60 protein-coding genes and 1 pseudogene (1 of these 61 only partly in view) are annotated in these 53082 nt (G+C 69.2%); 40 read left to right on the top strand and 21 right to left on the bottom strand.

Annotation, left to right across the window (positions count from 1 at the left end; all coding sequences use genetic code 11):
* The 5 genes from E8D38_RS11480 to E8D38_RS11500 all read left to right on the top strand — a co-directional run.
* A partial coding sequence (locus E8D38_RS11480) for a flagellin N-terminal helical domain-containing protein (RefSeq protein ID WP_140629745.1) occupies positions 1 to 1342 on the top strand: 1342 nt, incomplete at its 5' end.
* 143 nt (positions 1343 to 1485) lie between these two features.
* A complete protein-coding gene (gene fliD, locus E8D38_RS11485) occupies positions 1486 to 2943 on the top strand; it encodes a flagellar filament capping protein FliD (protein ID WP_140629748.1) in 1458 nt (485 codons plus the stop codon).
* 95 nt (positions 2944 to 3038) lie between these two features.
* Complete coding sequence (fliS, locus tag E8D38_RS11490; protein ID WP_140629752.1) at positions 3039 to 3476, top strand: flagellar export chaperone FliS; 438 nt, start codon at positions 3039 to 3041, stop codon at positions 3474 to 3476.
* A 53-nt stretch (positions 3477 to 3529) separates the two neighbouring features.
* A complete protein-coding gene (locus E8D38_RS11495; protein ID WP_140630137.1) occupies positions 3530 to 3832 on the top strand; it encodes a flagellar protein FliT in 303 nt (100 codons plus the stop codon).
* Between the two features lie 49 nt (positions 3833 to 3881).
* Positions 3882 to 4649 (top strand): flagellar brake protein, encoded by a 768-nt coding sequence (locus E8D38_RS11500; RefSeq protein ID WP_246099443.1) that lies wholly within the window; start codon positions 3882 to 3884, stop codon positions 4647 to 4649.
* A 259-nt stretch (positions 4650 to 4908) separates the two neighbouring features.
* On the opposite strand, the gene E8D38_RS11505 is transcribed toward E8D38_RS11500, so the two are convergent.
* Positions 4909 to 5895 carry a YopJ family acetyltransferase gene (locus E8D38_RS11505; protein ID WP_140629755.1) on the bottom strand — a complete coding sequence of 329 codons (987 nt, stop codon included), beginning with the start codon at positions 5893 to 5895 and terminating at the stop codon, positions 4909 to 4911.
* Between the two features lie 382 nt (positions 5896 to 6277).
* On the opposite strand from E8D38_RS11505, the gene E8D38_RS11510 reads away from it, so the two are divergent.
* Positions 6278 to 6643, top strand: coding sequence for a VOC family protein (locus E8D38_RS11510; RefSeq protein WP_140629760.1), 366 nt, complete (start codon positions 6278 to 6280; stop codon positions 6641 to 6643).
* A 108-nt stretch (positions 6644 to 6751) separates the two neighbouring features.
* A complete protein-coding gene (locus E8D38_RS11515) occupies positions 6752 to 7192 on the top strand; it encodes a GNAT family N-acetyltransferase (RefSeq protein ID WP_140629763.1) in 441 nt (146 codons plus the stop codon).
* Positions 7193 to 7223: 31 nt separating this feature from the next.
* Here the strand turns inward: E8D38_RS11515 and E8D38_RS11520 are convergent, their stop codons facing one another.
* The 3 genes from E8D38_RS11520 to fliE are packed head-to-tail and all read right to left on the bottom strand — an operon-like array spanning position 7224 to position 8219.
* Positions 7224 to 7622, bottom strand: coding sequence for a type II toxin-antitoxin system VapC family toxin (locus E8D38_RS11520; RefSeq protein WP_140629769.1), 399 nt, complete (start codon positions 7620 to 7622; stop codon positions 7224 to 7226).
* A gap of 2 nt (positions 7623 to 7624) precedes the next feature.
* Positions 7625 to 7846 carry an AbrB/MazE/SpoVT family DNA-binding domain-containing protein gene (locus E8D38_RS11525; protein WP_140629772.1) on the bottom strand — a complete coding sequence of 74 codons (222 nt, stop codon included), beginning with the start codon at positions 7844 to 7846 and terminating at the stop codon, positions 7625 to 7627.
* Between the two features lie 46 nt (positions 7847 to 7892).
* Positions 7893 to 8219 carry a flagellar hook-basal body complex protein FliE gene (gene fliE / locus E8D38_RS11530; protein WP_140629775.1) on the bottom strand — a complete coding sequence of 109 codons (327 nt, stop codon included), beginning with the start codon at positions 8217 to 8219 and terminating at the stop codon, positions 7893 to 7895.
* 189 nt (positions 8220 to 8408) lie between these two features.
* Between fliE and fliF the strand changes: the two genes are divergently transcribed.
* From fliF to fliR, 13 genes are all read left to right on the top strand, one after another.
* Entirely contained in the window at positions 8409 to 10109 is a 1701-nt protein-coding gene (gene fliF / locus E8D38_RS11535; protein ID WP_140629778.1) for a flagellar basal-body MS-ring/collar protein FliF, read from the top strand.
* A 31-nt stretch (positions 10110 to 10140) separates the two neighbouring features.
* Positions 10141 to 11136, top strand: a complete 996-nt coding sequence (gene fliG / locus E8D38_RS11540) for a flagellar motor switch protein FliG (protein WP_140629781.1) — start codon at positions 10141 to 10143, stop codon at positions 11134 to 11136.
* The gene (locus E8D38_RS11545; protein WP_140629785.1) at positions 11120 to 11872 is read left to right on the top strand and encodes a FliH/SctL family protein; all 753 of its coding nucleotides are present in this window, start codon (positions 11120 to 11122) and stop codon (positions 11870 to 11872) included. The genes fliG and E8D38_RS11545 overlap by 17 nt, the downstream gene beginning before the upstream one ends.
* Entirely contained in the window at positions 11869 to 13287 is a 1419-nt protein-coding gene (gene fliI, locus E8D38_RS11550) for a flagellar protein export ATPase FliI (protein ID WP_246099444.1), read from the top strand. Before E8D38_RS11545 ends, fliI begins: the two co-directional genes overlap by 4 nt.
* Positions 13288 to 13310: 23 nt before the next feature.
* Positions 13311 to 13808 (top strand): flagellar export protein FliJ, encoded by a 498-nt coding sequence (fliJ, locus tag E8D38_RS11555; protein WP_140629788.1) that lies wholly within the window; start codon positions 13311 to 13313, stop codon positions 13806 to 13808.
* An 8-nt stretch (positions 13809 to 13816) separates the two neighbouring features.
* A complete protein-coding gene (locus E8D38_RS11560) occupies positions 13817 to 15103 on the top strand; it encodes a flagellar hook-length control protein FliK (protein ID WP_140629791.1) in 1287 nt (428 codons plus the stop codon).
* A gap of 176 nt (positions 15104 to 15279) precedes the next feature.
* Complete coding sequence (locus E8D38_RS11565; protein WP_140629793.1) at positions 15280 to 15924, top strand: flagellar basal body-associated FliL family protein; 645 nt, start codon at positions 15280 to 15282, stop codon at positions 15922 to 15924.
* Between the two features lie 136 nt (positions 15925 to 16060).
* Entirely contained in the window at positions 16061 to 17062 is a 1002-nt protein-coding gene (gene fliM, locus E8D38_RS11570) for a flagellar motor switch protein FliM (protein WP_140629796.1), read from the top strand.
* Complete coding sequence (gene fliN, locus E8D38_RS11575; RefSeq protein WP_140629800.1) at positions 17055 to 17498, top strand: flagellar motor switch protein FliN; 444 nt, start codon at positions 17055 to 17057, stop codon at positions 17496 to 17498. The genes fliM and fliN overlap by 8 nt, the downstream gene beginning before the upstream one ends.
* A 5-nt stretch (positions 17499 to 17503) precedes the next feature.
* On the top strand, positions 17504 to 17863 hold the full coding sequence (locus tag E8D38_RS11580) for a FliO/MopB family protein (protein WP_246099445.1): 360 nt from the start codon (positions 17504 to 17506) through the stop codon (positions 17861 to 17863).
* A gap of 4 nt (positions 17864 to 17867) precedes the next feature.
* Positions 17868 to 18644, top strand: a complete 777-nt coding sequence (gene fliP / locus E8D38_RS11585; protein ID WP_181179066.1) for a flagellar type III secretion system pore protein FliP — start codon at positions 17868 to 17870, stop codon at positions 18642 to 18644.
* 8 nt (positions 18645 to 18652) lie between these two features.
* The gene (gene fliQ, locus E8D38_RS11590) at positions 18653 to 18922 is read left to right on the top strand and encodes a flagellar biosynthesis protein FliQ (protein ID WP_140629806.1); all 270 of its coding nucleotides are present in this window, start codon (positions 18653 to 18655) and stop codon (positions 18920 to 18922) included.
* Positions 18923 to 18934: 12 nt separating this feature from the next.
* Positions 18935 to 19696: a flagellar biosynthetic protein FliR gene (gene fliR, locus E8D38_RS11595; RefSeq protein WP_140629809.1), complete on the top strand. Its 762-nt coding sequence runs from the start codon at positions 18935 to 18937 to the stop codon at positions 19694 to 19696.
* Positions 19697 to 19720: 24 nt separating this feature from the next.
* Here fliR and E8D38_RS11600 read toward each other — a convergent pair whose 3' ends face one another.
* From E8D38_RS11600 to E8D38_RS11625, 6 genes are all read right to left on the bottom strand, one after another.
* Complete coding sequence (locus E8D38_RS11600; RefSeq protein WP_140629812.1) at positions 19721 to 20083, bottom strand: DUF1801 domain-containing protein; 363 nt, start codon at positions 20081 to 20083, stop codon at positions 19721 to 19723.
* Between the two features lie 25 nt (positions 20084 to 20108).
* Positions 20109 to 20981 (bottom strand): KPN_02809 family neutral zinc metallopeptidase, encoded by an 873-nt coding sequence (ypfJ, locus tag E8D38_RS11605; RefSeq protein WP_140629817.1) that lies wholly within the window; start codon positions 20979 to 20981, stop codon positions 20109 to 20111.
* A 109-nt stretch (positions 20982 to 21090) separates the two neighbouring features.
* Positions 21091 to 21294 (bottom strand): hypothetical protein, encoded by a 204-nt coding sequence (locus E8D38_RS11610; protein WP_140629820.1) that lies wholly within the window; start codon positions 21292 to 21294, stop codon positions 21091 to 21093.
* A 75-nt stretch (positions 21295 to 21369) separates the two neighbouring features.
* Positions 21370 to 21549, bottom strand: coding sequence for a hypothetical protein (locus tag E8D38_RS11615; RefSeq protein WP_140629824.1), 180 nt, complete (start codon positions 21547 to 21549; stop codon positions 21370 to 21372).
* A 226-nt stretch (positions 21550 to 21775) separates the two neighbouring features.
* A complete protein-coding gene (gene dcd, locus E8D38_RS11620; protein WP_140629827.1) occupies positions 21776 to 22345 on the bottom strand; it encodes a dCTP deaminase in 570 nt (189 codons plus the stop codon).
* 73 nt (positions 22346 to 22418) lie between these two features.
* Entirely contained in the window at positions 22419 to 23873 is a 1455-nt protein-coding gene (locus tag E8D38_RS11625) for a C13 family peptidase (protein ID WP_140629832.1), read from the bottom strand.
* Between the two features lie 190 nt (positions 23874 to 24063).
* Between E8D38_RS11625 and E8D38_RS11630 the strand changes: the two genes are divergently transcribed.
* The 3 genes from E8D38_RS11630 to E8D38_RS11640 all read left to right on the top strand — a co-directional run bounded on the left by E8D38_RS11630 (position 24064) and on the right by E8D38_RS11640 (position 26004).
* Entirely contained in the window at positions 24064 to 24606 is a 543-nt protein-coding gene (locus tag E8D38_RS11630) for an Mpo1 family 2-hydroxy fatty acid dioxygenase (protein ID WP_140629835.1), read from the top strand.
* Between the two features lie 16 nt (positions 24607 to 24622).
* A complete protein-coding gene (locus E8D38_RS11635) occupies positions 24623 to 25642 on the top strand; it encodes an MBL fold metallo-hydrolase (RefSeq protein ID WP_140629838.1) in 1020 nt (339 codons plus the stop codon).
* Positions 25643 to 25725: 83 nt separating this feature from the next.
* On the top strand, positions 25726 to 26004 hold the full coding sequence (locus E8D38_RS11640) for a hypothetical protein (protein ID WP_140629842.1): 279 nt from the start codon (positions 25726 to 25728) through the stop codon (positions 26002 to 26004).
* Between the two features lies 1 nt (position 26005).
* Here the strand turns inward: E8D38_RS11640 and apbC are convergent, their stop codons facing one another.
* Positions 26006 to 27097: an iron-sulfur cluster carrier protein ApbC gene (apbC, locus tag E8D38_RS11645; protein ID WP_140629847.1), complete on the bottom strand. Its 1092-nt coding sequence runs from the start codon at positions 27095 to 27097 to the stop codon at positions 26006 to 26008.
* A gap of 129 nt (positions 27098 to 27226) precedes the next feature.
* On the opposite strand from apbC, the gene metG reads away from it, so the two are divergent.
* Complete coding sequence (gene metG / locus E8D38_RS11650) at positions 27227 to 29293, top strand: methionine--tRNA ligase (RefSeq protein ID WP_140629853.1); 2067 nt, start codon at positions 27227 to 27229, stop codon at positions 29291 to 29293.
* A gap of 42 nt (positions 29294 to 29335) precedes the next feature.
* On the opposite strand, the pseudogene E8D38_RS11655 reads toward metG, so the two are convergent.
* A pseudogene (locus E8D38_RS11655) lies at positions 29336 to 30079 on the bottom strand (YoaK family protein); the annotation flags it as partial.
* Positions 30080 to 30198: 119 nt separating this feature from the next.
* Here E8D38_RS11655 and E8D38_RS11660 point away from each other — a divergent pair.
* Together E8D38_RS11660 and E8D38_RS11665 are read left to right on the top strand one after the other, a co-directional pair.
* On the top strand, positions 30199 to 30429 hold the full coding sequence (locus E8D38_RS11660) for a ribbon-helix-helix protein, CopG family (protein WP_140629861.1): 231 nt from the start codon (positions 30199 to 30201) through the stop codon (positions 30427 to 30429).
* A gap of 24 nt (positions 30430 to 30453) precedes the next feature.
* Complete coding sequence (locus E8D38_RS11665; RefSeq protein ID WP_140629867.1) at positions 30454 to 32121, top strand: SulP family inorganic anion transporter; 1668 nt, start codon at positions 30454 to 30456, stop codon at positions 32119 to 32121.
* 2 nt (positions 32122 to 32123) lie between these two features.
* On the opposite strand, the gene E8D38_RS11670 is transcribed toward E8D38_RS11665, so the two are convergent.
* Positions 32124 to 33815 (bottom strand): CYTH and CHAD domain-containing protein, encoded by a 1692-nt coding sequence (locus tag E8D38_RS11670; protein WP_342779536.1) that lies wholly within the window; start codon positions 33813 to 33815, stop codon positions 32124 to 32126.
* On the opposite strand from E8D38_RS11670, the gene E8D38_RS11675 reads away from it, so the two are divergent.
* From E8D38_RS11675 to panC, 5 genes are all read left to right on the top strand, one after another.
* Positions 33727 to 34401, top strand: a complete 675-nt coding sequence (locus tag E8D38_RS11675; RefSeq protein ID WP_181179070.1) for a hypothetical protein — start codon at positions 33727 to 33729, stop codon at positions 34399 to 34401. The two genes, E8D38_RS11670 and E8D38_RS11675, sit on opposite strands and share 89 nt — an antisense overlap.
* A 153-nt stretch (positions 34402 to 34554) precedes the next feature.
* On the top strand, positions 34555 to 34758 hold the full coding sequence (locus E8D38_RS11680; protein ID WP_140629890.1) for a DUF3460 family protein: 204 nt from the start codon (positions 34555 to 34557) through the stop codon (positions 34756 to 34758).
* 2 nt (positions 34759 to 34760) lie between these two features.
* Positions 34761 to 35621: a segregation and condensation protein A gene (locus E8D38_RS11685; protein ID WP_140629893.1), complete on the top strand. Its 861-nt coding sequence runs from the start codon at positions 34761 to 34763 to the stop codon at positions 35619 to 35621.
* A gap of 124 nt (positions 35622 to 35745) precedes the next feature.
* Positions 35746 to 36588 (top strand): 3-methyl-2-oxobutanoate hydroxymethyltransferase, encoded by an 843-nt coding sequence (panB, locus tag E8D38_RS11690; protein WP_140629898.1) that lies wholly within the window; start codon positions 35746 to 35748, stop codon positions 36586 to 36588.
* Between the two features lie 26 nt (positions 36589 to 36614).
* A complete protein-coding gene (gene panC, locus E8D38_RS11695; RefSeq protein WP_140629901.1) occupies positions 36615 to 37469 on the top strand; it encodes a pantoate--beta-alanine ligase in 855 nt (284 codons plus the stop codon).
* An 18-nt stretch (positions 37470 to 37487) separates the two neighbouring features.
* On the opposite strand, the gene E8D38_RS11700 is transcribed toward panC, so the two are convergent.
* Positions 37488 to 38393, bottom strand: coding sequence for an AEC family transporter (locus E8D38_RS11700; protein WP_140629904.1), 906 nt, complete (start codon positions 38391 to 38393; stop codon positions 37488 to 37490).
* Between the two features lie 195 nt (positions 38394 to 38588).
* On the opposite strand from E8D38_RS11700, the gene E8D38_RS11705 reads away from it, so the two are divergent.
* Complete coding sequence (locus E8D38_RS11705) at positions 38589 to 39563, top strand: tripartite tricarboxylate transporter substrate binding protein BugE (RefSeq protein ID WP_140629906.1); 975 nt, start codon at positions 38589 to 38591, stop codon at positions 39561 to 39563.
* Positions 39564 to 39624: 61 nt separating this feature from the next.
* Positions 39625 to 40530 carry a site-specific tyrosine recombinase XerD gene (xerD, locus tag E8D38_RS11710; protein ID WP_140629910.1) on the top strand — a complete coding sequence of 302 codons (906 nt, stop codon included), beginning with the start codon at positions 39625 to 39627 and terminating at the stop codon, positions 40528 to 40530.
* 11 nt (positions 40531 to 40541) lie between these two features.
* On the opposite strand, the gene miaA is transcribed toward xerD, so the two are convergent.
* Positions 40542 to 41483: a tRNA (adenosine(37)-N6)-dimethylallyltransferase MiaA gene (gene miaA, locus E8D38_RS11715; RefSeq protein WP_140629913.1), complete on the bottom strand. Its 942-nt coding sequence runs from the start codon at positions 41481 to 41483 to the stop codon at positions 40542 to 40544.
* Complete coding sequence (locus E8D38_RS11720) at positions 41480 to 42682, bottom strand: Bcr/CflA family efflux MFS transporter (RefSeq protein WP_246099446.1); 1203 nt, start codon at positions 42680 to 42682, stop codon at positions 41480 to 41482. The genes miaA and E8D38_RS11720 overlap by 4 nt, the downstream gene beginning before the upstream one ends.
* 232 nt (positions 42683 to 42914) lie before the next feature.
* Between E8D38_RS11720 and E8D38_RS11725 the strand changes: the two genes are divergently transcribed.
* From E8D38_RS11725 to E8D38_RS11735, 3 genes are all read left to right on the top strand, one after another.
* Positions 42915 to 43136, top strand: a complete 222-nt coding sequence (locus E8D38_RS11725) for a hypothetical protein (RefSeq protein ID WP_140629921.1) — start codon at positions 42915 to 42917, stop codon at positions 43134 to 43136.
* A gap of 136 nt (positions 43137 to 43272) precedes the next feature.
* Entirely contained in the window at positions 43273 to 43686 is a 414-nt protein-coding gene (locus tag E8D38_RS11730; RefSeq protein ID WP_140629923.1) for a PA2779 family protein, read from the top strand.
* 11 nt (positions 43687 to 43697) lie between these two features.
* Positions 43698 to 44660, top strand: coding sequence for a PA2778 family cysteine peptidase (locus tag E8D38_RS11735; RefSeq protein WP_219851725.1), 963 nt, complete (start codon positions 43698 to 43700; stop codon positions 44658 to 44660).
* A 39-nt stretch (positions 44661 to 44699) separates the two neighbouring features.
* Here E8D38_RS11735 and E8D38_RS11740 read toward each other — a convergent pair whose 3' ends face one another.
* Genes E8D38_RS11740 through E8D38_RS11750 form a run of 3 tightly spaced genes read right to left on the bottom strand, consistent with a single transcriptional unit; the run spans position 44700 to position 48105 of the window.
* Entirely contained in the window at positions 44700 to 45806 is a 1107-nt protein-coding gene (locus E8D38_RS11740) for a pseudouridine synthase (protein WP_140629926.1), read from the bottom strand.
* 15 nt (positions 45807 to 45821) lie between these two features.
* On the bottom strand, positions 45822 to 47675 hold the full coding sequence (gene mutL, locus E8D38_RS11745; protein ID WP_140629928.1) for a DNA mismatch repair endonuclease MutL: 1854 nt from the start codon (positions 47673 to 47675) through the stop codon (positions 45822 to 45824).
* Positions 47676 to 47712: 37 nt separating this feature from the next.
* The gene (locus E8D38_RS11750; RefSeq protein ID WP_140629931.1) at positions 47713 to 48105 is read right to left on the bottom strand and encodes a RidA family protein; all 393 of its coding nucleotides are present in this window, start codon (positions 48103 to 48105) and stop codon (positions 47713 to 47715) included.
* A 132-nt stretch (positions 48106 to 48237) separates the two neighbouring features.
* On the opposite strand from E8D38_RS11750, the gene E8D38_RS11755 reads away from it, so the two are divergent.
* The 4 genes from E8D38_RS11755 (at position 48238) to E8D38_RS11770 (ending at position 51217) form a co-directional block, all read left to right on the top strand.
* Positions 48238 to 49182: a LysR family transcriptional regulator gene (locus E8D38_RS11755; protein WP_140629933.1), complete on the top strand. Its 945-nt coding sequence runs from the start codon at positions 48238 to 48240 to the stop codon at positions 49180 to 49182.
* A 9-nt stretch (positions 49183 to 49191) separates the two neighbouring features.
* Positions 49192 to 49839 carry a DedA family protein gene (locus E8D38_RS11760; protein WP_140629935.1) on the top strand — a complete coding sequence of 216 codons (648 nt, stop codon included), beginning with the start codon at positions 49192 to 49194 and terminating at the stop codon, positions 49837 to 49839.
* Entirely contained in the window at positions 49836 to 50720 is an 885-nt protein-coding gene (locus tag E8D38_RS11765; RefSeq protein WP_140629938.1) for a tetratricopeptide repeat protein, read from the top strand. Before E8D38_RS11760 ends, E8D38_RS11765 begins: the two co-directional genes overlap by 4 nt.
* Before the next feature lie 146 nt (positions 50721 to 50866).
* On the top strand, positions 50867 to 51217 hold the full coding sequence (locus E8D38_RS11770; RefSeq protein ID WP_140629940.1) for a hypothetical protein: 351 nt from the start codon (positions 50867 to 50869) through the stop codon (positions 51215 to 51217).
* 103 nt (positions 51218 to 51320) lie between these two features.
* Here the strand turns inward: E8D38_RS11770 and E8D38_RS11775 are convergent, their stop codons facing one another.
* Positions 51321 to 52025 (bottom strand): hypothetical protein, encoded by a 705-nt coding sequence (locus E8D38_RS11775; protein ID WP_140629942.1) that lies wholly within the window; start codon positions 52023 to 52025, stop codon positions 51321 to 51323.
* Positions 52026 to 52356: 331 nt separating this feature from the next.
* Positions 52357 to 53082 carry the 3' portion of an N-acetylmuramoyl-L-alanine amidase gene (locus E8D38_RS11780; RefSeq protein ID WP_140629944.1) on the bottom strand. It continues 630 nt past the right edge of the window, so 726 of the gene's 1356 nt are visible here — the last part of the coding sequence; its start codon lies off the right edge, out of view — the gene reads right to left on this strand; it ends in the stop codon at positions 52357 to 52359.

A 53082-nucleotide genomic window follows, 5' to 3' on the forward strand; every position in this document is an offset into this window, starting at 1 on the left:
CGATGCCGCCGGCCTGGCCATTTCCGAGCGCTTCACCTCGCAGATCCGCGGCCTGAACCAGGCAGCGCGCAACGCCAACGACGGCATCTCGCTGGCCCAGACCACCGAAGGCGCCATGCAGGCCGCCAGCAACATCCTGCAGCGGGTGCGCGAACTGGCCGTGCAGTCGGCCAACGCCTCCAACAGCGCCAGCGACCGCCAGGCCCTGCAGCAGGAAGTCTCGCAGCTGGTCTCCGAGCTCGACCGCATCGCCACCACCACCGAATTCAACGGCCAGAAGCTGCTCGACGGCACCTTCGGCACCCAGCAGTTCCAGGTCGGCGCCAATGCCAACCAGACCATCGTGGCGGCCACCGCCAACCTGCGCACCACGGTGTACGGCAACAACCAGGTGCAGTCCGCCGGTGCCGCCGGCGCGGCAGCGGCCTGGGGCGCCAACGGCGTGACCGCCGGCAGCGTGGCCGTCAACGGCGCGCTGGGCAGCAAGACGGTGACCATCGGCGCCAACCAGACCGCCAAGGCCATCGCCGACAACATCAATGCGGTGCGCGGAGACACCGGCGTCACCGCCACCGCCCGCACCGAGATGAGCCTCGCCTTCGGCGCGGCCGGTTCGTACTCGCTGGCGCTGCGCTCCGAAAACGGCACGGCCCAGACGGTGTCGTTCTCGCTGTCGGCCGCCAACACGGCCGAAGGCCTGGCCCCTGCCGTGGCCGCCATCAACGAGCAGAGCGCCAAGACGGGCGTGATCGCCTCGATGAACCAGGCCGGCACCGCCATCATCCTGACCGGCACCACCGGCAACGACGTGCTGGTATCCGACACGACCGTCGTCAACGCCGGCGCCGTGACGGTGCAGAAGCTCGACGCCACCGGCGCCGCCTCGGGCGGTGCGCTCACGCTGACCGCCGACGCCACCGCCGACAACGCGCTGGTGAGCGGCTACATCACGCTGGACTCCGACAAGTCCTTCGCGGTGGACGTGACCACCTCGAACGCCTTCGCCGACACCGGCTCCACGCTGAAGAAGGTGTCCGACCTCGACGTGTCGACCTTCGCCAAGGCCAGCGAGGCCCTGAAGACGGTGGACTCGGCGCTGACCTTCATCAACAGCGAACGTGCCAAGCTGGGCGCCCTGCAGGCCCGCTTCGAAACCACGATCGCGAACCTGAACACGACGGCCGAGAACCTGACCGCCTCGCGCAGCCGCATCCAGGATGCCGACTTCGCCAAGGAAACCGCCGCCCTGTCGCGCGCCCAGGTGCTGCAGCAGGCCGGCACGGCGATGATCGCCCAGGCCAACCAGCTGCCCCAGCAGGTGCTGTCCCTCCTGAAGGGTTGAGCACTCCCGAAGCAGTACGAAGGCCGCCACGTCGCGGCCTTTCTTTCTTGGCGCGCCGGGGCTCAAGTTCCCGGCACGACTGGCCGATAACCCGAACGAGCGCCCTCCCGGCGCCGCAGGAAGCATCCCCCAGGGGTTGAACGATGGCAGGAACGATCTCATCCGCCGGTATCGGCAGCGGCCTCGACGTGTCGGGCATCATCGACAAGCTGATGGCCACCGAGCAGGCGCCGCTCACCAAGCTCAAGACCGAGGCCACCGTGATGCAGACCAAGCTGTCTGCGTTCGGCCAGATGCAGTCGCTGCTGTCGGGCTTCCGCGATTCGCTGTCGCCGCTGTTCTCGGCCGACAACTACTCCCTCACCTCGGCCGCCAGCAACGACTCGGCCTCGGTGGCCGTGACCAGCACCGCCAAGGCGGCCGCCGGCAACTACGCCGTGTCGGTGACCACGCTGGCCGCCTCGCAGACCACCGTGAGCACCGCGGGCCAGTTCACCGACTCCGCCAGCGTGGCCGGCACCGGCTCGCTCACCATCCGCCTGGGCAGCTGGGACGCGGGGATGACCACCTTCACCCCCAAGACCGGCAGCTCCGACATCGTGGTGCCCATCGGCGCCAGCGAAAGCACGCTGGCCGGCATCCGCGACAAGATCAACGCCGCCAACGCCGGCGTGCGGGCCAGCATCATCACCGACGCCAGCGGCGCGCGGCTGTCGCTGCAGTCCACCACGACCGGCGCCGAGAACGGCTTTCGCATCACCGCGACCGACGACGACGGCAACCACACCGACGCGGCCGGCCTGTCGCGCCTGGCCTTCGACCCGCCCGGCGGCGCCACGCAGATGTCGCGCACCCAGGCCGCGGCCAACACCGCGGCCACCATCAACGGCATCGCCGTCACCTCCTCCAGCACCACCCTGACCGACGTGGTCGAAGGCATGACCTTCACGCTGAACAAGGTGACGACCTCGCCGGTGACCGTGACCGTGTCGCGCAACACCGATGCGCTCAAGGGCATGGTCAACAACATGATCAAGGCCTTCAACCAGCTCAACGCCTTCCTGGACGAGGCCACCAAGTACGACGCCTCGAGCAAGTCGGCCGGGCTGCTGCAGGGCGACCGCACCGCGGTGGGCCTGCAGAACCAGCTGCGCGCGCAGATCGGCGCCAACGGCGCCGCGTCCAGCGTGTTCGGCACCCTGTCGTCCATCGGCGTCGAGTTCCAGAAGGACGGCTCGTTGAAGCTCAACGACGCCAAGTTCGCCAAGGCCCTGGAGAACCCGGCCGAACTGCAGAAGGCGCTGGGCGCCTGGACGCCGTCGAACCAGGCCACCAACGGCTTCGCCAAGAAGCTGGCCATCTGGGCCGACGGCATGCTGGGCACGCAAGGCACGCTCACCAGCAAGCAGAACTCGATCAAGACCCAGATCACCCACAACCAGAAGGACCAGGTCAAGGTGAACGAGCGGCTGGTCGCCATCGAGAAGCGCCTGCGCGCCCAGTACAGCGCGCTGGACAGCACGATGTCGCAGGCCAATGCGCTGCAGTCCTACGTGCAGCAGCAGATCACCTCCTGGAACAACATCAAGATCAACGCCTGAATCCCCGGATCTGACGGCTCCTGACGGCGCAAACCGGGTTCAAGAAACTCCGGCAGGCGCCGAAAACCAAAACAACACACGCAGGAGCGATTCGGATGTTCACCAGCCCCCAGACCTTCGGCATGCGCAAGCCCATCGCCACCGCCTACCGCGAAGTCGGTGCCAGCACCGCCATCGACGGCGCCAGCCCGCACAAGCTGGTCAGCCTGCTGTACGCCGGCCTGGCCTCCGAGATCGCACGCGCGCGCGGCGCCATCGCCCGCCAGGACGTGGGCACCAAGTGCGCCGCCATCAGCAAGGCGGTGCGCATCGTCGACGAAGGCCTGCGCGCCCCGCTCAACATGCAAGCCGGCGGCGAACTGGCCGCCAACCTTGCCAACCTCTACGACTACATGGTTCGACGCCTGACCGTGGCCAACCTGCACAGCGACGACGCCGTGCTGGCCGAGTGCGCCCATCTCACCGACACCCTCCGCCAGGCCTGGGACGGCATCGCCGACCAGGTGCACGCTGCTGCGAAGGTGGCCGCATGAGCATGACGGACCCCCAGGCCACCACCACGCCTGCGCCGAGCGAAGGACGCACCATGAACACCACCCTGCTGAGCTACTACGAAGCGATCGAGCGCGCCAGCGCCGACATGCTCGCGGCCGCCCGCGCAGGCGACTGGGACCGCGTGGTCAAGCTCGAAGGCGCCTGCGCCGTGCTGATCTCGCGGCTGAAGCATGCCGCCGCCGGCGAACAGCTCGCCCCCGAGGAAGCCCAGCTCAAGACCCGCATCATGCAGCGCATCCTGGTCAACGATGCCGAGATCCGCACGCTGGCCGAACCCTGGCTCGAAGACCTCGATCGCTTGATGGCCGGCCAGCCGAAGAACATACTGCACTGAACCAGGGGTGCAGCGCCGGGCCGCCGCCCCGCAAGCGGGAGCAGACAACATGAGCTATGACACGCTGCCGATGCCTCTCGGCGCCTTCCAGGGCAACGCCGGGGCGCTCGACGACTTTCGCATCCACTCGCCCAGCGAACTGCAGTCGCTGCTCAAGCAGCTGCAGGACAGCAACACGCTGCTGCACCTGAGCACGCCCGACGGCGTCACCTACACCACCACCCTGTGGGCGGTGGACGCGGCGCGCGGCGTCGTGTGCTTCAGCGTCGACAGCAACGATCCGCACGTCGAACGCCTGCTCGAAGGCGACGAGGCCGTCGCGGTGGGCTACGTCGACAACATCAAGGTGCAGTTCGACGTGGGCGGACTGGTGCTCGTGCACAACAACCGGTCCGCCGCGCTGAACGCCGCCTTCCCGCGCGAGATCTACCGCTTCCAGCGCCGCGGCAGCTTCCGTGTGCGGCCGCTGGCCGGCTCCCTGCCGGTGGCGGTGGTGCCAACGCCCGAAGCCTCCGGCGGCAGGATGGAGCTGCGTGTGATGGACGTGAGCCTCACCGGCGTGGCCCTGTTCCTGCCCGACGACGCTCCGAGCCTCGAGCCGGGCGCGAGCCTGGAGCACGTGTCGCTGCAGCTCGATGCCGACACCCGTTTCAGCGTGACGCTCAAGCTGCACCACGTGAGCGCGCTGCACCCGGAAAGCAAGGGCGCGCGGCTCGGCTGCGAACTCGACAGCCTGGGCGGCGAAAGCGCACGCGCCCTGCAGCGCTACATCGACCAGACGCAGAAGCGCCGGCGCATGATGGCGCTGGACGGCTGACGGCCTGCTCCCTTCGCTCGCCCGTGCGGTGATTCGCCTGGACAGGCAGGCGCAGCCCGCGATCGGGCACAAGGACCGGGTCACGTCGAACCCGACCACCGTGACCAGCTTCACCCCTCTGGCGGGCGACCCCGTTTGGCGTGGCGCAGAAGAGTTCTGCGTCGCTGCCTGACGGCCTGACACCGCGGAGCCCGCCGACGACTGCAGGCGCGCCATGCTGACCGTCGCGGTTGACGCGCTCTCCGAGCAACCATGAGGTCTAGCTCGGCCCGTCCTTGACCAGATGCGCCAGCGCCGTACGAACGAGGTCGATGCGCTTGGCCTCGTACGAATTGCTGTACGTGCGCGGCTTCTCGGCCTTGGCGTCCCATCGGTGGGTCAGGTGCGAGGTCCAGCGTTCCAGGAGCGTCTGGCCGTCGCGGTTGACCACGGGGTTGAAGACGCCGTCCTGCTTTTGAGCGTGTGGCGAGGCATCGCGCTGGAACAAGCTGTCGAGGAGGGCCGTCCCGGAGGTCGAATGCTTGAGCAGCGAAGCCGGCAGGAGGGTGGCGGGCAGGGGGGTGATGTGCGAGCCTGACGCGTCGGCGGGGGGCTTGGCCAGGATGGCGTCGTGGAGGCGGGCGATCTGGGGCTCCGAAGCCATCTTGCGGGCGGCCGCCAGCGCAAAGATGTCGCAGCCTTCGGGGGTGCGTTGGGCCGTGGTGTTGGCGACGGCCAGGTGGAGGCGTACGGGCGGATCGCCGGGCAGGCGTCGGCGCAGGGCGTCCGTGACGCGGGGCAGGAGGTCCTGCCACAAGTCCATCACCTGCTCCTTGTCGCCCAGGCTCTCGACGAGGATCAGCGACGCGTCGCGCGATGAGGGGTTGCACTTGACGCTGAGGGCCGAGCGATGGTCGGTGTCGTCGTCGTTGTTGATGATCATCCGCCAGGCCGCCGACGTGCCGAGCCCTTCCGCGAGGCGACGCACGAGAGGGTAGTCGTCGATGGCGTCCTGGAGCTCGAACTTCATCACGTCGTTCCTCTCGAGATGCAGGCCGGGCTCCGCGCGGTTCAGGCCCGCGATGAGCGCATCGAGGTGCTCCGCATCCTTGACGACGGGCGTTCGGTTCTCCAGGTACGCGGCTTCGAGTTCGAGCAAGTAGTTCATCAGGCCGGGCTGCCGCTGCGCGGCGAGCTCACGGTCGAAGACCGGCCCGAGCGAGGGATCGCGTGCCTTCGCGATGGCCTTGGGGTACCGCGGTGCCATGGAACTCGAGGCCGCCGCCCCGGTGCCTGAAGGGTCCGGCGCGCGGCGCGAGCACTCCGCCGAACGAGGTGTCGCCTTCCAGGCGCGGCCGCTTGCGCGGGGCGTCGGACTCGGCCCCACGGCCGAGGTCGTGCCTAATGGGCAGCGGCGAGGCAAGGGGACTCGTTGTGGGCGGGTATTTCATGATGGGCGAGAGACTCCAAACTACTGTGCGGACGGACGCCCGGCGCGCCTCGGCCTGATGCGAACACGGCGCCGGCGGAGCGAAGCCACCTGCTGCACAGGCCGCGCATTGACGCCACGGCATGTTCCCGTGCGGGCAACGCTGCCTATCATCCGCTCCTGCGAACCGTCGCCCGCCCGCCTGCCTGCCGAGACACCGATGAACCTCAACACCGCCCGCGTCTTCGTTCGCGACATCACCCGTGCTCGCGAGTTCTATGCACAGCAGCTGGGCCTGAAGCTCAACGCCGCCGATCTCGCGCGCGGCTATTGCGTGTTCAACGCCGGCAACTGCGAGCTGGTGGTCGAGGCAGTGCCGCCCGACGCACCGGCCGACGAGCAGGCGCTGGTGGGCCGCTTTACCGGCCTGTCGTTCCTGGTGCCCAACGTGCATGTCGCCCACCAGGACCTGGTCGGCCGCGGCGTGGTGTTCACCGGAGCGCCGCAGCGCCAGTTCTGGGGCGGCACGCTGGCCACGCTGCGGGACCCGGACGGCAACGAACTGCAGATCGTGCAGCGCGGCTGAGGCGGCGACAGTCGGACCGCACGCCTTCGGTCCGGCACTCAACGCTTCGCTTCAAGCGGACATCACTTCGAAGCGCCACCTATCCTCGGCGCGATTTGCGGAGGATGCATGCAACCGTTGACGAGCGATGTGAGGCCCGCGCTGGCGCCGGCACCCAGGAACCTCCCGACCTTCAACACCGAGCGATTCGTGGTCGCGCCGCTCGACCCGCAAAAGGCCCGCGAGCTGCTGGCCGTGCTCCTTCAGGACGAAAAGCTCGCCGAGCAACTGCCCTGGCTGGAAGAGAAGACGAAGGATGGCGCCCTCAGGGAAGCCTTCCTGCTCGAACTCCAATGCGCGACAGGCGCCACCCAGGCCTGGGGCATCGTGGAGCGGTCCCACGCGATGTTCGTCGGCATGGTGCTCTGCCGCCACGACTTGAGCGGCATCGACGTCGAGGTGCTCTGTGCCTCTCAGTTCTGGAACCAGGGCATTGCTGACGAAGTGGGTGAGCCGGTGGCCGACTGGCTGGAAGACAACGCAGAGGTGGAGCTCGTCACGGCGCACTGACGCTGGCGGCACAGCGCGTCAGGCGTGGCACCTAGGCCAGCAGGCGGACCCCATCCACCTTCGACGCGGCCTTGTCGAACGTCCACAACGGCTGTTCACCCGCCTGGGCGGCCAAGGCGGCGTGCACGCAATCGGAGTAGTCGGCCGCCCCCTTGCCGTAGAGCGCGAGTGCGTACTCCAGCGCCCCTTCCGATTCGAACGACAGCTCCACGGCCGCCAGCAACGTGGAGAGCGTCCGGATCACGGCGTCCTTGCCGAACCTGAAGGTCGATCGAAGCACCCATTCCAGTTCCAGCGAGACGGAAACGGGAATGTAGAGCGTCTCGCCGCCATTTACGCACTGGCGGATCAGACGACGGGCTGACGCAAGCTGCGCCGCGTCGTCCTGGACGAGGTAGCGGACAAGGATGTTGGTGTCGAGCGCCGCCATGGTCAGCGCCAGGCGTTCATGTCTTCCACGGCCACATGCTTCCCCTTCGGGGCCTTCAGCATGCCGGCGAGGTCGAGGATGGACTTGGTCTTCGCCCGCACGACGATGGCGCCATCGGGCATGACGTGCCACACGAGGCGCGTGCCAGGACCGGCGCCCAGCTGCTCTCGCACCTGTGCCGGCACGGTGGTCTGCCCCTTGGCGGTGATGGTGGATTCGGACATGGCGGCTCCTTACTTTTCGAATGATTGTAAGGCCGCCTCCCGCCCATCACACCTGCATGTTCATGATTTCACTGTAGGCCTGCACCATCCGGTTCCTCACCTGCAGGGCCGACTGGAAGCCGATCTGTGCCTTCTGCATCGCGACCATGGTCTCTTCCAGGCTCACGGTCGGGTTGTCGAGCTGAACCTCGCGCTGCATGCGGGTGGCTTCGTTCTGGGCCTCGCTCACCGAGCGCAGCGCCTGCGCGAAGCTCTGCTGGAAGCCGGTCGCCTGGGCCGCCTGTGTGCTTTCCTTCACGGCTTTCGCCACCTGCGGCATGCCCGCACGGGCGGCCGCTTGCGCGAAGTCGAAGGGTTTGAGTCTCACATCCATGGCGGTGTACCTGTGGTCCCGGCAGATTGGGATGGCACGGATGCTACCGGCGCGCCGTCAAACCGATGGGGCGAACTGGGCGTCGTTTTCCGGGCTGTTCGCGGCATTTGTTTCGGAGCGTGTCCGAATAATCCGCTCAAGTTGTGCAGGCTCGTGCCGAGCCGCGCGCATTGAGGGAACAAGTCGAACATGGACACCGTCGTCGCCCAACCGATCCCCGCCGCCATGGCCCCGGCCGCCGCGGCACGCCCCGTCGTGAATGCGAACCCCGGCTTCGGCGAACGCCTGATGGCCCTGCCGGCCAAGCGCAAGTTCCTGCTGGGCGCGGGCCTCGCGGCACTGCTCGCCATCGTGGCGGCCATGGCCATGATGTCCAGCCAGGGTGACTACAAGGTGCTGTACGCCAACCTGTCCGACAAGGACGGCGGCGCCATCCTTGCGCAGCTGTCGCAGATGAACGTGCCGTACAAGCATGCCGACGGCGGCGCGGCCATCCTGGTGCCGGCCGACAAGGTGCACGACGTGCGCCTGAAGCTCGCCTCGGCCGGCCTGCCCAAGGGCTCGGTCACCGGCTTCGAGCTGATGGACAACGCCCGCTTCGGCATCACCCAGTTCCAGGAGCGCCTCACCTTCCAGCGCGGCCTGGAAGGCGAACTCACCCGCTCGATCATGGCGCTGGCCGCGGTGCAGTCGGCACGCGTGCACCTGGCCCTGCCCAACCAGAACGGCTTCTTCCGCGAGCAGCAGAAGCCCAGCGCCTCGGTGATGCTCACGCTGCACCCGGGCCGCACGCTCGACCGCGCCCAGGTGGCCGGCATCGTGCACCTGGTGTCGTCGAGCGTGCCCGAGCTCAACCCCAAGGCGGTGAGCGTGCTCGACCAGACCGGCGCGCTGATCTCCGGCCCGACCGATGCGGCCGCCAACGGCGGGCTCGACGCGCAGCAGCTGCAGTACGTGAACCAGATCGAGGCGATGCACACCAAGCGCATCCTCGACATCCTGGAGCCGGTGGTGGGCCGCGACAACCTGCGCGCCCAGGTCACCGCCGAGGTGGACTTCTCGCAGACTGAATCGACCTCCGAGCAGTTCAAGCCCAACCAGGGCTCCGCTGCCGACCAGGCCACGGTGCGCAGCCAGCAGACCTCCAGCTCCACCGGCGGCGCCAATGCACAGCCCAGCGGCGTGCCGGGCGCGGCCTCGAACCAGCCGCCGGTGCCGGCCACCGCGCCTATCAACGGCGCCGCCCAGCCGCTGCAGGCGGCACAAGGCGGCAATGCCGCGACCGCCGGCCCGTCGCGCGCGGAGTCGGTGACCAACTACGAAGTCGACAAGACCGTGCGCGTGACGCGCAATGCCACCGGCACGGTGAAGCGCCTGAATGCCGCGGTGGTGGTGAACCACCGCACCAACACCGACGCCAAGGGCAAGACGACCACCGTGCCGCTGTCGGCCGAGGAACTCGACAAGCTGACCGCGCTGGTGCGCGAGACCATCGGCTTCAGCCAGGACCGCGGCGACTCGGTCAAGGTGGTCAACGCGCCCTTCAAGGTGGAGAAGATCACGCCCGCCGACGTGCCGCTGTGGAAGCAGCCCGAGACGATCGACCTGCTGCGCACGATGGCCATTCCCGGCGCGCTGACGCTGCTGGCGCTGATCGTGGTGTTCGGCGCCATCCGGCCGGCACTCAAGGCGGTGGAAAGCTCGCGCCCGGCACCGATGCTCGATGCAGTGATCGATGACGCGCAGACGCTGGGCAACGACCCGCAGGCCCTGCCCGCGCTGGAAGCCCCGCAGTCGGACCGCCGCCTGGAGGACGCCCGTTCCTTCGCGAAGGAAAACCCGGGCGCGGTGGCCGCCATCGTGCGCACCTGGGTGAGCAAGGAAGCCTGAGCCCGGCCAGCGGCTCACAGGAACCAAGAACATGGACGACCAGGGACTCGAAGACTCCGCGATCCTGCTGATGTCGCTCGGCGAGGAAGAAGCCGCCGAGGTATTCAAGCATCTCGCCCCGAAGGAAGTGCAGCGCCTGGGCGAGACGATCGCCAAGCTGAAGACCGTGCCGCGCGAGCGGGTGGACCAGGTGCTCACCCGCTTCTCTTCCGACGCGGCGGAGCAGAGCATGCTCGTGACCGACACCGACGAATACGTGAAGCAGGTGCTGCGCCGCGCGCTCGGCGACGACAAGGCCAACCTGCTGATCGACCGCATCCTGCAGGGCAGCGACGTCACCGGCATCGAAAGCCTCAAGTGGATGGACCCGGGCTCGGTGGCCGAGCTGCTGCGCAACGAGCACCCGCAGATCGTGGCCGCCATCCTGGTGCACCTGGACTACGACCAGAGCTCCGACGTGCTCAAGCACTTCACCGACCGCCAGCGCAACGAGGTGATGGTGCGCATCGCCACGCTCGACGGCATCCAGCCTTCGGCGCTGAAGGACCTGAACGAGGTGATGAGCAAGGTGCTGGCAGGCGGCGACAAGCTGAAGAAGGCTTCGCTGGGCGGCGTGAAGCCGGCAGCCGAGATCATCAACCTGATGGGCAGCAGCATCGAGACCTCCATCCTCGACTACGTGCGCGAGATGGACAACGAGCTGGCCCAGAAGATCATGGACAACATGTTCGTGTTCGACGACCTGAACAAGGTCGACGACCGCGGCATCCAGTCCCTGCTGAAGGAAGTGCAGAGCGAGTCGCTCATCATCGCGCTCAAGGGGGCCACGCCCGAGCTGCGCGAGAAGATCTTCCGCAACATGTCCACCCGCGCCGCCGAGACGCTGCGCGAGGACCTCGAGTCGCGCGGCCCGGTGCGCGTGTCCGAGGTGGAGGCCGAGCAGAAGGAAATGCTGAAGATCGTCCGCCGCCTGGCCGACGAAGGACAGATCGTGCTGGGAGGCGGCGGTGATGACCAGTTCCTCTAAATCGAAGGGACCCCGCCAGGTGCCGCCGCCCAACGCGGATCCGAAGGCCAGCTACGCACGCTTCATCCCGCGCGAAGAACTGCACACCTTCGCGGCGTGGAACCCCGGTGCGCTGCCAGGCAGCGAGGCTGCAGCGGCAGCCGCCCAGGCCGAGGCCGAGCCGGTGCCGCCCACCGCCGAGGAAATCGCTGCCCAGGTGCACGCCGCACGCCAGGCGGGCTACCAGGACGGCTACCGCGACGGCCTCGTGGCCCTCGAAGGCTTCAAGCAGAGCTATGCCGCCCAGGTGACGGCGCAGGTGGCGCACATCGCGTCGGCCTTCCAGCAGCAGCTCGGCGGGCTCGAGAACAACCTCGCGCAGCGCCTGGCCGGCGTGGCGCTGTCGCTGGCGCGCCAGGTGGTGCGCAGCGAACTCGTGCAGCGCCCGCAACTGGTGGTCGACGTGGCCCAGGAAGCGCTGACGGCACTGCTGATGTCGGCCCGGCACATCACCCTGCGGGTGCACCCCGACGACCATGCGCTGGTCGTGCAGGGGGCGCACGAGCTGATCGAGTCGCGCGGCGCACGGCTGGTGCCCGATGCGCAGATCACCCGCGGCGGCTGCATCGTCGAGTCCGACATCGGGGTGATCGATGCCACCGTCGAAGCCCGCTGGCAGCGCGCCGCCGGTGCCATGGGGCGCGAGTCCGAATGGACCGGCTCGGACGACATGAACCCCTCCGAGGACACCGAATGAGCGGCGCCTCCGTCATGAACACGGCCTCGGACAAGTGGCTGCGCTACCTGGACGACCTGCACAACTTCGCCAGCTCGCCGCTGCCGCTGGAAACCCAGGGCACGCTGGTGCGGGTGGCCGGCCTGGTGCTCGAGGCCGCCGGCATCCGGGTGCCGGTGGGTTCGGTGTGCGAGGTGCGCATGGAAGGGCAGCCGCCGGTGCTGGCCGAGGTGGTGGGCTTCGCGGGCGACCGCGCCTACCTCATGCCCACCGGCGAAGTGCACGGCCTGGCCAGCGGCGCCCGGGTGGTGCCCCGCTCCACGCCGGTGGCCGCGCCCGTGCTCGGGCAGCCGAGCCACCCGTGGCGCCGCAGCGAAGACCGCACGCGGCACCTGCCCATCGGCGACGGCCTGCTGGGCCGGGTGATCGATTCGCACGGCCAGCCGATGGACCGCCTCGGCCCCGTCTCTCACGTGCACAACGAACCGCTGGTGCGCCGCCCCATCAACGCGATGGACCGCGACCCGGTGCGCGAGCCGCTGGACACCGGCGTGCGTGCCATCAACGCCATGCTCACCGTGGGCCGCGGCCAGCGCATCGGCCTGTTCGCCGGCTCGGGCGTCGGCAAGTCGGTGCTGCTGGGCATGATGGCCAAGTACACCGCGGCCGACGTGATCGTGGTCGGACTGATCGGCGAGCGCGGCCGCGAAGTGAAGGAATTCATCGAAGACATCCTCGGCGAGGAAGGCCTGGCCCGTGCGGTGGTGGTGGCGGCGCCGGCCGACGCGCCGCCGCTCACCCGCATGCAGGGTGCGAGCTACGCCACCGCGATCGCCGAGCACTTCCGCGACCGCGGCAAGCACGTGCTGCTGCTGATGGACTCGCTGACCCGCTACGCCATGGCCCAGCGCGAGATCGCGCTGGCCATCGGCGAGCCGCCGGCCACCAAGGGCTACCCGCCTTCGTGCTTTGCCAAGCTGCCGCAGCTGGTGGAACGCTCGGGCAACGGCCTGAACGGCTGCGGCTCGATCACCGCCTTCTATACCGTGCTGTCCGAAGGCGACGACCAGCAGGACCCGATCGCCGATGCGGCACGCGCCATCCTCGACGGACACATCGTGCTGTCGCGCGAGCTGGCCGAAAGCGGACACTACCCGGCCATCGACATCGAGCGCTCCGCCTCTCGGGTGATGCACAACGTGGCCCCCCCCGAGCACCTGGACGCCGCGCGCCGCTTCCGCCAGCTCTGGTCTCGCTACAACAAGGCACGCGACCTCATCCAGCTGGGCGCCTATGCGCCGGGCCATGACGCCGAGCTGGACACCGCCGTGCGCAGCCACCACGACATGCTCGCCCTGCTGCGGCAGGACATGCACGACCCCGCACCGCTTGACCACAGCGTGCTCCAGCTGCGGCAACTGGCCGCCGCTCGCTAACCAGGCCCTGAACAGGACACCCCATGACCAGCAGTACCCAAGCGATCCACGCCCTCGTCCTCGTGCTCGAGCAGACCGAACGTGAACGCGACCAGGCACTGGCCGAGCAGCTGCGCGCGCAGCAGGTGCTCGACGGTGCGCAGCGCCAGGCCGAGCAGCTGCTGCACTACCGCAGCGAATACGAACAGCGCTGGAACACCCAGTTCCGCCAGGCCGGCGCGAAGGAGATCGTGCAGTGCTACCAGGGCTTCATGGGCCGCCTGCAGTTCGCGGTGGACCAGCAGCAGCACCAGGTGGCCATGGCCACTGCCACGCTGGCCGCAGCGCGCGACACGCTGCGTGCGCTGGAGCTGCGCACCGCCGCCGTGCGCAAGCTGATCGAACGCCGCCAGCAGGAACTGGCGCTCGCGGCCGGGCGCCGCGAGCAGAAGCTCACCGACGAACAGGCTTCGCGCGCCGCCTGGACGCGCTTGAGCAGCCTGAGCAACCAGCCGCTGCCCGGCGGCATCCTGCCCGCCTGACCGAATCGATGAACACCAACACCCGAGCGCTGTCCAGCCTGCTGCCTGCAGCCCACCCGGCGGCTGCCGCCGAAGCACGCGCCGCCAGCGCGGTGGCCCCCGCACCCGGCATGGACTTCGCCAGCCTGATGGGCGGCGCGCGACTGCAGGCGGCGCAGGCACCTGCTGCGGCGTCCCGGCCCGAGCCCGCGCCCGCTGCGCCGCAGACGCCGCCGCCGCCCGCGGGCAACACGTCTTCTCAGCAGCAGTCGCGCGCCCTCAACGAGCGCCGCGAACGTGAACGCATCCATGACCGTGCCGCCGAGCAGCGGGCCCAGCAGGCCCGCCAGCAGGCCGCGCGCAGCAGCAGCGGCGCGCAGGCCGCCGATCCGGCGGCCGATGCAGCAGGCGCCACCGAGGGCGACGACAAGGCGCGCCCCGCGGCCGACGACAAGCAGGTCGCCGTGACGCCGCTGGCCGAATGGCTGGCGAGCCTGAACCCGGCCACCCTGCAGCCGCCGGCAGCGCAGGGCGAAGCCGGCGGCTCGGCGCAGGACGCGCTGGAGGCGGCCGGCAGCGATCACCCGTTGTCCGGCGCGGGCCAGCAGCAGCAGCAGCGCCATGCCGGCGGGCTGCGCCGCGGCATGGCCGCCGCCGGCGCGGAAGCGACCGCGCCCGATGCCGCCTCCGCAGGCGAACGTTTCGAGCTGCCCGCAGCCGATGCGCAGGCGGCAGCAGCCACTTCGGCCCGCGTCGAGAGCGCCGGCCCTGCGGCTGGCAAGCCGAATGCCGACGCGCCGGCCATCGTGAACAACCTCACGACACCCGCCGCGGAAGTGGGCGGCAGCGCCGAGGCTGCGGCCCCCGCCGCGGTCGACGTGCCCACGCCGGCCACCGATGCCGACTTCCCCGACGTGCTGGCCACCCAGGTGAGCGTGCTGGTGAAGGACGGCGTGCAGCAGGCCGAGCTGCACCTCAATCCGGCCGAGATGGGGCCGATCTCGGTGCAGATCGCGGTGGACGGCAGCCAGGCCCAGGTGGACTTCGCCGCCGCGGCCGGCGCCACCCGCGAGATCATCGAATCGAGCCTGCCGATGCTGGCGGCCGCGCTGCACGAAGCCGGCCTCACGCTGGCCGGCGGCGGCGTGTTCGAGCACGGCCGCCACCATGCCGGCAGCGCCCGGCAGGACGGCGCGTCGTCGACGTCGCAGCGCGGCGGTGGCGTGGGCGACGCCGGCGGACCGGAAGGCACGGCCGCTGCAGCGCCGCCGGCCCGCCGCGTGGCACACCGCGGCATGCTCGACCTGTACGCCTGAGCACGCCCGGCCGGGTCCGGACGGACGCGCCGGGCCACTCCCAAGCAAGGCCTGTTTTCCGCCCTTTATCGAGGCTTCGCGCGAGGGCCGGACTCGAATAATCACTCCAAGAAGCTTCGGCTGCCTTGTGCGCGTGTGCGCACTCGGGCGGCCGGTCCATTCAAGGAGCAAACCCGATGTCCGCTGCTGCTGCCAAAGCCGCTGCCCCCGACGCAGGCGCCGAGCCTGCCAAGAAGAAGCTCTTTTCGGGCAAGCTGATGCTGCTGCTCGGCGTGGTGGTGCTGCTGCTGGCGGTGGGCGGCGGCGGCGCCGTCTACCTGCTCAAGCAGAAGGCCGCCGCCGCGGCGGCCGAAGAGGGCGACGAGGAAGAGGTGGCCGAGGCGCCGAAGAAGGCGGCCAAGCACGACCCCGGCCACGTGCCGACCTTCCTGCCGCTCGAACCCTTCACGGTGAACCTGGCCGATCGCGACCAGGAGCGCTATGCGCAGGTGAGCATCACGCTCGAAGTCGAGGACGCGAAGTTCGCCGACCAGATGAAGACCTACATGCCCGCCATCCGCAACGGCGTGCTGATGATCCTGGCGCACAAGAGCTCGGCCGAGCTGCTCGAACGCGCCGGCAAGGAAAAGCTCGCCGCCGAGATCCAGCGCGAGGCGGTGCGCCCGCTGGGCATCGAGATCGACGAGGAAGACGAACCGGCGGCCAAGGCCTCCGGCGACGACGAGGAAGTCGAGGCGAAGCCGAAGAAGAAGCGCAAGAAGAAGGCCGCCGTGCACAACCCGGTGCGCCACGTGCACTTCTCGAACTTCATCATCCAGTAGACATGGCCCACCCCCGTAGCGCCTTCGGCGCTCCCCCTCGAGGGGGCGCCGCCAGCAGACCGGCAAAGCCGGATCTGCGGCGACCGCTGGGCGTGCGGGCGCTGAACACGCCGCACGAACATCGGGAGTTGTCACGATGAATCAGCAGATTCTTTCGCAAGACGAAGTCGATGCGCTGCTGCAGGGCATCACCGGCGAGAGCCAGAAGCTCGAGCAGGAGGAGGTGCAAAGCGGCGGCATCCGGGACTACGACCTGGCGAGCCAGGAGCGCATCGTGCGCGGGCGCATGCCCACGCTGGAGATCATCAACGAGCGCTTCTCCCGCAACATCCGCATCGGGCTGTTCAACTTCATCCGCAAGACGCCCGAGGTATCGGTAGGCTCCATCAAGGTGCAGAAGTACAGCGCCTTCCTGCGCGAGATCGTGGTGCCGACCAACTTCAACATCGTGTCGGTGAAGCCGCTGCGCGGCTCGGGCCTGGTGGTGTGCGACCCAACGCTGGTGTTCGCGGTGATCGATTCGCTGTTCGGCGGGCTCGGAAAGTTCCACACCCGCATCGAAGGCCGCGATTTCTCGCCCACCGAGTCGCGCATCATCACGCGCCTGGTCGAGGTGATCGAGGCCGAGTACAAGAAGGCCTGGCACGGCGTGTATCCGCTGGAGCTGCAATACCAGCGCTCGGAGATGCAGCCGCAGTTCGCCAACATCGCCGCGCCCAGCGAGATCGTCGTCTCGACCTCGTTCACGCTCGAGATCGGCGAAACCACCGGCACCATCCACTTCTGCATTCCCTACGCGACGCTGGAGCCCATCCGCGACGTGCTGTATTCCACCGTGCAGGGCGATTCCGCCGAACCCGACCGCCGCTGGGTCAAGCTGCTCAAGCAGCAGATCCAGTCCGCCGAGGTCCAGGTGGTGGCCGAACTCGCGCACGCACACGCCACCGTCGAGCAGCTGCTCTCGCTGAAGCCGGGCGACTTCCTCGAGCTCGACCTGAACAAGGTGATCGAGGCCAAGGTCGACGGCGTGCCCATCTTCAATTGCCAGTACGGCACCTCGAACGGCAAGTACGCGCTGAAGATCGAACAGATGCTCACGAACTCGAACATGAGCTGGTTAGGAGATACCAATGTCTGACCCGAATACCGCCGAACAGGACGCAATGGCCGACGAATGGGCCGCGGCGCTCGCCCAGCAGAAAGATGCGAGCGGCGGCGGCATGAGCGGCGAGGTGCTGGCCGAGGCCGAGACGGTGGCGCCTGCGGCGTTCACCAACTTCGCGCCGACCACCGGCAACACCGCCGGCAACGACATCAACATGATCCTGGACATCCCGGTGCAGCTCACCGTGGAGCTGGGTCGTACGCGCATTCCGATCAAGCACATCCTGCAGCTGGCGCAAGGCTCGGTGGTCGAACTCGACGCGCTGGCCGGCGAGCCGATGGACGTGCTGGTCAACGGCTATCTCATCGCCCAGGGCGAAGTGGTGGTGGTGAACGACAAGTTCGGCATCCGCCTCACCGACATCGTGACGCCTTCCGAACGCATGCGGCGCCTGAGCCGGGGGATGTAAGGCACGTGGCACCCACCGGACTTTCGATCCTCTGGTTCATCGCGATCATCGCGATGATCCCGCTGGCGCTGTGGCTGCTCAAGCGCTCGCCGTACGGCGCATCCATCGGCGCCGGCGGCACCGGCAGCGCCACACGCACCGTGTCTTCCATGCAGTTGTCGCCGAGCCAGCGCATCGTGACCCTCGAGGTGGGCACCGGCGAGGCTCGGCAATGGCTGGTGCTGGGCGTCACGCCGCAGAGCATCACCACGCTGCACACGATGGCGCCGCAAGAGCTGCCCCCCGCACAGAACCAACCTCCCGTGCCGTTTGCGGCGCTGCTGCAGAAGCTGCAGCACAAGCGCCCGGACGATGCACAGCGCTGACACCATGCTTTCTCTCGTTCGCCACCGCCGTGGCATCGCTCTCGCGGCCGTATCGCTGATTTCGGCCATTCCTTGCGCCGCTTTAGCGCAGCAGGCCGGCGGCGCGACCGCCTCCCTGCCGCTGCTGGTGGGCCAGGGCGCGGGCGGCACCAGCTACTCGGTGCCGATCCAGACGCTGCTGTTCTTCACCGCCCTGAGCTTCCTGCCGGCGGTGCTGCTCATGATGACCGGCTTCACGCGCATCGTGATCGTGCTGAGCCTGCTGCGCCAGGCGCTGGGCACGCAGGCCGCGCCGCCCAACCAGGTGGTCATCGGGCTGTCGCTGTTCCTCACGCTGTTCGTCATGGGCCCGACCATCGACCGGGTCTACAACGAAGCCTACAAGCCCTTCACCGCCAACCAGATCAGCTTCGACGAGGCGCTTGCGCGCGGCGAGAAGCCGATGCGCGAGTTCATGCTCAAGCAGACCCGCCAGAGCGACATGGAGCTGTTTGCGAAGCTGGCCAAGGTGGACGCCTCGGTCAAGGCGCCGGACATGCCGTTTCGCGTGCTGGTGCCCGCCTTCGTGACCAGTGAGCTGAAAAGCGCCTTCCAGATCGGCTTTCTCATCTTCATCCCGTTCCTGATCATCGACATGATCGTGGCCAGCGTGCTCATGAGCCTCGGGATGATGATGCTGTCGCCGGTGCTCGTGGCCCTGCCCTTCAAGCTGATGCTGTTCGTGCTGGCCGACGGCTGGAACCTGCTGCTGGGTTCTCTGGCGGCGAGCTTTTCGCAATAGGCGGATAGATGGAATCCCAACAAGTCCTCACCCTCGGCCAGGAAGGCCTGATGATGCTGCTCACCATCTCGGCCCCGCTGCTGCTGGTGGTGCTGGTGGTGGGCCTGGTGGTCAGCATCTTCCAGGCCGCCACGCAGATCCACGAGGCCACGCTGTCCTTCGTGCCCAAGCTGGTGGCCGCCGTGATCGTGCTGGCCATCGCCGGCCCCTGGATGATCAGTTCCCTGGTCGAGTACCTGCAGCGCACCATTCAGGCCATTCCCACTGTCGTTGGGTAGTGACCGGTCAGCATGCTCACCTTCACTGAAGCCCAGTTGATGGCGTGGCTGTCGCCGGTCTTCTGGCCCTTCATACGCATCCTGGCGCTGTTCATGACGGCGCCGGTGCTGTCGATGCGCAACATCCCGGTGCGGGTGAAGATCGCGCTGGCTTTTTTCGTGGCGTTCACCGCGCAGGCCACGCTGCCGATCGCACCCACCATCGCGCTCGACTCGCACCAGGCCCTGAACGCCCTGCTGCAGCAGGTGCTGGTCGGGGCCGCGCTGGGCTTCGCGGCGCGCATCGTGTTCGCGGCGATCGAGTTCGCCGGCGAGCTGATCGGGCTGCAGATGGGCCTGAACTACGCAGCCTTCTTCGACCCGACCACCGGCGGCACCAGCACCGCGTCGGCCCGCTTCTTCGGCACCATGGCGGCCTGGCTGTTCGTCGTGATCAACGGCCACCTGCTGCTCACCGTGGCGGTGGTCAAGAGCTTCGAGTCCTTTCCCATCGGCTCCGAGCCGCTCGCCTTCCTGACCACCCTGCAGCCGCAGGTGTGGGGCGCAGAGGTCTTCAGCCTGGGGCTGTGGATCGCCCTGCCCATCATCGCGATGCTGCTGTTCGTGAACCTGGTGCTGGGCGTGATCTCGCGCGTGGCGCCGCAGATGCAGATCTTTGCGGTCGGCTTTCCCATCACGCTGTCGGTCGGCCTCATCGGCATGACGCTCACGCTGCCGATGATGCAGGCGCCCTTCACGATGGCGCTGGAGCGGATGCTTTCGCTCTTCCAGTAGTGACTGGCGACCTGTGACGGGTGACTAGGAAGCCGCTTCCACGGAGGCAGTCACAAGGTCGCGCACGACCTCGCTGTCGATGGGCTGCCGGTAGCGGCACTTCAGGTGGCGCATGCCCTTGCCGGTGCCTTCGAGGGCGGTGTACTGCACGGCCAGCTCGGCGCCGTTGAAGAACTGCAGGTGCGCATGGCTCTTGTGCAGCACGATCGAGATGAGGCTCAGCCCGTCGAGCTGGAAGGTGAGGTTGCCCCACTTCACCGCCTGCGTGAGCTGCGGCGCGGCGGACATCACGGCGTCGCGCAGGGCCTGCGCGGTTTCTCGTTCCTCGGGGGCGAGGTTGTCGAAGTAGGCCGCCACCAGGGCGGCCGGACGGACCGGCGTGCGCATGGTTGATGCCTGCTGACTTCCTAGCTCACGGTGATTGCGCCTCGAAGGTGTTGCACTGGGCGATGCTGCCGCCTTGCAGCCCGCGCTGGAACCAGGCCTTGCGCTGCGCGCTCGTGCCGTGCGTGAAGCTCTCCGGCACCACCTGGCCCTGCGAGCGGCGCTGCAGCGTGTCGTCGCCGATCTGCGCGGCCGCGTTCAACGCCTCCTCGATGTCGCCCTGCTCCAGCCAGCCCTTGCCACGCTGCGAATGGTGGGTCCACAGGCCGGCGAAACAGTCGGCCTGCAGCTCCAGCCGTACGCTCAGCGCATTGCCCTGCGCCTGGCTCACCCGCTGGCGCATCTCGTCGACCTTCTGGGTGAGCCCCATGATCTTCTGCACGTGGTGGCCGACCTCGTGCGCCACCACGTAGGCCTGCGCAAAGTCGCCGGGCGCGCCGAGCCTGGACTTCAAGGTCTCGTAGAACGACAGGTCGATGTAGACCTTTTCGTCAGCCGGGCAGTAGAACGGCCCCATGGCCGATTGCCCCTGCCCGCAGGCGGTGCCGGTGGCGCCGCGGAACAGCACCAGCCTGGGGACACGATAGGTGGCGCCGGCCTGCTGGAACACCGCGGTCCAGACGTCCTCGGTGTCGGCCAGCACGGTGGAGATGAATTTCGCCTCCATGTCGTCGGCAGGCGGCCGCTGCGCCGGCCCGCTTTCGATGGCGGTGGGAGAGCCGCCGCCAAGGATGCCGAGGATGGTGAGCGGATTGATGCCGAAGATCCAGCCGCCCAGCAGCGCAATGACGATGGTGCCGATGCCGATGCCGCGGCCGCCGATCGGCAGGCCGCCCATGCGGCCGCCCGAAGCGCGGCGGTCTTCGACGTTGTCGCTCTCGCGGTGCCCTTGCCAGCGCATCGAAACTACTCCCGGGCCGCGATGGCCTCGTGGGCCATGGTAGCGCCGCGGTTGCGCGCCACCAAGGGGAAAGCCCGCAGGTCGCGCCGATGGCGTGGTGCGGGCCGGTTCAGTGGCGCAGCAGGGGCAGCAGCTGCATCAGCGTCGCGGCGGAACGGCGCAGCGGCTCGCACGAGCTGGTCGAGGCACGCGAATAGCACTCGGCCGCGTAGGCTGCATCACGCTGCAGGCGGTTCAGGTCCACCCACCAGCCCAGCCCGGCCATCAACCACTTGAAGTCGACCAGGTGCACGATCTGCTGGCCGTCGGCCATGGGGTCTCGCCGACTGCTGCCCGCAGGGTCACTGCGGTCCTGACGGCGTTGGGCGTTCATGACGGCGCCGGCTCTTCAGTGGGCCGTCTCGCCACGGGGCTTGCCCTGCGGCTCGAGCAACTGCTGCGCCAGTGCCTGCGCTTCCGCGTCCGCGGGAGGCGGGGCCGGGCGGTCGAAGAGGTCGGCAAACGACGTGCGGGTGAACTCGGGCGGGATCTCGTCGCAGTACTCGATCACCTGTGGCTGCGGAATCATCTTCTTACTCCTTGAGGGACCTGGGCCGGTTATCGGCAGGTCCATGGGCGAAAGATAGGCGCATCGCCTCCGCGGCAAAGGTGAAAAAGACCCAAAAACAACGCCAATGCTCACATTCAGCGCCGCACCTACGACCGAACTTCACGCAGGCCGACAAGCCTTGTCGGCGGCTGCCCGACAAGCGGCGGCCCGGGCAGGCACTAGACGCTGCAGGCAGGCGCCGGCTTCAGGTCTTGGGCAGCGTGACGCCGCGCTGGCCCTGGTACTTGCCGCCGCGGTCCTTGTAGCTCGTCTCGCAGACCTCGTCGCTCTCGAAGAACAGCACCTGCGCGCAGCCCTCGCCCGCGTAGATCTTGGCGGGCAGCGGCGTGGTGTTGCTGAACTCGAGCGTCACGTAGCCCTCCCACTCGGGTTCGAAAGGCGTGACGTTGACGATGATCCCGCAGCGCGCGTAGGTGCTCTTGCCCAGGCAGATGGTCAGCACGTTGCGCGGGATGCGGAAGTACTCGACGGTGCGGGCCAGCGCGAAGCTGTTGGGCGGGATGATGCAGACGTCGGCGTTGATGTCGACGAAGCTCTTCTCGTCGAAGTTCTTCGGGTCCACCACGGTGCTGTGGATGTTGGTGAACACCTTGAACTCGGGCGCGCAGCGGATGTCGTAGCCGTAGCTCGACGTGCCGTAGCTCACGATCTTGTGGCCGTCGGTCGCGTAGCGCACCTGGTTGGGCTCGAACGGCTCGATCATGCCGTGCTGCTCGGCCATGCGGCGGATCCACTTGTCGGACTTGATGCTCATCTGCTGGCGCCTCGGGCCAGCGCTCGGCGGCGGCCCCGTGGAAGAAAGGAAGAGGGCGGATTGTAGTTTTCGGCTACTGGGGTGCCGCCGCACGGGCCTGCAGCCGGGCCTCCAGCTGCACCAGCCGCTCGCGGATGGCGGCGCCGGCCTGCAGCTGCGGATTGGAATGGCCGTCGCTCTTGCCGGCCTCCCGCTCGCGCCGATCGATCACCGGCCGAGCCGCCGCCAAGGCCTGCTCGAACGACAGCGTGTGCTGCCGCAGCTGCTCGTCGAATACCGCGCGGCCGTAGAAGGTGAGCTCCGAGAGGCGCCCGCAGCCGTAGCTGGTGTGCTCAGCATCGGCCGCCGTCATCACCAGCGTGCCGTCATCGGCAAGCGGCGCGACCCAGCTGCCGGAGTAGCAGGCGGAGATCGAGAGCACCCGGTGGCGGATGCCGGCGGCGTCGAGCCAGCCCTTCAGCATGGCGGGCTCCAGTGCCTCGAGCGTCATGGGCCGCAGGCGCGCAGACATCTTGCCGTCGCGCGCGCCATGCGAAGTGAGATGGATGAACAGCACGTCCTCGTCGGGGTCCATCAGCTGAGCCGCCCGTTCGATGGCGCGCTGCAGGTTCAGCGGCGTGGCCCAGGGCAGCTCCTGCGCCGTGTCACGGTGGTTCACCAGCTGCAGCGTGCGGCCTGCGGCATCGAAGCGCTGCCGCATCACGTCGGCGACCATCGCGCTTTCGCGGCGGAATACGTCCTCTTCGCCGAAGGGGGCGAAGGTGAGCACGTACAGGTCCACGATGCCGGGGCGCTGGGGCTGCAACGCCGCCAGCTGGCCGGCGATCACTTCGATCTGGCGTTCCATGAGCGCTTGCGACAGCTCCAGGCGTGGCGGCTCGGGCGCCCGCTCGGCAGCGGCCGGCTGCATGGGGTACCAGAACCGATGCTGTTCGATCCATTCCGGCAGGCTCCACCACGCCACCCCGAGCACCAGGGCCGCCCCCGCCGCCGCCGCGCCGCGGCCGGGCAATGCGCGCCAGAAGACGCAGCCGGCGGCCACCACCGACCACACGAGAGACAGGGACCACAGCGCCGCCATCCCCCAGTCGGGCAGCACGGGTTGCGCGTCCCAGCCGGCGTGGATGACGCCTGCATAGACCGCTCCGGTGACGGCACCGATCACCAGCCACTGGGCCGACAGCAGCACGAAGGCGCCGAGCGCGTGGCCCGGCAGCACGAACAGGCATACGGCCGCCAGCGCCAGGGTCGAGAGCCAGCCGGAGTCGAACGCCGGCAGGTGGAAGGAGGCCGGCCCCACGACGTACAGGCGCTGCAACAGCAGCGAGAGCAGCACGCCCATGGCCACCACGCCCACGACCACCGGGGCCGTCGGCTTCAGAGATTGCCACTTCACCGGCAGCAGCAATGCACTGCGTGCGCCGGCGGCCAGCCAGGCACCCAGGCGGGCGCTGCCGTCCGGCCGGGGCGGCCAGGCGTGCGCGACGGCCTCGGAGGAGCCTGGCGCGGGATTCGTCTCGGTCGTCATGTGGGTTCGCCTCCCTGGAGCGGCGCACTGTAGCGTGCACCGCTCGGCACCGGCACCGGCACCGCCAACAGCGAAGGCGAGGGAGTCGCTGCTGCGCATCAGGCCGGGCAGATAAGGGACTGTCGGGATTTTGACAGCCGGCAAGAACGCGTCACACTAGGATCAACGGCACAGAGCAAGGAGACAAGACATGCGCACCGCCACCGACCTGCTGAGCCAGTACGCGGCCTATCACCGCGACCGCCGCAACATCGCCACCCACTTCGTCGGCATCCCGATGATCGTGTTCGGCCTCGGCGTGCTGCTCGCGCGGCCGCAGTTCGACCTGGCCGGGCTGGCGATCACGCCGTCGTGGGTGGTGTTCGTACTGGGCGCGGTCTGGTACCTCACCCGCGGCAGCCTGGTGCTCGGCCTGGCCACCTGCGTGGTCACCGGCGTGCTGTTCATGCTGGCCCACCAGGCCGCTGCCGGCAGCACCGCCGCCTGGCTGGGCTGGGGCGTCGGCGCCTTCTTCGTGGGCTGGGTGATCCAGTTCGTCGGCCACTACTACGAGGGCCGCAAGCCGGCCTTCGTCGACGACCTCGTCGGACTGATGGTCGGTCCGATGTTCGTGGTGGCCGAGTGGCTGTTCGCCGCCGGCTGGAACAAGCCGATGCTGGCCGAGATCGAGCGCCGCGCCGGCCCCACGATACTGCGCGACCTCGCGGCCACGATGCCCGGCCGCCTGCACTGACGGCTGCCCGCGAGCGATGAGGCTGCTGCGCCGCGCGGCGCTGGTACTGGCGCTGCTGCTCTCGGCGCTGCTGGCCTGGGTGCTGGTGCAGGCGCAGCGCCACCCCGACCTGCCGGCCGAGCCGGCAGCCTGGATGCCGGCAGCACCGGCCGGGTCTGCCGGCCTGCGGGTGCGTTTCGTCGGTGTCGCGACCCTGCTGTTCGACGACGGCGAAACCGCCTGGATGAGCGACGGCTTCTTCTCCCGCCCGGGCAAGCTCGCCATGGCGTTCAGCCGGCTCGAACCCGACCGTGCCGAGATCGACAAGGCGCTGCGCAAGCTCGGGGTTTCGCGCCTGGCTGCCGTGGTGCCGCTGCATTCGCACTACGACCACGCGATGGATGCGCCAGTGGTGGCCGAACGCACCGGCGCGCAGCTGGTCGGCTCGTCGTCCACCCTGATGGTCGGCCGCGGCCTCGGCCTGCCGGCCCGCCAGATGCGGGAGGTGAAGGACGGCGACGTGGTTCAGCTCGGCCGCTTCAGGCTCACCTTCCTGGAGTCGCGCCACAGCCCCACGCTGTGGACGGCCGCCGATGCGCCTTCGGAACACATCACCGAGCCGGTCGTGCCGCCGGCCCACGCCAGCGCCTACAAGGAGGGTGCGGTGTGGTCGCTGCTGGTCGAGCACGACGGCCGCAGCCTGCTGGTGCAGGGCAGCGCCGGCTACCTGCCCGGGCTGCTGCAAGGCAGGCGCGCCGACACGGTGCTGCTCGGCGTCGGCACGCTCGGCAGGAAGAGCCCGCAGTACATCGACGCCTACTGGCGCGAAACCGTCAGCCTGCCGGGGGCCCGGCGCGTGATCCCGATCCACTGGGACGACTTCTGGCGCCCGCTCGATGCGCCGCTGCAGGCGATGCCGCTGCTGTTCGACGACTTCGCCGCCACCTGGGCCGCCCTGCGTGAGCGCGGCGCGCGCGACGGGGTGGAAGTGAAGCTGCCGCCGCTGTGGCTGCCGATCGATCCGTTCGCGAGCCCGGCCGGCACAACCGCACACTGAACCTGCGGCCCGGTGCTGCCGGCATCCGTTATGGTGTGGGGCTGCAAGACCTTTCCAACAACATTTCGTTCGGGAGAACCCAGGTGGTGTCGCTTTTCGCCTTCGTCATGACCGCGTACGGCCTCAACCCTTACCTCATCGCCTCGTTCAGCTCCGGGCTGGCCTGCGAGAACGCCAAGTCGCAGATCCTGGCCGCGGCGCGCGAGCAGGCGCTGCCGGGCACCACGACCTATGCGCTCGCGCCCCGCAGTCTGAAATGCATCGCGACGCCCGGGCTGGTGGCAGGGGGCGCGCGGCTGCCCGAAGCGGTGGCCGCTCCGGCTGCACGCCCCAAGACCGCCACAGCGAGCGGCAAGCGCTGACTCAGGTGTTCTTCGAGATGGAGATGGTCGGGAACCTGGACGAATAGTCCTTCGCCTTCTCGGCGATCTTCACCGCCACCTTGCGCGCCACGCTCCTGTAGAGCCCGGCGATCTCGCCGTCGGGCTCGGCCACCAGCGTGGGCCGGCCGGAGTCGGCCTGCTCGCGGATCGACAGCGCCAGCGGCAGCGCGCCGAGATAGTCGACCCCGTACTGCGCCGCCATCTTCTTGCCGCCGTCGGCGCCGAAGATGTGTTCGACATGGCCGCAGTTCGAGCAGACGTGCACCGCCATGTTCTCCACGACGCCGAGGATGGGCACGCCCACCTTCTCGAACATCTTCAGGCCCTTCTTCGCGTCGAGCAGCGCGATGTCCTGCGGCGTGGTGACGATGACGGCGCCCGTGAGCGGCACCCTCTGGCTCAGGGTGAGCGCAATGTCGCCGGTGCCCGGCGGCATGTCGACGATCAGGTAGTCGAGGTCCTTCCAGTTGGTCTGGCGCAGCAGCTGCTCGAGCGCCTGCGTGGCCATCGGCCCGCGCCAGATCATGGCGTTGTCGGGCTCGATCATGAAACCGATGGACATGACCTGCACCCCATGGCCGTACAGCGGCTCCATCGTCTTGCCGTCGGCGCTCTCCGGGCGGCCCTCGACGCCCAGCATCATGGGCTGGCTGGGGCCGTAGATGTCGGCATCGAGCACGCCCACGCTGGCGCCTTCGGCGGCCAGCGCCAGGGCCAGGTTCACCGCGGTGGTGCTCTTGCCCACGCCGCCCTTGCCGGAGGCCACCGCGACGATGTTCTTCACGCCCGGCAGCAGCTGCACGCCGCGCTGAACGGCATGCGAGATCACCCGCGAGGTGATGTTCACGCTCACGTTCTGCACGCCGGGCACGCCGCGTGCCGCGGCAATCAGCTGCGCGCGCAGCGCCTCGTGCTGGCTGCGCGCGGGGTAGCCGAGCTCGAGTTCGAACGAGACATGGCCGCCCTCGAGCTTCAGGCTCCTGACCTGGCGCCCGCTCACGAAGTCGCGGCCGGTGTTGGGATCGGTAACGCTTTTCAGCGCGTCGAGGACGGCTTGTTCGGTCAGGGCCATGGGATCGGGGGGTGTGTCCGGCGGGAGGGCGTGGCGGCCAGTCTAGCCCGGATGCCCGCCCGGTGATGCCCGGCGCCTAGAATCGACGCTTCCCTCAGGCTCGCCACGCCCTTTAGCGGCCTCTTCACCATGACCCGCAAGCTCTTCGTCACCACCGCCCTGCCCTACGCCAACGCCGCCTTCCACATCGGCCACATGATGGAATACATCCAGGCCGACATCTGGGTGCGGTTCCAGCGCATGCAGGGGCACCAGGTCCACTTCGTGGCCGCCGACGATGCGCACGGCGCGCCGATCATGATCGCGGCCGAAAAGGCGGGCAAGACGCCGCAGGCGTTCGTGGCCGACATCGCCGCCGGCCGCCCGCAGTACCTCGACGGCTTCCACATCAGCTTCGACAACTGGCATTCGACCGACAGCCCCGAGAACACCGAGCTGGCGCAGGGCATCTACCGTGCGCTGCGCAAGAACGGCCTCATCTTCACCCGCAACATCGAGCAGTTCTTCGACCCGGTGAAGAACATGTTCCTGCCCGACCGCTACATCAAGGGCGAATGCCCGAAGTGCGGCGCGAAGGACCAGTACGGCGACTCCTGCGAGGTGTGCGGCGCGGTCTACCTGCCCACCGAGCTGAAGAACCCGTACTCCACCCTGACCGGCGCCACGCCGGTCATGAAGACCAGCGAGCACCACTTCTTCCAGCTGTCGTCGCCGCGCTGCGTCGAGTTCCTGCAGCAGTGGACGCAGCAGCCCGGCCGCCTGCAGCCGGAGGTGCTCAACAAGATCAAGGAATGGTTCACGACCGACGAGCTGGGCCACGGCGGCCTGGCCGACTGGGACATCAGCCGTGACGCGCCCTACTTCGGCATCGAGATCCCGGACGCGCCCGGCAAGTACTTCTACGTGTGGCTCGACGCGCCGATCGGCTACCTGGCCTCGCTGAAGAACTACTTCGGCAAGGGCGGCCCCAAGGCGAAGTACGGCGAGGCACGCAGCTTCGACGAATTCATCGCCGACCCGTCGGTCGAGCAGGTGCACTTCATCGGCAAGGACATCACCTACTTCCACACGCTGTTCTGGCCGGCGATGCTGCATTTCAGCGGCCGCAAGGTGCCCGACAACGTGTTCGTGCACGGCTTCATCACCGTGAGCGGCGAAAAGATGAGCAAGAGCCGCGGCACCGGCATCTCGCCCCTCAAGTACCTGCAGCTGGGCCTGAACGCCGAATGGCTGCGCTACTACATCGCCGCCAAGCTCAACAACAAGGTCGAGGACATCGACTTCAACCCCGACGACTTCGTCGCGCGGGTCAACTCCGACCTGGTCGGCAAGTACATCAACATCGCCTCGCGCGCGGCCGGGTTCATCAGCAAGCGCTTCGGCGGCGAGCTGAGCGGCGCCATCGCCGCCGACGGCGAAACGCTGCTGGCACACCTGCGGGCCGGTCGCGACACCGTGCGCGAGCTGTACGAAGACCGCGAATACGGCAAGGCGCTGCGCGAGATCATGCTGCTGGCCGACCGGGTGAACGAATACGTCGACCAGAACAAGCCCTGGGAGCTGGCCAAGCAGCAGGGCCAGGACGCCCGCCTGCATGACGTGTGCACCGTCTGCATCGAGGCCTTCCGGCTGCTCACCATCTACCTGAAGCCGGTGCTGCCGGCGCTCGCCGCGCAGGTCGAGGCCTTCCTGAAGGTGCCGCCGCTCACCTTCGAACATGTGGCGCAGCGCCTGGGCGCACACGGCATCGGCGAGTACAGGCACCTGATGCAGCGTGTCGATCCGAAGCTGCTCGATGCGCTGTTCGAGCCGGCCGCCGTCGAAGCCGAAAAGCCCGGCGGCGAGGACATCGCCCCGGTCATCACGATCGACGACTTCGGCAAGATCGACCTGCGCATCGCCAGGATCGTGAATGCCGAACACGTCGAAGGCTCCGACAAGCTGCTGCGCCTGACGCTCGACGTGGGCGAGCCCAAGACGCGCAACGTGTTCTCGGGCATCAAGTCGGCCTACAAGCCCGAGGACCTCGTCGGCAAGTTCACCGTGATGGTGGCCAACCTGGCGCCTCGCAAGATGAAGTTCGGCGTGAGCGAAGGCATGGTCCTTGCGGCCAGCCATGCCGACGAAAAGGCCAACCCGGGCCTGTACGTGCTCGAACCCTGGCCGGGCGCCACGCCGGGCCTGCGGGTGCGCTGACCGGCCTTTCTTCGCTCAGCCGGCCCTGCCGCCCGAGGCGGACACCCGGGCGCGCAGGTCCTGCAGAAGCGGCGGCAAGGCCATTGCGGTCAGCAGCGCCGCGATCGGCACCGTCGCGGAAAAGCCCAGCCGCTTGAAGGCCAGCGCCCCGACGATGCCTCCCACGAAGAACAGGCCCAGGATCATGCCGTGCACCCTGAGCTTGTCGCGATTGGCCCGCACGAAGTGCTGGTCGTCCGCTTCGCGCGTGCGGTTCCAGTAGACGAGGCGCCCGAGCTCGATGCCCAGGTCGGTGATGACGCCGGTCATGTGCGTCGTGCGGATCTCCGCCTGGGAGATCTTCGTCACCACGGCGTTCTGCAGGCCCATGATGAAACACAGCAGCAGCACCGTGGACGGCACGAAGACGTCGACGATCAGCTCGAGGTTGCCTCCCAGCAGGCCGAACACGAGCAGCAGGCCTGCCTCCAGCATGAGCGGCAGCGCGAACTCGCCGCCCATGCCGCGGCGGCGCGCCCAGTTGGTCAGGAGTGCCGTCACGGCTGCGCCTGCCACGAAGGCCAGCAGCGATGACAGGCCGGCCATGGCCAGGAAGAGCTGCCCCAGCACCAGATCGTCGGCGATGGCGGACACGATCCCCGTCATGTGCGAGGTGTAGCGCTGCACGGCCACGAAGCCGCCGGCATTGACCGCCCCTGCCACGAAGGCCAGCACGCCGCCGAGCTGCCGGTTGGTGCGGCGCGTCCTGACCTTGTGCGTGAGCCCGTGGAGGAAGTCGGTCGGCATGGGCAAAGCCCGGCAACGGAAGACTGATGGGGCCGGCATGAATCCCGCTGTGCTTGCCAGGCGAATTGCATGCCTCTACGATGGCATCGTAACGCACATGACATTAACATGTGAGGCACATGGAACTGAAGACTGCCCGGCTGACCCTGTTGATCGATCCGGCGAAGAAGGCGGCGTTCGAGCGCCTTTGCGCCCAGCAGGACCTGACCCCCTCGCAGGTGGTGCGGCAGCTGATCCGCGAGTACCTGGCCCAGCACGGCGTGTCGTACGTCCCGAGCGGCACGGCCGAAACGGCGAAAGCCGCCGGCTCCGGCTCCGGCGCCAGGTCACGGCGCAACGCCAGGCGCTGAAGCCTGCCGGCCGGGCGTAGGAACATGTCGCCGGTCCTGCACAAGTTCCATCCGCGCCTGCTTGACGCGCTCGCCGGCTACGACCGCCGGCGCTTCCTCGCCGACCTGGGCGCCGGCCTCACCGTGGGCATCGTCGCGCTGCCGCTGGCCATGGCCTTCGGCATCGCCTCGGGCGTCAAGCCCGAACAGGGCCTCATCACCGCCATCGTCGCGGGCTTCCTGATCTCGGCGCTGGGAGGCTCACAGGTGCAGATCGGCGGCCCGGCCGGCGCCTTCATCGTCATCGTCTACGGCATCGTCGAGCGCTACGGCCTCACCAACCTGCTCATTTCCACCGCCTTCGCCGGCGTGCTGCTGTTCCTGCTCGGGCTGTTCAGGCTCGGCACGCTGGTGCGCTACATCCCGGTGTCGATCGTCATCGGCTTCACCAACGGCATCGCGGTGCTGATCGCGCTGTCGCAGGTGAAGGACCTGCTGGGCCTGCCGATCGCCAGGATGCCGGGCGACTTCTTCCTGCAGATCAGGCTGATCGCCTCGCACCTGGACGCCGTGAACCTGCATGCGCTGGCGCTGGGCGCGGTGTGCGTGATGGGGCTGTTCCTGTGGCCGCGGTTGTTCGCCGTCGGCTCGGTGCTGCCGCCCCAGCTGCTTGAGGGCCGCACGCTGCGCACCGCGGCGCGGGTGCCTGGCCCCATCGTGGCGCTGGTGTCGCTCACGGCGGCGGCCGCCCTGCTGGAGCTGCCGGTCGAAACCATCGGCACCCGTTTCGGCGGCATCCCGCAGGCACTGCCGGCACTCAGCCTGCCGCCCTTCACCTGGGACAGCGCCAAGCAGCTGTTCATACCCACCGTCACGATTGCGCTGCTGGGCGCCATCGAGTCGCTGCTGTGCGCCCGCGTCGCCGACAACGTGACCGAGCATCCGAGGCACGACCCCAACCAGGAACTCATGGCCCAGGGCGTGGCCAACTTCGTGGTGCCGTTCTTCGGCGGCATCCCGGCCACCGGCACCATCGCCCGCACCGTGACCAACGCACGCGCCGGCGCCACCAGCCCGGTGGCCGGCATCGTGCACGCGGCCACGCTCCTGCTCATCGTGCTGGCGGCCGCGCCGCTGGCGGCCCACGTGCCGCTGGCGGTGCTGGCAGGCATCCTGCTGTTCGTGGCCTGGAACATGGGCGAATGGCACGAGTTCCGCCGGCTGCGGCACTTCAGCCTGCAGTACCGCACCATCCTCGTCGGCACCTTCGCCCTCACGGTGGTCTTCGACCTCACGGTGGCGGTGCAGGTGGGGCTGGTGCTGGCCTGCGTGTTCTTCATCCACCGCATGAGCAGCCTGTTCCGCGCCGAGCCGGTAGCCGTGCGCGACATGCCGGCCGGCGTGGTGGTGTTCAAGCTCTACGGGGCCCTTTTCTTCGGCGCGGTGGCCAAGGTCGAAGCCATGGCCGGGCAGGTGCCGCCCGGCACGCGCGCCGTGGTGCTCGAGATGCACCGCCTCATCTCGATGGACACCAGCGGCATCGATGCCCTGGAGCAGTTGCGCAAGGTGCTGGCGCGCCGCCAGGTCGCGCTGCTGCTGTGCGAGATGAACCCGCAGCCGGCGTCGCTCGTGAAGCGCTCGGAGCTCGACGTGCAGCTGGGCGTCGACAACATCTGTGCCACTCTCGACGAGGCGCTGGCGCTGCTGCGCTGAGCCTACTTCCAGAACTTCGGCACGTCCGCAAGGAGAAGCGGCGCCAGCGCCGCCCGGCATTCGCCGAGCACCGCCTCGCGCCGTGCCGCCAGCCAGCCGACCGCGAACCAGGCGCGCGGATCGTCGTCGGCCCGCTCGCGCCAGCCGGCCTGGGCCACCACCACGTCGTTGAAATGCCCCAGGCTTTCCTGCGCCGGCCGCAGCCGCTGCAGGTAGCGCTCGACCCGCCTGGAAGGGAACAGCGCGCCTGCGAACTCGATCGAGTAGCGCAGGCGCTTGACCCGCTTGCGCAGCCGGTGCCGATCCTCGTCGGCCAGGCTGTCGAAACGGCCTGCCGCCTCGGCCACCTGCGCATGCCAGCGCTTGAGGCGGCGCGCCGCCAGCGGCTTGATCAACCGGGCCGGCGCAGCGTCCGGTGAGCCTGCGGCGGGCGGCTTCACCAGCCAGGCCAGCAGGTCCAGCCAGAGCAGCGTGGTGTCGGTCTCGCGCAGCAGCTCGACCGCATCGACCCCCCTGCCGCCCCGCAGCGGCGGCAGGGGCGGCGCGCCGGCCGCCAGCAGCTCGGGCATCAGCGCGGCCTGCACGTCGGCGTCCCGTGCATCCCCCAGGCTCGAGAACAGGCGCGACACCGACTCGGCGACCCCCGGCTCGAGCACGGGGTCGAGCCAGCCCTCGAGGAACCGCAGCCCCGAGCGCAGCCGCCGCAGGCCGACCCGCAGCTGGTGCAGGTGCTCAGCGCGGGCCGACCCGCCCGCGACTTCGCTGGCGTTGGGCAGCGCCTGCGCCAGGCAGTTTCCCAGCATGGCCCGCCACGCCGACTCGACCGTGGCGCCTGAGCCCAGCGCGAGCGGCGCCGCCTTGACCGGCTCGCCGGTTTCGACCCCGCGCGCCAGGCGGTCACCACGTTCGGCCTTGGTGCGCACGTCCAGCCACAGGCCATGACGGCGCACCCAGCGGCGCGCCACATCGATCACTGCTGCCGGCGAGCCGCTGACCAGCTCGATCTCCAGCTCGCAAACCGGCCACGAGCGCCTGCCGGCCCGGATCTCGCCGGCATCGAACGCCAGTTCCACCATACCGCCGCGCACGCGCAGCCGGCGGCGCGTGCGCAGGATGTCGGTGCGGTAGAGCTCCTTCAGGCCGGCCGCCCCCGCCTCGCCCAGCACCGAAGCCAGCCGCACGCCGGCCGGCGTGCCGTCGTGGCGCGACAGGTCGAGCACCGGCGCAGCACCCCGAGGCGCCCTGGCCAGCGGGACCTCGTGTTCCAGCCGCACCATTGCATGGTCGCCGGCCCCTTTGAGCGTCTGCACCCAGCCGCGGCCTTCCTGGCGCAGCCGCAGCGCGAGGCCGGCCCGGGCCAGGCGCCGGTCTTCGGTGTCGTAGTAGGCGGCGCGCAGACGCTCGCGCACGCTGCCGCTGCCCTGCGCCACTTCGGCCTGGACGGTCGCCCGAAGCCGGGCACTCACCTGCAACTTGAGCTCGATCTCCTGCAAAACTTCACTTCCTGCGGTGTTTCCACCCTTCCGGGGGGCGCCCATGATCGCATCGGGGCGCATCCCTGAGCTATCCTCGCGCGCGTTTGCTCTCTCCCTTGAATTCAGCATCGTGGGCTTCCTAGACGATCTCAAGCGCCAGGCCGGCGACCTGCAGGCCCGGCAGAACACCGACACCGCCGCGCTCGAACGCAACGGCATGCTGGTCGAGTCGGCCTGCAAGAACGTGTTCCAGTACTGGGTGGACCTGGTCAAGCAGCTCAACGTCATCAACCCGCCGGCGCGCGCGCGTTATGCCTTCGACACCAAGACGGTGTTCGACGGGTTGAAGTTCAGCGACTTTCGCACCGACGTGCGGCGCAAGCGGCTGCGCGGCCAGGACGTCACCGACCACATCGCCCTGCTTTGCGTGCTGAGCACCGGCCAGCGTTTGTCGATGATGAAGAACTTCCCGACCGACATCGAAAGGCTGGAGGCCCGCATCGCGCAGAGCGGCGTGGTGTGCCGGCCGGAAACCGTGCGCAATCCTGAAACCGGCAAGCTGATCGAGATGCGCTACGAATTCGACGCCGACATCGCCGCCGGGGCCCGCGTGGTGCCCGACCACGACAACGGCACGCTGGAGTTCACCATCCAGAACCTCGACGGGCTCGGCTCGGTGGTGGCCCAGTTCAACGCGCTCGAGATCGGCAGCAAGCGGCTCGACGAACTGGCCAAGTGGCTGGTCGGCCAACCGCATGACTTCCTGGCCGGCGCGCTGTCGGTCCGGCAGATCGAGCCGCGCTGAAGCGCAGGGCCGCCGGCCCGGGTGCCGTCATCCGGGCCGCCCCAAGCAAGGCCCGCCCCCTCTCGGAGGGGTGGCCGGCGTACTCGCCGGCCGGGGTGTCTCATCCCACCCCGCTAAAATGCGCGGCTTCCCACGCCTAGCCTGAGTTTCACGATGCCGCTGTTCTGGAAACCCTACAAGTCCGACGTCACCCAGTTCATCGACAGCCTGAAGGCCAAGGATCCGCAGCTGGAAGCCCGGCAGCGCGAAGGCCGCGGCCTGCTGTGGGACAAGCCCATCGATCGCCAGGCCCAGGCCGAATACCGCGCCGCGCGCGTGCCGCAGCAGCCCTACGTCTACCAGACCAAGGCCGACTGAGCATGACCGACGAGGTCCTGGCGCCCGAGGCGCCGGAGCAGCCGACACCCTCGGATACGGACGGCCTGCCCGTGGTGGTGGACCATGTGGCCGTGGCCAAGCTCTACGGCGAGCCGCTGTTCGCGCTGCCGACCGACCTCTACATCCCCCCCGACGCCCTGGAGGTCTTCCTCGAGACCTTCGAAGGCCCGCTCGACCTGCTGCTCTACCTCATCCGCAAGCAGAACTTCAACATCCTCGACATCCCGCTGGCCGACGTGACGCGCCAGTACCTCGACTACGTCGACCAGATCCGCAAGCGCAACCTCGAACTCGCCGCCGAGTACCTGCTCATGGCGGCCATGCTGATCGAGATCAAGTCGCGCATGCTGCTGCCGCCGCGCAAGACCGAGGAAGGCCAGGAGCCCGAGGATCCGCGCGCCGAACTGGTGCGCCGCCTGCTCGAGTACGAGCAGATGAAGCTGGCGGCCGCCAGGCTCGACCAGCTGCCGGTGCTCGGCCGCGACTTCCTGCGGGCGCAGGTCTACATCGAGCAGGCGCTCGAGCCGCGCTTCCCTGACGTGCACGTGGTGGAGCTGCGCGAGGCCTGGCTCGACATCCTCAAGCGCGCCAAGCTCAACCAGCACCACAAGATCACCCGCGAGGAGCTGTCGGTGCGCGAGCACATGAGCATCGTGCTGCGCACCCTGCAAGGCCAGCGCTTCGTCGAGTTCGAGGACCTGTTCGACCTGAGCCGCGGTCCGCAGGTGCTGGTGGTCACCTTCATCGCGATGCTGGAACTGGCTCGCGAGCGACTTCTCGAGATCACCCAGGCCGAGGCCTTCGCGCCGATCTACGTGCGCCTGGCCTACCAGCCGGCCTGACGGCCCCTGCCAGGCCTCTCGTTGCCCTCTCCGCTCCCCTCTCAATAGAGACGTGCCTCCAGGCCGCTGCGCTGCAGCAGAGCTGCCGTGCCGGCCTAGAATCCGCCCCACTTCGGAGCACGCAGTGAGCAGCCAATCCTCCCCCGCCGACACGCCGCAGCCAGGCCGCAAGCCGGTGTCGCTGTTCCGCCTGCGCGAAATGCTCGCGGCCGGCGAAAAGATCGCGATGCTGACCGCCTACGACGCGTCGTTCGCGCGACTGTCCGACGACGCCGGCGTCGACTGCCTGCTGGTGGGCGACTCGCTGGGCATGGTGCTGCAGGGCCAGCCGAGCACCGTGCCGGTCACGCTCGACGAGATGGCCTACCACACGCGCTGCGTGGCCCGCGTCAGGCCTTCGGCCTGGCTGATCGGCGACCTGCCCTTCGGCAGCTACCAGGAAGGCCGCGAACAGGCCTTGCGTTCCAGCGTCGCGCTCATGCAGGCCGGCGCCCAGATGGTCAAGCTCGAAGGCGGCGGCTGGACGCCCGACACGGTGCGCTTCCTGGTCGAGCGCGGCATCCCGGTGTGCGCCCACCTGGGCCTCACGCCGCAAAGCGTGCATGCACTCGGCGGCTACCGCATCCAGGGCCGCGACGAGGCCGGCGCCGCCACGCTCAGGCGCCATGCCCGCGAGCTGGCCGACGCCGGCGCTGCCATGCTGGTGCTGGAACTCATGCCGGCCCGGGTGGCCGCCGAGGTGCAGGCCGAGAACCCGCAGCTCATCACCATCGGCATCGGCGCCGGCCGCTCGACCGCCGGCCAGGTGCTCGTGCTCCACGACATGCTCGGCATCACCCGAGGCAAACTGCCCCGATTTGTCAGAAACTTCACGGCCGAGGGCGGCAGCATCGAAGACGCGCTGCGCCGCTACGTGGCCGCCGTGAAGGACGGCAGCTTCCCCGACGAATCCATCCACGGTTACTGACCGATCCCGCAACCCCGAGGCCGCACTTGCGCATCGTCCACACCATCGCCGAGCTGCGCCAGGCTCTGGCTGGCGCCACCCGCAGCGCCTTCGTGCCCACCATGGGCAACCTGCACGAGGGGCACCTGTCGCTCGTGAAGCAGGCCAAGGAACACGGCGGACCGGTCGTGGCCAGCATCTTCGTCAACCGGCTGCAGTTCGCGCCGCACGAGGACTTCGACACCTACCCGCGCACCTTCGAGCGCGACTGCGATCTGCTGCGCGGCGTGGGCTGCAACGTGGTGTTCGCGCCCGACGAAGCCGAGCTCTACCCCGAGCCGCAGGTCTACAAGGTGCAGCCGCCGGCGGCGCTGGCCGACATCCTCGAGGGCCACTTCCGCCCCGGTTTCTTCACCGGTGTGTGCACCGTGGTGCTCAAGCTCTTCCACTGCGTGCAGCCCAAGGTGGCGGTGTTCGGCAAGAAGGACTACCAGCAGCTCATGGTGATCCGCCGCATGGTGCAGCAGTTCGCGCTGCCCATCGAGGTGGTGGCGGGCGAGACCGCGCGGGCCGACGACGGGCTGGCGCTGTCGTCGCGCAACGGCTACCTGAGCGACGCCGAGCGTGCCGAAGCCATGCACCTGTCGATGGCGCTGAAGGACCTGGCCAACTCGTTGCAGCACGCCGTGCGCAACGGGCCCTCGCTCGACCTTCCCGCGCTGGAGCAGCAGGCAACTTCGGCGCTCGCCGCGCGCGGCTGGCAGCCCGACTACCTCACCGTGCGCCGCCGGGCCGACCTGCTGGCCCCGACCGACGACCAGATGCGTGGCGGCGAACCGCTGGTGGCGCTGGGCGCCGCCCGGCTGGGCAAGACCCGCCTCATAGACAACCTCGAGATCTGACACCACCGCCCCGCCGCGTCAGCTGGCGACGCTGTCGAGCACGGCCATCCAGGCCGGCACCGACACCATGCCGAGCAGCGTGGACACGGTGACCAGCCCGGCCACGTAGGCGCCATGCCCGCCCATGCGCACGGCCAGCACATAGGCGCTCGACGCGGTCGGCAGCGCCGCGAAGGCCACCAGGATGGCGAGCTGCCCGTCCGGCAGCGCGAACAGCAGCCCGAGCGCCAGCGCGAGCGCCGGCAGCACCAGGTGGCGAATGCCCAGGAAGGCCGAGGCCAGCCCCGGCGCCTCCTTCAGCCCGCCCAGCTTCAAGCCGGCGCCCACCGCCATCAGGCCGAGCGGCAGCGCTGCCTGGCCGATGCGCGACAGCGTGGTGGCCGCCGCCTCGGGCAGCTGCAGCCCCGCGAGGTTGGCCAGCAGGCCGGCCACGGTGCTGACGATGAGCGGGTTGCGTGCGATCTCGCTCAGGTAGCGGTGGCCGCCGTGCCGCGCCAGCGGCCACACCGCGCCGACGTTGCAGACCGGCACGCACAAGGCCACCAGCAGCGCCACCCAGGCCACGCCCTGCGCCCCGGCCAGCCGCTCGGCCAGTGCGAGCGCCACGTACGAGTTGAAGCGGAAGGCCGTCTGCGCGCCCGACGCATGCAGCCGGGCGTCCACGCCGGGCGCCCAGCGCAGCGCGTAGGCCAGTGCAATGCCCACACACACCGTGGCCACGCCGCAGAAGGCGAGACTCAGAGTCGCCGCCGGCTGCAGCGGGCTGCGCACGATCGAGTTGAACAGCAGCACCGGGAACAGCAGGTAGTACACGAGCTTCTCGACCGATTCCCAGATGGGGCGGTCGAGCGCGGTGTAGCGGCAGATCAGGAAACCGCAGACGATGAGCAGGAAGTCGGGCAGCAGCAGGAACGCGTTGTGCATGGCGCAAAGGGTAGCGCCCGCCGCGGTGAGTAGTACCCACAATCGCGACGTGTCGGCGCTTGCAGCAGCATCCGCGTTCAAAACCGGCGGCCACCGTCATTCGCACGAATGCACCACTGCAGTCACCCGGCTGACCGGGCCCACGAGGCCACAGCAGGCAGCCGCACGCAGATTCATCACACCACAGGAGACCCTATGCAACGCAGAACCCTCACCGTCACCGTTGTCGCGGCGGCCATGGCAGCCGTCGCTCCGCTGGCTTTCGGGCAGGCCTACCCCAGCAAGCCGGTGAAGCTGATCGTGCCGTTCGCGCCGGGCGGCACCACCGACATCGTGGCGCGGGTCATCTCGGAGAAGATCAATGCGCCGCTGGGCCAGACCATGATCGTGGAGAACAAGGCGGGCGGCGGCGGCATCGTCGGCGCCAACGAGATCAGCAAGGCCGCGCCCGACGGCTACACGCTCGGCGTGGCCACCGTCTCGACCACCGCGTCGAACCCGGCCATCAACCCCAAGACGCCCTACAACCCGCTGACCGACTTCACGTCGATCATCAACATCGCGGCCACGCCGAACGTGATCGCGGTGCACCCGAGCTTTCCGGCCAAGGACTACAAGGGCTTCCTGGCCGAACTCAAGAAGAGCCCGGGCAAGTACAGCTTCTCCAGCTCCGGCACCGGCGGCATCGGCCACCTGCAGATGGAGCTGTACAAGTCGCTGGCCAACGTGTTCGTCACGCACATCCCGTATCGCGGCGCGGGCCCGGCACTCAACGACACGGTGGCCGGCCAGGTGCCGATCATCTTCGACAACCTGCCTTCGGCCCTGCCCTTCATCAAGGACGGCCGGCTGATCCCGATCGTGGTGGCCGCGCCGCAGCGCCTGGCGGCCCTGCCCAACGTGCCGACCTTCAAGGAAGTCGGCCTGGAGCCTGTGAACCGCATGGCCTATTACGGCATCCACGGGCCCAAGGGTCTGCCGAAGGAGGTGGTCGACAAGGTGGCGGCCGCGGTGAAGAAGACGCTGGAAGACCCGGCGGTGCGCAAGCGCATCGAGGACACCGGCTCGCTGATCGTGGCCAACACGCCCGAGCAGTTCGCCGCCCAGACCAAGGCCGAATTCGAGGTCTACAAGAAGGTGGTCGAGCAGCAGAAGCTGAAGCTAGACTGACCGCCACCCGCTCCGCATCGCAAGGCCGCTCCTGGAGCGGCCTTGCCTTTTGCCCCACGCGATGACACCCCGCGACGCCAGCCAGTCCTCGATCGACCGCTTCCTCGACGCGCTGTGGCTCGAGGACGGCCTTGCCGCCAACACGCTGGCCGCCTACCGGCGCGACCTCTCCCTCTACGCCGACTGGCTCGCGCGCGAACACGCGCTGCCGCTCGATGCCACCGCCGAGGAGCACCTGCGCGGCTATGCGGTGTTCCGCCACGGCAGCCGTACCAAGGCCACCACCGCCAACCGCCAGCTCACCGTCTTCAAGCGCTATTTCCGCTGGGCCTTGCGGGAGCGCCTGCTGGAAGCCGACCCGACGCTGAAGCTGGACCCGGCCAAGCGCCTGCTGCGGGTGCCCAAGACGCTGACCGAGGCGCAGGTCGAGGCACTGCTTGCTGCGCCCGACCTCGACACCCCGCTCGGCCTGCGCGACCGTGCCATGCTGGAGCTCATGTACGCGAGCGGGCTGCGGGTGAGCGAGCTGGTCACGCTGAAGACGGTGCACGTCGGGCTCAACGAAGGCGCGCTGCGCATCACCGGCAAGGGCTCGAAGGAGCGCCTCGTGCCTTTCGGCGAGGAAGCGCATGTGTGGCTGCGGCGCTACCTGGCCGAAGCGCGCGCCGCCATCCTTGGCGGGCAACAGACCGATGCGCTGTTCGTCACCGCCCGCGGCGCCGGCATGACGCGCCAGATGTTCTGGACGCTGGTGAAGAAGCACGCCCTCGCCGCCGGCATCCACGTGCCGCTGTCGCCGCACACGCTGCGGCATGCCTTTGCCACCCACCTGCTCAACCATGGCGCCGACCTGCGAGCGGTGCAGATGCTGCTGGGCCATGCGGACATCTCGACCACGCAGATCTACACCCACGTGGCACGCGAGCGGCTGAAGGCGCTGCATGCGCAGCACCACCCGCGCGGGTGAGACGGCATCGCTCAGCGCCCGGCACATCGCAGAGCCAGCGCCACGACCTGTTCAGTGGCATCGGTTGCATCGGCAGCAACGACGTGCCGGCCCTCCATGCTGCGCAGCCAGGTGAGCTGCCGCTTGGCGAGCTGGCGCGTGGCAGCCATGCCCCGCTCGCGCAGCGCGGACAAGTCCGGCGGGTCGCCTGCGTCGAGCGCCTCCCACACCTGCCGGTAGCCCACGCAGCGCATCGACGGCATCGACAGGTCCAGGTCCGCGCGCGTGCGCAAGGCCCGCACCTCGTCGACCAGGCCCTCTGCCAGCATGGCATCGAAACGCCGGGCAATGCGATCGTGCAGCCAGGTGCGGTCCGCGGGCTCCAACGAGATCAGCGGCGTGTCACCCGCGATCGAGCGAGGCTCGCCGCCGAAGCGGTCGCTGTGGAAGCTCGACAGCGGCCGCCCGGTGCTGCGCCACACCTCCAGCGCGCGCTGGATGCGCTGCGAGTCGCCGGGCGGCAGGCGCGCCGCGGTGATCGGGTCCACCTTCGCGAGTTCTTCATGCAGCGCCGCCCAGCCGCGCACCGCCGCCTCGCGGTCGAGCGCCGCGCGCACCTCCGGGTCGGCCGGGGGCAGCTCGTCCAGCCCGTCGAGCAGCGCCTTGAAGTACAGCATCGTGCCGCCCACCAGCAGCGGCAGCCGGCCGCGTGCGGCGATCTCGTCGACCAGGCGCCTGGCGTCGGCAACGAATTGCGCGGCGGAATACGCCTCGCGCGGGTCGATGAGGTCGATCAGGTGGTGCGGCACCAGGCTGCGCTCTTCGTGCGTGGGCTTGGCCGTGCCGATGTCCATGCCGCGGTACACCAGCGCCGAATCGACGCTCACGATTTCCACCGGCAGCGCCTGCGCGACCGCGAGCGCCGCCGCGGTCTTGCCGGACGCGGTCGGGCCGGCCAGTCCCAGCCATTTCATGCCGCCGCTCCCGGCTCGCCGTGGCGCTGCACCAGCGTCCAGGCGACACCGGCCGTCACCACCGACCAGACGCCGATGGTGAGCGCCAGCGGGTAGACGGTGCCGTTCATCGTGACGCCCAGCCAGGCGCCCACCGCAAAGGCCGCGGCGGCGAGCAGGAACCCGGCCAGTGCCGATGCCGCGCCGGCGTTGTGCGGGAACGGCCCGACCGCGCCGGTCTGGCCGCAGGGCTGGTGGATGCCGTGGCCGAAGGCGAACAGCCACTGCGGCACCATCACCGCCCACACCGCGTGCACCTCGGCCAGCGCCAGCACCGCCATCGACAGCCCGCCGGCCAGGGTGCACCAGGCGCCGCGCGCCACCGTGCCGCGGATGCCGTGGCGCACCAGCCAGCGCCGGCACCAGAACGTGCCCGCCAGGTAGCTCACCGAACTCGAGGCCATCACCAGCCCATAGCCCACCCGGGAGGTGCCCAGCACCTCGATGAACACGAAGGACGAGCCGGCCAGGAAGGTGAAGAGCCCGGCATAGGTGGCCGCCGTGAGCGCCGCATAGGCCACGAAGGTGCGGTGCCGCAGGATGCGCCACCAGGCCGCCAGCAGCGGGCCCACATGGGTGGCCGCCGGGTTCTTGCGCGGTGCGGTTTCGCCCACCCGCCAGATCACGAAGGCCAGCGTGGCCGCGCCGAACAGCGTGACCGCCAGCAGGGCCGCGCGCCAGCCGAGCGTCGCGCCGATCAGCCCGCCCAGGGCCGGGCTCGACAAGGCCAGCACGCCCAGGCCGGACAGCCCCTTGCTCATGACGCGCACGCCCTCGTGCGGCTCGAACAGGTCGCGCACCATCGCGCGGGCGCAGACCACCGCGGCCGCCATGCCGGCGCCCTGCACCGCCCGCCAGAGGATCAGCCAGCCGATGCTCGAGGCCAGCGCGGCCGCGAGGCTCGCGGCCACGTAGAGCGACAGGCCCCACAGCAGCACCGGCCGGCGGCCGTAGCGGTCGGCCAGCGGGCCGCAGGCGAGCTGCCCGAAGCCGAAGCAGATGATCAGCGCCGACAGCGTGAGCTGGGCGGCCGCCATGGGAGCGCCGAGTTCACGCGTGAGGCTGGGCAGCACCGGCAGGTAGAGGTCGGTGGTGACCGGCTGGATGCCCAGCAGGAGCGCCAGTGCCAGGGCCACGACGGCCGGGGAAGCCGTGCGCATGCTGCTACGAGCCGTTTCGGCTGTTTCGGAAGTGGAAGCCATCGGTCGAGCGTATCAGGGGCATCGTATGGGCCGGGCGCTGGCCGCACAAAACGGGCGCGTGGCGCGCATCGCATTGCCGGGTGCGCACCGCGGGCACGCTGCATGCCGGAGCCCATGGTCGGCGCAGCGGCGCTCCGCTTGCGGCAGCGCGGCCCTGACGCATCCACATCGACTCAACAAAGGAGCACTCATGACGAGCTTGCGCACCCGACTCTCCGTTGCCGGCCTGGTGGCCGTGTTCGCCCTCTCCCTGGGCGCGTGCCAGCGCCGCGACGAAACCGCGCCCGCCGGCGGCCCGACGGGATCCGCCGACCCCGGCACGTCGACCACGTCGCCTGCCGGCGGCACCGGCATGGGCTCGGGCACCGCCACGGCGCCCGATGCGGCAGCTTCTGCCGCATCGAATCCCTGAGCGGAGTGCCGGCCCTGTTGCGGCGGGGCCGGCATTCACCCCGGCGCCACGTTGCATTTGGTGACCGCCCCCGCGGTCACGCGGTTACATTCGCCCGGCCGGGCACTCCTGCGCGGCGTTTCCTGGAGACGACAACATGAAACGAACCCATCGTTGGCTGACCGGCTTCGTAGCCGCGTGCATCACATATTCCGGCGCGATCAGCAGCGCCCAGGCCACCCTCATCGGCACCGAAGAAGTCGCCGCCGCGCAGGGCATGGTCTCCGCTGACCTGCAGGCCGACCAGGCCCGTGCGCAGGTGAACGCCCTGCTCGACCGCGCCGACGTGGCGCAGGCGCTGGCCGAACGCGGCGTCTCCGCCGACCAGGCACGTGCCCGCGTCGCGGCGCTGTCCGACTTCGAGGTGGCCCACCTGGCCAAGACGCTCGACGAGGCCCCGGCCGGCGCGAGCGACATCCTCGGCACCATCGTCTTCATCTTCGTGCTGTTGCTGATCACCGACATCCTCGGCTTCACGAAGATCTTCCCGTTCACCCGCTCGGTTCGCTGATCCGGCACCCGGTGAACAGGCGCAGGCTGCTGACCTCGGCGCTGCTCGGCGCGGCGTCCGGCGTCGGCGGCTGCGCCGCCTTCATTCCGCCTCAGACCGAGGCGCTGCTGGCCGAACGGCCGGCCGACCTGCCCACGCATGTCGAGCTCAGCGCCACGCCGTTCTTCCCGCAGACCGAGCTGCAGTGCGGCCCGGCGGCGCTGGCCACGGTGCTGGTGGCGCAGGGCATCGAGGTCACACCCGCCCAGCTGACCGAAACCGTGTTCCTGCCGGCGCGGCAGGGCAGCCTGCAGGTCGAGATGCTCGCTGCCGCCCGGCGCCAGGGCGCCCTGGCGGTGCGCGTGCCGGGCGAGCTGCAGGCGGTGCTGCGCGAGGTGGCCGCCGGCCACCCGGTGCTCGTGATGCAGAACCTCGGGCTGGGTTTCGCGCCCGCCTGGCATTACGCGGTGCTGATGGGTTACGAGCTCGACCTGGGCGTGGCGGTGCTGCGCTCGGGCACCACGCGCCGCGAGATCCTGCCGCTGCGCACCTTCGAGCACACCTGGGCTCGTTCGGGCCATTGGGCTTTTGTCGCGGTGAAGCCCGGCGAACTGCCGGCCACCGCGGCCGAGACCGAAGTGGCTGCCGCCACGGTGTCGCTGGAGCGCAGCGTGCCCGCCGCCACGGCGGCCCGCGCCTACGACGCGGCCCTGCAGCGCTGGCCGCACAACCTCACGCTGGCCATGGGCCTGGGCAACGCCCGCGCGACCGCGGGCGACCTCGCCGGCGCCGCGTCGGCCTTCGAACATGCGGCGCGGCAGCACGACAGCGCGGTCGCCTGGAACAACCTGGCCCACATGCGCATGAAGCAGGGCCAGCATGCAGCGGCGGTCGAAGCCGCCCAACGGGCCGTCGCACGCGCCGAGGCTGCAGAGCCGCAGTGGCTGTCGATCACCCGGGCCACACTGGCCACGGCGCAGTTCCAGGTCCGGTAGAGCGTCCGGCAGAGCGTCCGGCAGAGCGGGCCGCGCCCCTCAGAACTTCTCGTCCCAGCGCAGGTAGCGCCACTGGCCCGCGGGCAGGTCGCCGAGCACCACCCGGCCCATGCGCACCCGCTTCAGGCCGGTGACCTGCAGGCCGACCAGCTCGCACATGCGCCGGATCTGGCGCTTCTTGCCCTCTCGCAGCACGAACCGCAGCTGCTGCTCGTTCTGCCAGCTCACCTTGGCCGGCTTGAGCTTTTCGCCGTCGAGGCTCAGGCCATGGCGCAGGCGCTCCAGCCGGTCGGCCGGAAAGTGCGGCGCGATCTCGGTGAGCTCGGGCCGCTCGGGCCAGCTCACCCGCACCAGGTATTCCTTCTCGACGCTGGAGTCCTCGCCGATCAGCTGCTTGGCGATGCGGCCGTCCTGGGTCAGCACGAGCAGGCCGGTGGAGTCGATGTCGAGCCGGCCGGCCGGCGCGAGATGTCGCAGGTGCGCCTGGTTGAAACGGGTCTCGGCGCGGTCGCCGCTCCAGCGGTTGGCCGCCGTGACCAGCACCACCGCAGGCTCGTGGCCGTCCTCGGCCTGGCCGCTCACATAGCCCACCGGCTTGTGCAGCAGCACCGTCACCCGCTGCGCCTGCTGCTGCCGCGCCTGCGGGTCGATGCTGACCTGCTGGTGCGGCAGCACGCGCGCGCCCAGCTGCTTCACGACCTGGCCGTCAACCCGCACCCAGCCGGCCTCGATCCATTCGTCGGCCTCCCGGCGCGAGGCGAGGCCGAGCTCGCTCATGCGCTTGGACAGGCGCAGGCTGCCCTCGGCCGGTGGCGCCGCCGGCACGGCTGCCGGGACCGGCGGTCGCGGCGATGTGGCGCGCGGGCGTGCCGGCTCCACCGCACGCTGGGCAGCCGGCCGCGCCTTCCGCTGGGGCGGCGCCTCGGCTTCGTCGCGCCGGCGCTGCTGCTTCGGCGGCGCGGCCCGCTCGGAAGGCGGCCGGGCCTCCCAGGCTGCCTTGCGGGCCGCGCGTTCGGCCTCGGCTTCGGCCAGCGTGGGCCGCTTGCGCACGCCGCTGCCGGCACCGCGCACCGGCGGACGCCCGCCGGTCTTGCGAGGCGCCTGCGTTTCACCGCCTGCGGGCTTCTTGAGTTTGAGTGTCGCCATCGTGTGGGTCGAGCTTCAGCGCCCGCGCAGGAACAGGGAGTCGAGCTCCCGGATGGAAAGCTGCCGCCAGGTCGGCCGGCCGTGGTTGCACTGGTCGGCCCGTTCGGTGCGTTCCATGTCGCGCAGCAGCGCGTTCATCTCTTCGAGCGTGAGCGAGCGGTTCGCCCGCACCGCGCCGTGGCAGGCCATGGTGGCGAGGATCTCGTGCTGCGCCCGCTCGATCGCATGGCTGGCGCCCACCTTGTCGAGCTCGGCCAGCACCGAGCGGGTGAGCTCGACCACGTCGGCACTCGCCAGCGCCGCCGGTCGCGAGCGCACCGCCAGCACACCGGGCGACAGCGCAGAGACGTCGAGCCCCAGCGTCAACAGCGCGTCGTACTGGGCGTCTGCGATCGCCACCTCGGTGGGCGTAGCAGCAAACGTGGCCGGAATGAGCAGCGGCTGCGCTTCGATGCGGGTGTCCCCGAGGCTGGCCTTGAGCCGCTCGTAGACGATGCGCTCGTGGGCCGCATGCATGTCGACGATCACCAGGCCTTGCCGGTTCTCGGCCAGGATGTAGACGCCGCCCAGCTGCGCGATCGCTCGGCCGAGCGGCCAGTCGCCGGCAGCGGCGTCGAAGGCAGGTGCCGCTGCCGGCTGGGGCGCCGGCCAGGCGGCGGGTGCTTCCTGAGGGAACAGCACCGCCGCCTGCTGCAGGCCGAGCGAGCCCTGCACCTGGGGCCGCGGCGGCCAGCTTGGCCGCGACTCGCCGGCCCACGCGGCGGGCATCGCAAGGCCTGGCAGCGCGGTCGACGCCGCCGCCGCACCGGCGGGCAGCAGCGACGGGGCCGCCACACCGTCGGCCGCGCCTTCGCCGGCACGCGCCAGGGCCAGCGCGTCCTGCACCGCATGGCGCACCGCCTGGTGCACCTCGCGCGACTCGCGGAAGCGCACCTCGATCTTGGTGGGGTGCACGTTCACGTCCACCCGCTCAGGCGCGATCTCGATGAACAGCACGTAGATGGGCTGGCGGCCGCCGTGCAGCACGTCCTCGTAGGCCGAGCGCACGCCGTGGGCGATGAGCTTGTCGCGAACGTAGCGGCCGTTGACGTACACGTACTGCAGGTCGGCCCGCGAGCGCGCCACGTCGGGCACGCCGGCGCGGCCCAGCACCGACATCGGCCCTGCCTGCACCTGCACCGCGCGGCTCTGCGCCACGAAGTCGTCTCCCAGCACGTCCTTCAGGCGCTGCTCGGCATTCGCCGCGCGCCGCCATTGCTCGACCAGCTTGCCCTCATGCCAGACCGCAAAGCCCACGTCGGGCCGCACCAGCGCATGGCGACGCACGGCTTCGAGGCAATGGGCCAGTTCGGTGGCGTCGGTCTTCAGGAACTTGCGCCGCGCCGGCGTGCTGAAGAAGAGCTCGCGCACCTCGACGCTGGTGCCCACCGCACGGGCGGCGGGAGCGAGTTCGCCGGAGCGGGCGTCGAGCCGGAATGCGTGCGCTGCGTCGGCGGTGCGGCTGGCGATGGACAGCTCGGCCACCGAGGCGATGGCCGCCAGCGCCTCGCCGCGAAAGCCCATGGTGGCCACGCTCTCGAGTTCGGGCAGCGAGGCGATCTTGCTGGTGGCATGGCGCCTGATGGCCAGCGGCAGCTCGCTGCTGGGGATGCCGCCGCCGTTGTCCTCGACCACGATGCTGCGCACGCCGCCGGCCAGCAGCTTGACGGTCACTTCGCTGGCGCCCGCATCGAGCGCGTTGTCCACCAGTTCGCGCACCACCGAGGCCGGACGCTCGACCACCTCGCCCGCGGCGATCTGGCTGATCAGTTCGTCGGGAAGCTCCCGGATGGGACGGCGCACGGCGGCGTCGGCGGACACTGCATTCATCGGCCGGATTGTAGGAGCCGGCCCCGCCGCGCCCGGCCTACCCGGGCAGTTTGGCGACCACCTTGATCTCGAACAGGAAGCCGTACAGCCAGGTCACGCCGATGCCGGTGACCGTCGGGTATGGCGCATCGCCCCAGTACTCGGCCGCGACCTGCCAGGCCGGCTCGAAGTTCTGCTGCGGATCGACGATGAAGACGGTCGTGTCGATCACGTCCTCGAAGCTGCAGCCGGCCGCCGACAGGATCGCGTTCAGGTTGTCGAAGGCGCGCCGGACCTGGGACTGCAGGTCCGGCTCTGGCGATCCGTCCGGCCGGCTGCCGACCTGCCCCGAGACGAACAGGAAGCCATTGGAACGGATGGCCGGCGAATAGCGGTTGCGCTCGTAGAGCGCGTGGCGGCCGGCGGGAAAGACAACGTCACGTGCGGACATGGATTCACCTGCTGAAGGAGTGGGAGACGCCGGGACTCTAGGAGTGCGCCCCGCCCGGATAAACAGGCAAGACCCACAATGACTTTTTGCCGTGACCAAACAATCGATCGCCGAAGCGAGGAGCCGACCGAGATGGACCGATTCGATGCGCTGCAGGCCTTTGCCCGCGTGGTGGAGGCGAGAAGCTTCACGAAGGCGGCGCAGACGCTCCACCTGAGCAGGACCACCGTGACGCAGCTGGTGCAGCAGCTCGAGTCGAGGCTGCGGGTGAAGCTGCTGAACCGCACCACGCGGCAGGTGAGCGTCACCGCCGACGGCGCCGCCTACTACGAGCGCGTCGTGCGCCTGCTCGCCGACCTGGAGGATGCCGACACCAGCCTGTCCGGCGCCTCCGCTGCGCCGAGAGGCCGCCTGCGGGTGGACGTGCCCAGCCCGCTCGCCCGCTTGATCCTGGTGCCCGCCCTGCCGGCCTTCCATGCCCGCTACCCCGAGATCCAGCTCGACATGGGCGTGAGCGACCGCATGGTGGACCTGATCGGCGACCACGTGGACTGCGTGCTGCGCGGCGGCGAACTCACCGACTCGTCCCTGATGGCGCGCCGTGTGGGCGACCTGCAGCTGGGCGTCTACGCCGCGCCCGACTACCTTCAGCGCGCGGGCACGCCGTCGCATCCGAAGGAGCTGGAAGACACCCACCACCGCATCGTCGGCTTCCTCAGCGTGCGCACCGGCAAGGTGGCGCCGATCGCCATGCGGCGCGATGGCGAGCACTTGCAGGTGCAAGGCCGCTACGTGGTCGCGCTCGACGACGGCAACGCCTACCTCGCGGCCGGGCTGGCGGGACTGGGTGTCCTCTGGCTGCCCCACTACATGGCCGAGGCGCATGTCGCGCACGGCGAGCTGATGCCGCTGTTCGACGCCTGGCGCCACGACCCCATGCCGCTGTACGTGGCCTTCCCGCCGAACCGGCACGTCAGCGCGAAGCTGCGCGTGTTCATCGACTGGGTGGGCGAGCTGATGGCGCAGCATGCGCCCGTCACGTTGCGTGACGGCTCCCGCAAGGCGGCCGGCCGATAATCCGCCGCCATGGAAATCGTCACCTTCCTGATCGACTTCATCCTCCACGTCGACCAGCACCTGGCCGGCTTCGTGGCGAACTACGGCACCTGGGTCTATGCGCTGCTGTTCGCGATCGTCTTCATCGAGACCGGGGTGGTCGTGATGCCCTTCCTGCCGGGCGACTCGCTGCTGTTCGTGGTGGGCGCGATGTGCGGCGTGGGACTCATGAACCTGCCGCTGGCGATGGCGCTGCTGCTGCTGGCCGCGGTGCTCGGCGACCAGATGAACTACACCATCGGCCGCTACTTCGGGCCCAGGGTGTTCCAGTGGGAGCAGTCGCGCTTCTTCAACAAGCGCGCCTTCATGCAGGCCCACGAGTTCTACGAGCGCTACGGCGGCATCACGATCATCATCGCCCGCTTCATGCCCTTCATCCGCACCTTCGCGCCGTTCGTGGCAGGAGTGGCCGAGATGAGCCGGGGCAAGTTCACCGCCTACAACGTGGCCGGCGGCGCTTTGTGGGTGGTGGGCCTCACGCTGGCCGGCTACCTGTTCGGCAACATTCCCTTCGTGAAGGAACACCTCGAGAAGATCATCTGGGCGCTGATCATCATCCCGGGCCTCATTGCGATCTTCGGCGCGTGGAAGGCGCGCCGCAAGGCAGCCGCCGCATGACGCCACCCGTGCCCGACGCCGGCGAGGCAGCCCGCCTCGCCGGCGAACTTGTCGACCGGCACCGCATCCCGCAGGCGCGCCGCCTGCTCGGCGAGGCGCTGGCCCGCGATCCGGAGCACCCCGGCCTGCTGTTCGAGTCGGCACGCGCACATTGGCATGCCGGCGACCATGGCGCCGCGCGTGAGACGCTGGAGCATCTGCTGCGGCGCCAGCCCACGCACGTCGACGGGCTGCTCATGATGGTGAACCTGCTGGGCAGCGCGGGCGAGGTCGAGCAGGCCGAGCTGCTGGCGCGGGCCATGCTCGAACAGTTTCCGCAGTGGCCCGGCTTGCTGACCACCTATGCGCGGGCGGTGGTCCAGCATGACGTCGCCAAGGCCCGCTCGCTCGTCGACCAGGCCCTGCGCCTCGCGCCCGACGACGACGATGTGCTGGGCACGAAGGTGCTGTGCGACATCGTCGAGGACCTTCCGGTCGACGACCAGGCGCTGCAGCGCCTCATGCAGCTGTACCCCGACGAACCGCGCGTACTGGCGCTGGCGATGGCGGCGCACGAGCAGAAGCGCCACTACACCGAAGCCCTTCACCTCGCCCGCGAGCTGCTGCGCAGGGACCCGCAGAACCCGCTGTGGCTCTCGTATGTGCGCAGGCTGCGCATGGCCGAGCATTGGCTCCTGTTGCCCTGGCGGCCCTTCGAACGCTTCGGCCCGATCAAGGTGATCACGGTCTGGGTGCTGGCAATGCCATGCGCCCTGCTCCTCGAGCGCAGCCACCCGCGGCTGTGCAACACGCTGCTGGGGCTGGCCGGCGCGTACATGGCCTGGTGCCTCTTCGTCGTGCCGGTGCTGGCCGCTCTCGGCGCCCGGATCCGCCGCGACTGACACCGCCGGCCTGGCAGGAGGCGGCAACACCTTTGTCACAAAGCCGGGATTTGCGCCTCATTTCCCGCTTTTGACGTCGCGGCATGCCACCACACTTCCTGGCGAACAAGGGGCCACGCGCCCCCGCAGCGCACAGAGAGGAAAGCATGTCCAAAGCCACCCGGCCGATCCCGCTGCCGCAACACCTGGCGGCCGTCTTCATGCTGGCACGCCGCCTGGAACAGCGCGAGAACAACGCCGCGCGGGTCGACGCCCAGCTCTACCGCTTCGAAGCCCGATGCATGGCCGAGGAGCTGCAGGCCGCGCCCACCGACGAGGCGCTGGAGGCGCTGCTCGAGGTGTTCCCGGCCACGGCCGAGATCTACGAGAACCTGCACTACGCGAACTCGGGCCTGTGCCGCAGCGAGCCATCGGCCGCCATGGCCGCGCTGCTCATGGCCCGCAAGACCATCGCCAAGGCGCGGCGCAGCTCCAAGTCGAAGCAGCCGCGCCGCTGAAGGCCCGCAAGGTGCACAGACGCCAGGCCGGCCGGCCGGCGTGAAGCGGCCGGGCGAAGATGGGCATGGCACCGGCAAGGGCGCCATGCCGCAGAGTGCATGGTCAAGGCTGCGCCTTGACAACGGAGTCCAGAACAACCTCCACAGGTGCGCCTGCATGGTTGGTGTACGTGACGCGGATGACGCCGAAGCCCTTTGCGAACCAGGCAGTAGACGGTCTGTCTTCAGGGTCGGTGGGGTCGACTATCGTGACCTTGCAGGCATCGGCGAACACTTTGCCGCCGAGCGTCAACGATTCGAACCCTACGAAGGTCCACTTTTCATGCTCCGCCTTCGTGGTGGTCTGTCCACCCGACGTGACCGTATCGGTGTAGTCGAGGGTGACGGCCTGCCCTGCCTGCAACGTCAGTGGCAACACCGCACCATCGGACGAGACAGACTTGTAGAAGACACTGCCATCCAGATTGAACGCTTGAGAACCCCAGAACCGGATGCCGTTGGATTCCTGTGACCAGTACGACACGGAGCGGCGGTGGTCGGTCAGGTCCGAAAAATCCAGAACGCCGGTGCGCTCGACCCCTTCGAAAGTCTCCTTGACCACCAAGACTCGATCGGAAACGTTGTCATCGGGGTCCGTCTGGGTGTAGGAGACGCCCGGGGTGAGTTCGAAGCAGCCGGCAAACGTGGCCGTCACAGGCGTAGGCGTGGTAACGGGGGTGTCATCGTCGCCGCCGCCACAAGCGGCCACGGCGGCGCAGAGTGCAGAAACGAGGAAGAGGGTTTGGCTTTGGGTGCGGGAGGTTCTCATGGATGGAGACGTACTGCGGGAAAGAAGCCGAGCAGCAACCGGCGGCAGCCGCTCGTTGGGATGGCCCCTCCGGACATCTGCTGGTTTGCAGACCACTATCTCGGCGGGTTCATCACCCTAGACAGGATCGGTACGCCGGTCCAGCCCCGCAATCGATCTCTTCACTCACGTACCAGCACGTGTTCTTTCATGAACCAGCGGCTGTTGCGCAGATGCAGCACGTTCTCCGCAAGGACTTGTTCGTGCCCACACCGACGGCAAAACGCAGGCTGCCGCTGATCGGGATCGCCGGCAGGGCCCAGTGGCAGCCCGCCGGACAAGACGCCGAAGATCACAGCGCGCGGTTGCGCGCCAGCGGCGGGTTCTTCGCGAAATAGCGGGTGATGCCCGAGACCAGCGCGTTCACCAGCTCCTCCTGGTATTCGGCACTGCGCAGCTTGGCCTCTTCTCCCGGGTTGGAGATGAAGGCGGTCTCCACCAGGATCGACGGAATGTCGGGCGCCTTGAGCACCGCGAATCCCGCCTGCTCGACCTGCGCCTTGTGCAGCCGCCCCACCTTGCCGATGTGGCTCAGCACTTCGGAGCCGAGCTTCAGGCTGTCCTTGATCTGCGCGGTCGTGCTCATGTCGAGCAGCGCCCGCGTGACCGAGGCGTCCTTCACCTTCACGTTCACGCCGCCCACCAGGTCGGCGGCATTTTCCTTCTGCGCCATCCAGCGGGCGGCCGCGCTGCTGGCGCCCGACTGCGACAGCGCGAACACCGAGGCGCCGCGGGCATTCGGGTTCAGGAAGGCATCGGCATGGATGCTGATGAACAGGTCGGCCTGCACCCGCCGCGCCTTGCGCACCCGCTCGTGCAGCGGCACGAAGAAGTCGGCGTCGCGCGTCATCATGGCCCGCATGCGCGGCAGCGCGTTGATGCGTTCGCGCAGGCGTTGCGCCACCTGCAGCACCACGTCCTTTTCCTTCAGCCCGGTGGGGCCGACGGCGCCTGGGTCTTCGCCGCCGTGCCCGGGGTCGAGCGCGACGACGATGAGGCGCTCGGTCGCCCGGATGCC

This window comes from Methylibium rhizosphaerae, assembly GCF_006386545.1.
GTDB lineage: Bacteria > Pseudomonadota > Gammaproteobacteria > Burkholderiales > Burkholderiaceae_C > Pseudorivibacter > Pseudorivibacter rhizosphaerae.

What these genes read in the sequence shown, in the direction of transcription:
- fliD (WP_140629748.1), top strand. Translation starts at nt 1,486, where the DNA reads ATGGCAGGAACGATCTCATCCGCCGGTATCGGCAGCGGCCTCGACGTG.
- fliS (WP_140629752.1), top strand. Translation starts at nt 3,039, where the DNA reads ATGTTCACCAGCCCCCAGACCTTCGGCATGCGCAAGCCCATCGCCACC.
- E8D38_RS11495 (WP_140630137.1), top strand. Translation starts at nt 3,530, where the DNA reads ATGAACACCACCCTGCTGAGCTACTACGAAGCGATCGAGCGCGCCAGC.
- E8D38_RS11500 (WP_246099443.1), top strand. Translation starts at nt 3,882, where the DNA reads ATGAGCTATGACACGCTGCCGATGCCTCTCGGCGCCTTCCAGGGCAAC.
- E8D38_RS11505 (WP_140629755.1), bottom strand. Translation starts at nt 5,895, where the DNA reads ATGGCACCGCGGTACCCCAAGGCCATCGCGAAGGCACGCGATCCCTCG.
- E8D38_RS11510 (WP_140629760.1), top strand. Translation starts at nt 6,278, where the DNA reads ATGAACCTCAACACCGCCCGCGTCTTCGTTCGCGACATCACCCGTGCT.
- E8D38_RS11515 (WP_140629763.1), top strand. Translation starts at nt 6,752, where the DNA reads ATGCAACCGTTGACGAGCGATGTGAGGCCCGCGCTGGCGCCGGCACCC.
- E8D38_RS11520 (WP_140629769.1), bottom strand. Translation starts at nt 7,622, where the DNA reads ATGGCGGCGCTCGACACCAACATCCTTGTCCGCTACCTCGTCCAGGAC.
- E8D38_RS11525 (WP_140629772.1), bottom strand. Translation starts at nt 7,846, where the DNA reads ATGTCCGAATCCACCATCACCGCCAAGGGGCAGACCACCGTGCCGGCA.
- fliE (WP_140629775.1), bottom strand. Translation starts at nt 8,219, where the DNA reads ATGGATGTGAGACTCAAACCCTTCGACTTCGCGCAAGCGGCCGCCCGT.
- fliF (WP_140629778.1), top strand. Translation starts at nt 8,409, where the DNA reads ATGGACACCGTCGTCGCCCAACCGATCCCCGCCGCCATGGCCCCGGCC.
- fliG (WP_140629781.1), top strand. Translation starts at nt 10,141, where the DNA reads ATGGACGACCAGGGACTCGAAGACTCCGCGATCCTGCTGATGTCGCTC.
- E8D38_RS11545 (WP_140629785.1), top strand. Translation starts at nt 11,120, where the DNA reads ATGACCAGTTCCTCTAAATCGAAGGGACCCCGCCAGGTGCCGCCGCCC.
- fliI (WP_246099444.1), top strand. Translation starts at nt 11,869, where the DNA reads ATGAGCGGCGCCTCCGTCATGAACACGGCCTCGGACAAGTGGCTGCGC.
- fliJ (WP_140629788.1), top strand. Translation starts at nt 13,311, where the DNA reads ATGACCAGCAGTACCCAAGCGATCCACGCCCTCGTCCTCGTGCTCGAG.
- E8D38_RS11560 (WP_140629791.1), top strand. Translation starts at nt 13,817, where the DNA reads ATGAACACCAACACCCGAGCGCTGTCCAGCCTGCTGCCTGCAGCCCAC.
- E8D38_RS11565 (WP_140629793.1), top strand. Translation starts at nt 15,280, where the DNA reads ATGTCCGCTGCTGCTGCCAAAGCCGCTGCCCCCGACGCAGGCGCCGAG.
- fliM (WP_140629796.1), top strand. Translation starts at nt 16,061, where the DNA reads ATGAATCAGCAGATTCTTTCGCAAGACGAAGTCGATGCGCTGCTGCAG.
- fliN (WP_140629800.1), top strand. Translation starts at nt 17,055, where the DNA reads ATGTCTGACCCGAATACCGCCGAACAGGACGCAATGGCCGACGAATGG.
- fliP (WP_181179066.1), top strand. Translation starts at nt 17,868, where the DNA reads ATGCTTTCTCTCGTTCGCCACCGCCGTGGCATCGCTCTCGCGGCCGTA.
- fliQ (WP_140629806.1), top strand. Translation starts at nt 18,653, where the DNA reads ATGGAATCCCAACAAGTCCTCACCCTCGGCCAGGAAGGCCTGATGATG.
- fliR (WP_140629809.1), top strand. Translation starts at nt 18,935, where the DNA reads ATGCTCACCTTCACTGAAGCCCAGTTGATGGCGTGGCTGTCGCCGGTC.
- E8D38_RS11600 (WP_140629812.1), bottom strand. Translation starts at nt 20,083, where the DNA reads ATGCGCACGCCGGTCCGTCCGGCCGCCCTGGTGGCGGCCTACTTCGAC.
- ypfJ (WP_140629817.1), bottom strand. Translation starts at nt 20,981, where the DNA reads ATGCGCTGGCAAGGGCACCGCGAGAGCGACAACGTCGAAGACCGCCGC.
- E8D38_RS11610 (WP_140629820.1), bottom strand. Translation starts at nt 21,294, where the DNA reads ATGGCCGACGGCCAGCAGATCGTGCACCTGGTCGACTTCAAGTGGTTG.
- E8D38_RS11615 (WP_140629824.1), bottom strand. Translation starts at nt 21,549, where the DNA reads ATGATTCCGCAGCCACAGGTGATCGAGTACTGCGACGAGATCCCGCCC.
- dcd (WP_140629827.1), bottom strand. Translation starts at nt 22,345, where the DNA reads ATGAGCATCAAGTCCGACAAGTGGATCCGCCGCATGGCCGAGCAGCAC.
- E8D38_RS11625 (WP_140629832.1), bottom strand. Translation starts at nt 23,873, where the DNA reads ATGACGACCGAGACGAATCCCGCGCCAGGCTCCTCCGAGGCCGTCGCG.
- E8D38_RS11630 (WP_140629835.1), top strand. Translation starts at nt 24,064, where the DNA reads ATGCGCACCGCCACCGACCTGCTGAGCCAGTACGCGGCCTATCACCGC.
- E8D38_RS11635 (WP_140629838.1), top strand. Translation starts at nt 24,623, where the DNA reads ATGAGGCTGCTGCGCCGCGCGGCGCTGGTACTGGCGCTGCTGCTCTCG.
- apbC (WP_140629847.1), bottom strand. Translation starts at nt 27,097, where the DNA reads ATGGCCCTGACCGAACAAGCCGTCCTCGACGCGCTGAAAAGCGTTACC.
- metG (WP_140629853.1), top strand. Translation starts at nt 27,227, where the DNA reads ATGACCCGCAAGCTCTTCGTCACCACCGCCCTGCCCTACGCCAACGCC.
- E8D38_RS11660 (WP_140629861.1), top strand. Translation starts at nt 30,199, where the DNA reads ATGGAACTGAAGACTGCCCGGCTGACCCTGTTGATCGATCCGGCGAAG.
- E8D38_RS11665 (WP_140629867.1), top strand. Translation starts at nt 30,454, where the DNA reads ATGTCGCCGGTCCTGCACAAGTTCCATCCGCGCCTGCTTGACGCGCTC.
- E8D38_RS11670 (WP_342779536.1), bottom strand. Translation starts at nt 33,815, where the DNA reads ATGCCGTTGCGTTCGAGCGCGGCGGTGTCGGTGTTCTGCCGGGCCTGC.
- E8D38_RS11680 (WP_140629890.1), top strand. Translation starts at nt 34,555, where the DNA reads ATGCCGCTGTTCTGGAAACCCTACAAGTCCGACGTCACCCAGTTCATC.
- E8D38_RS11685 (WP_140629893.1), top strand. Translation starts at nt 34,761, where the DNA reads ATGACCGACGAGGTCCTGGCGCCCGAGGCGCCGGAGCAGCCGACACCC.
- E8D38_RS11700 (WP_140629904.1), bottom strand. Translation starts at nt 38,393, where the DNA reads ATGCACAACGCGTTCCTGCTGCTGCCCGACTTCCTGCTCATCGTCTGC.
- E8D38_RS11705 (WP_140629906.1), top strand. Translation starts at nt 38,589, where the DNA reads ATGCAACGCAGAACCCTCACCGTCACCGTTGTCGCGGCGGCCATGGCA.
- xerD (WP_140629910.1), top strand. Translation starts at nt 39,625, where the DNA reads ATGACACCCCGCGACGCCAGCCAGTCCTCGATCGACCGCTTCCTCGAC.
- miaA (WP_140629913.1), bottom strand. Translation starts at nt 41,483, where the DNA reads ATGAAATGGCTGGGACTGGCCGGCCCGACCGCGTCCGGCAAGACCGCG.
- E8D38_RS11720 (WP_246099446.1), bottom strand. Translation starts at nt 42,682, where the DNA reads ATGCGCACGGCTTCCCCGGCCGTCGTGGCCCTGGCACTGGCGCTCCTG.
- E8D38_RS11725 (WP_140629921.1), top strand. Translation starts at nt 42,915, where the DNA reads ATGACGAGCTTGCGCACCCGACTCTCCGTTGCCGGCCTGGTGGCCGTG.
- E8D38_RS11730 (WP_140629923.1), top strand. Translation starts at nt 43,273, where the DNA reads ATGAAACGAACCCATCGTTGGCTGACCGGCTTCGTAGCCGCGTGCATC.
- E8D38_RS11740 (WP_140629926.1), bottom strand. Translation starts at nt 45,806, where the DNA reads ATGGCGACACTCAAACTCAAGAAGCCCGCAGGCGGTGAAACGCAGGCG.
- mutL (WP_140629928.1), bottom strand. Translation starts at nt 47,675, where the DNA reads ATGAATGCAGTGTCCGCCGACGCCGCCGTGCGCCGTCCCATCCGGGAG.
- E8D38_RS11750 (WP_140629931.1), bottom strand. Translation starts at nt 48,105, where the DNA reads ATGTCCGCACGTGACGTTGTCTTTCCCGCCGGCCGCCACGCGCTCTAC.
- E8D38_RS11755 (WP_140629933.1), top strand. Translation starts at nt 48,238, where the DNA reads ATGGACCGATTCGATGCGCTGCAGGCCTTTGCCCGCGTGGTGGAGGCG.
- E8D38_RS11760 (WP_140629935.1), top strand. Translation starts at nt 49,192, where the DNA reads ATGGAAATCGTCACCTTCCTGATCGACTTCATCCTCCACGTCGACCAG.
- E8D38_RS11765 (WP_140629938.1), top strand. Translation starts at nt 49,836, where the DNA reads ATGACGCCACCCGTGCCCGACGCCGGCGAGGCAGCCCGCCTCGCCGGC.
- E8D38_RS11770 (WP_140629940.1), top strand. Translation starts at nt 50,867, where the DNA reads ATGTCCAAAGCCACCCGGCCGATCCCGCTGCCGCAACACCTGGCGGCC.
- E8D38_RS11775 (WP_140629942.1), bottom strand. Translation starts at nt 52,025, where the DNA reads ATGAGAACCTCCCGCACCCAAAGCCAAACCCTCTTCCTCGTTTCTGCA.